54 protein-coding genes and 3 tRNA genes (2 of these 57 only partly in view) are annotated in these 57,671 nt (G+C 55.0%); 18 read left to right on the forward strand and 39 right to left on the reverse strand.

Annotated features, from left to right (window positions below):
• A protein-coding gene (locus CPA57_RS01905) for a hypothetical protein (protein WP_182081019.1) crosses the window boundary here: on the forward strand, nt 1-87 show its 3' portion. It extends 150 nt beyond the left edge of the window; 87 of the gene's 237 nt are visible here — the last part of the coding sequence; its start codon lies beyond the left edge, outside the window; the stop codon is at nt 85-87.
• The gene (locus CPA57_RS01910; RefSeq protein ID WP_182081021.1) at nt 84-344 is read left to right on the forward strand and encodes a hypothetical protein; all 261 of its coding nucleotides are present in this window, start codon (nt 84-86) and stop codon (nt 342-344) included. Before CPA57_RS01905 ends, CPA57_RS01910 begins: the two co-directional genes overlap by 4 nt.
• Nucleotides 345-473: 129 nt before the next feature.
• Here the strand turns inward: CPA57_RS01910 and CPA57_RS01915 are convergent.
• The 3 genes from CPA57_RS01915 to CPA57_RS01925 all read right to left on the reverse strand — a co-directional run bounded on the left by CPA57_RS01915 (nt 474) and on the right by CPA57_RS01925 (nt 3,483).
• Nucleotides 474-548: transfer RNA gene (locus tag CPA57_RS01915), tRNA-Val, on the reverse strand.
• Nucleotides 549-638: 90 nt separating this feature from the next.
• Nucleotides 639-2,528, reverse strand: coding sequence for a hypothetical protein (locus tag CPA57_RS01920; protein ID WP_182081023.1), 1,890 nt, complete (start codon nt 2,526-2,528; stop codon nt 639-641).
• 4 nt (nt 2,529-2,532) lie between these two features.
• Complete coding sequence (locus CPA57_RS01925) at nt 2,533-3,483, reverse strand: mitochondrial fission ELM1 family protein (protein ID WP_182081025.1); 951 nt, start codon at nt 3,481-3,483, stop codon at nt 2,533-2,535.
• Between the two features lie 68 nt (nt 3,484-3,551).
• Here CPA57_RS01925 and CPA57_RS01930 point away from each other — a divergent pair, with 68 nt between their 5' ends.
• On the forward strand, nt 3,552-4,709 hold the full coding sequence (locus CPA57_RS01930; protein WP_182081027.1) for a DEAD/DEAH box helicase: 1,158 nt from the start codon (nt 3,552-3,554) through the stop codon (nt 4,707-4,709).
• Nucleotides 4,710-4,768: 59 nt separating this feature from the next.
• On the opposite strand, the gene glyA is transcribed toward CPA57_RS01930, so the two are convergent.
• Nucleotides 4,769-6,064, reverse strand: a complete 1,296-nt coding sequence (gene glyA / locus CPA57_RS01935) for a serine hydroxymethyltransferase (protein ID WP_182081029.1) — start codon at nt 6,062-6,064, stop codon at nt 4,769-4,771.
• A 110-nt stretch (nt 6,065-6,174) separates the two neighbouring features.
• Here glyA and CPA57_RS01940 point away from each other — a divergent pair, with 110 nt between their 5' ends.
• The 5 genes from CPA57_RS01940 (at nt 6,175) to CPA57_RS01960 (ending at nt 12,172) form a co-directional block, all read left to right on the forward strand.
• On the forward strand, nt 6,175-7,623 hold the full coding sequence (locus CPA57_RS01940) for an APC family permease (RefSeq protein ID WP_182081031.1): 1,449 nt from the start codon (nt 6,175-6,177) through the stop codon (nt 7,621-7,623).
• A 131-nt stretch (nt 7,624-7,754) separates the two neighbouring features.
• Nucleotides 7,755-9,197, forward strand: a complete 1,443-nt coding sequence (locus CPA57_RS01945) for an APC family permease (RefSeq protein ID WP_182081034.1) — start codon at nt 7,755-7,757, stop codon at nt 9,195-9,197.
• Between the two features lie 50 nt (nt 9,198-9,247).
• The gene (locus CPA57_RS01950) at nt 9,248-10,690 is read left to right on the forward strand and encodes an amino acid permease (RefSeq protein ID WP_182081036.1); all 1,443 of its coding nucleotides are present in this window, start codon (nt 9,248-9,250) and stop codon (nt 10,688-10,690) included.
• A 95-nt stretch (nt 10,691-10,785) separates the two neighbouring features.
• Nucleotides 10,786-11,781, forward strand: a complete 996-nt coding sequence (gene hemB / locus CPA57_RS01955) for a porphobilinogen synthase (RefSeq protein ID WP_182081038.1) — start codon at nt 10,786-10,788, stop codon at nt 11,779-11,781.
• A 46-nt stretch (nt 11,782-11,827) separates the two neighbouring features.
• On the forward strand, nt 11,828-12,172 hold the full coding sequence (locus CPA57_RS01960) for a YraN family protein (RefSeq protein WP_182081040.1): 345 nt from the start codon (nt 11,828-11,830) through the stop codon (nt 12,170-12,172).
• A gap of 87 nt (nt 12,173-12,259) precedes the next feature.
• Here the strand turns inward: CPA57_RS01960 and CPA57_RS01965 are convergent, their stop codons facing one another.
• The 9 genes from CPA57_RS01965 to purB all read right to left on the reverse strand — a co-directional run bounded on the left by CPA57_RS01965 (nt 12,260) and on the right by purB (nt 19,494).
• Nucleotides 12,260-12,577: a hypothetical protein gene (locus CPA57_RS01965; RefSeq protein WP_182081042.1), complete on the reverse strand. Its 318-nt coding sequence runs from the start codon at nt 12,575-12,577 to the stop codon at nt 12,260-12,262.
• A gap of 153 nt (nt 12,578-12,730) precedes the next feature.
• Nucleotides 12,731-13,066, reverse strand: a complete 336-nt coding sequence (gene grxD / locus CPA57_RS01970) for a Grx4 family monothiol glutaredoxin (RefSeq protein WP_182081044.1) — start codon at nt 13,064-13,066, stop codon at nt 12,731-12,733.
• A gap of 18 nt (nt 13,067-13,084) precedes the next feature.
• Complete coding sequence (locus CPA57_RS01975; RefSeq protein WP_182081769.1) at nt 13,085-13,312, reverse strand: BolA/IbaG family iron-sulfur metabolism protein; 228 nt, start codon at nt 13,310-13,312, stop codon at nt 13,085-13,087.
• Between the two features lie 30 nt (nt 13,313-13,342).
• Nucleotides 13,343-15,586 (reverse strand): phosphoribosylformylglycinamidine synthase subunit PurL, encoded by a 2,244-nt coding sequence (gene purL, locus CPA57_RS01980; RefSeq protein WP_182081046.1) that lies wholly within the window; start codon nt 15,584-15,586, stop codon nt 13,343-13,345.
• Nucleotides 15,586-16,284, reverse strand: a complete 699-nt coding sequence (purQ, locus tag CPA57_RS01985; protein ID WP_182081048.1) for a phosphoribosylformylglycinamidine synthase subunit PurQ — start codon at nt 16,282-16,284, stop codon at nt 15,586-15,588. Before purQ ends, purL begins: the two co-directional genes overlap by 1 nt.
• Nucleotides 16,285-17,055 carry a Rap1a/Tai family immunity protein gene (locus tag CPA57_RS01990; protein WP_182081050.1) on the reverse strand — a complete coding sequence of 257 codons (771 nt, stop codon included), beginning with the start codon at nt 17,053-17,055 and terminating at the stop codon, nt 16,285-16,287.
• Nucleotides 17,052-17,294: a phosphoribosylformylglycinamidine synthase subunit PurS gene (gene purS, locus CPA57_RS01995; protein WP_182081052.1), complete on the reverse strand. Its 243-nt coding sequence runs from the start codon at nt 17,292-17,294 to the stop codon at nt 17,052-17,054. The genes CPA57_RS01990 and purS overlap by 4 nt, the downstream gene beginning before the upstream one ends.
• Entirely contained in the window at nt 17,294-18,055 is a 762-nt protein-coding gene (purC, locus tag CPA57_RS02000) for a phosphoribosylaminoimidazolesuccinocarboxamide synthase (RefSeq protein WP_182081054.1), read from the reverse strand. Before purC ends, purS begins: the two co-directional genes overlap by 1 nt.
• 107 nt (nt 18,056-18,162) lie before the next feature.
• Entirely contained in the window at nt 18,163-19,494 is a 1,332-nt protein-coding gene (purB, locus tag CPA57_RS02005; RefSeq protein WP_182081056.1) for an adenylosuccinate lyase, read from the reverse strand.
• Nucleotides 19,495-19,718: 224 nt separating this feature from the next.
• Here purB and CPA57_RS02010 point away from each other — a divergent pair, with 224 nt between their 5' ends.
• Nucleotides 19,719-20,357 carry a TerC family protein gene (locus CPA57_RS02010; protein WP_182081058.1) on the forward strand — a complete coding sequence of 213 codons (639 nt, stop codon included), beginning with the start codon at nt 19,719-19,721 and terminating at the stop codon, nt 20,355-20,357.
• 172 nt (nt 20,358-20,529) lie between these two features.
• Nucleotides 20,530-22,299, forward strand: coding sequence for a lytic transglycosylase domain-containing protein (locus CPA57_RS02015; RefSeq protein WP_182081060.1), 1,770 nt, complete (start codon nt 20,530-20,532; stop codon nt 22,297-22,299).
• Nucleotides 22,300-22,370: 71 nt separating this feature from the next.
• On the opposite strand, the gene CPA57_RS02020 is transcribed toward CPA57_RS02015, so the two are convergent.
• The 12 genes from CPA57_RS02020 to CPA57_RS02075 all read right to left on the reverse strand — a co-directional run bounded on the left by CPA57_RS02020 (nt 22,371) and on the right by CPA57_RS02075 (nt 35,551).
• Nucleotides 22,371-22,658, reverse strand: coding sequence for a hypothetical protein (locus CPA57_RS02020; RefSeq protein ID WP_143280628.1), 288 nt, complete (start codon nt 22,656-22,658; stop codon nt 22,371-22,373).
• A gap of 156 nt (nt 22,659-22,814) precedes the next feature.
• Nucleotides 22,815-23,267: a type II toxin-antitoxin system RatA family toxin gene (locus CPA57_RS02025; protein WP_077395395.1), complete on the reverse strand. Its 453-nt coding sequence runs from the start codon at nt 23,265-23,267 to the stop codon at nt 22,815-22,817.
• Nucleotides 23,267-24,247 carry a lipoyl synthase gene (gene lipA / locus CPA57_RS02030; protein ID WP_077395394.1) on the reverse strand — a complete coding sequence of 327 codons (981 nt, stop codon included), beginning with the start codon at nt 24,245-24,247 and terminating at the stop codon, nt 23,267-23,269. Before lipA ends, CPA57_RS02025 begins: the two co-directional genes overlap by 1 nt.
• Before the next feature lie 3 nt (nt 24,248-24,250).
• Entirely contained in the window at nt 24,251-25,657 is a 1,407-nt protein-coding gene (gene lpdA / locus CPA57_RS02035; protein WP_182081062.1) for a dihydrolipoyl dehydrogenase, read from the reverse strand.
• A 2-nt stretch (nt 25,658-25,659) separates the two neighbouring features.
• Nucleotides 25,660-26,907 carry a pyruvate dehydrogenase complex dihydrolipoamide acetyltransferase gene (locus CPA57_RS02040; RefSeq protein WP_182081064.1) on the reverse strand — a complete coding sequence of 416 codons (1,248 nt, stop codon included), beginning with the start codon at nt 26,905-26,907 and terminating at the stop codon, nt 25,660-25,662.
• Between the two features lie 5 nt (nt 26,908-26,912).
• On the reverse strand, nt 26,913-28,283 hold the full coding sequence (locus tag CPA57_RS02045; protein ID WP_182081066.1) for a pyruvate dehydrogenase complex E1 component subunit beta: 1,371 nt from the start codon (nt 28,281-28,283) through the stop codon (nt 26,913-26,915).
• A gap of 3 nt (nt 28,284-28,286) precedes the next feature.
• The gene (gene pdhA, locus CPA57_RS02050) at nt 28,287-29,291 is read right to left on the reverse strand and encodes a pyruvate dehydrogenase (acetyl-transferring) E1 component subunit alpha (protein ID WP_077395390.1); all 1,005 of its coding nucleotides are present in this window, start codon (nt 29,289-29,291) and stop codon (nt 28,287-28,289) included.
• A gap of 116 nt (nt 29,292-29,407) precedes the next feature.
• Nucleotides 29,408-30,355 carry an indole-3-glycerol phosphate synthase TrpC gene (gene trpC / locus CPA57_RS02055; protein WP_143280627.1) on the reverse strand — a complete coding sequence of 316 codons (948 nt, stop codon included), beginning with the start codon at nt 30,353-30,355 and terminating at the stop codon, nt 29,408-29,410.
• A gap of 48 nt (nt 30,356-30,403) precedes the next feature.
• On the reverse strand, nt 30,404-31,477 hold the full coding sequence (gene trpD, locus CPA57_RS02060; RefSeq protein WP_182081068.1) for an anthranilate phosphoribosyltransferase: 1,074 nt from the start codon (nt 31,475-31,477) through the stop codon (nt 30,404-30,406).
• Nucleotides 31,477-32,076, reverse strand: a complete 600-nt coding sequence (locus CPA57_RS02065; protein WP_077395387.1) for an anthranilate synthase component II — start codon at nt 32,074-32,076, stop codon at nt 31,477-31,479. The genes trpD and CPA57_RS02065 overlap by 1 nt, the downstream gene beginning before the upstream one ends.
• Nucleotides 32,073-33,587, reverse strand: coding sequence for an anthranilate synthase component I (trpE, locus tag CPA57_RS02070; RefSeq protein ID WP_182081070.1), 1,515 nt, complete (start codon nt 33,585-33,587; stop codon nt 32,073-32,075). The genes CPA57_RS02065 and trpE overlap by 4 nt, the downstream gene beginning before the upstream one ends.
• Nucleotides 33,584-35,551 (reverse strand): peptidylprolyl isomerase, encoded by a 1,968-nt coding sequence (locus CPA57_RS02075; protein ID WP_182081072.1) that lies wholly within the window; start codon nt 35,549-35,551, stop codon nt 33,584-33,586. Before CPA57_RS02075 ends, trpE begins: the two co-directional genes overlap by 4 nt.
• Nucleotides 35,552-35,709: 158 nt before the next feature.
• Here CPA57_RS02075 and tpiA point away from each other — a divergent pair, with 158 nt between their 5' ends.
• From tpiA to kdsA, 4 genes are all read left to right on the forward strand, one after another.
• On the forward strand, nt 35,710-36,504 hold the full coding sequence (gene tpiA / locus CPA57_RS02080; protein WP_182081074.1) for a triose-phosphate isomerase: 795 nt from the start codon (nt 35,710-35,712) through the stop codon (nt 36,502-36,504).
• A gap of 18 nt (nt 36,505-36,522) precedes the next feature.
• A complete protein-coding gene (gene secG, locus CPA57_RS02085) occupies nt 36,523-36,852 on the forward strand; it encodes a preprotein translocase subunit SecG (protein ID WP_182081076.1) in 330 nt (109 codons plus the stop codon).
• A gap of 73 nt (nt 36,853-36,925) precedes the next feature.
• Nucleotides 36,926-38,569, forward strand: coding sequence for a CTP synthase (locus CPA57_RS02090; RefSeq protein ID WP_182081078.1), 1,644 nt, complete (start codon nt 36,926-36,928; stop codon nt 38,567-38,569).
• On the forward strand, nt 38,566-39,390 hold the full coding sequence (gene kdsA, locus CPA57_RS02095; protein ID WP_182081080.1) for a 3-deoxy-8-phosphooctulonate synthase: 825 nt from the start codon (nt 38,566-38,568) through the stop codon (nt 39,388-39,390). The genes CPA57_RS02090 and kdsA overlap by 4 nt, the downstream gene beginning before the upstream one ends.
• A 10-nt stretch (nt 39,391-39,400) precedes the next feature.
• On the opposite strand, the gene CPA57_RS02100 is transcribed toward kdsA, so the two are convergent.
• Nucleotides 39,401-39,883 carry a DUF3429 domain-containing protein gene (locus CPA57_RS02100; RefSeq protein ID WP_182081082.1) on the reverse strand — a complete coding sequence of 161 codons (483 nt, stop codon included), beginning with the start codon at nt 39,881-39,883 and terminating at the stop codon, nt 39,401-39,403.
• 113 nt (nt 39,884-39,996) lie between these two features.
• Here CPA57_RS02100 and eno point away from each other — a divergent pair, with 113 nt between their 5' ends.
• Entirely contained in the window at nt 39,997-41,280 is a 1,284-nt protein-coding gene (gene eno / locus CPA57_RS02105) for a phosphopyruvate hydratase (protein WP_182081084.1), read from the forward strand.
• Between the two features lie 203 nt (nt 41,281-41,483).
• The gene (locus tag CPA57_RS02110) at nt 41,484-41,807 is read left to right on the forward strand and encodes an FtsB family cell division protein (protein ID WP_182081086.1); all 324 of its coding nucleotides are present in this window, start codon (nt 41,484-41,486) and stop codon (nt 41,805-41,807) included.
• A 102-nt stretch (nt 41,808-41,909) separates the two neighbouring features.
• Here the strand turns inward: CPA57_RS02110 and rpmG are convergent, their stop codons facing one another.
• The 5 genes from rpmG to CPA57_RS02135 form a co-directional block, all read right to left on the reverse strand.
• Entirely contained in the window at nt 41,910-42,077 is a 168-nt protein-coding gene (gene rpmG / locus CPA57_RS02115) for a 50S ribosomal protein L33 (RefSeq protein ID WP_043561310.1), read from the reverse strand.
• Between the two features lie 171 nt (nt 42,078-42,248).
• The gene (locus CPA57_RS02120) at nt 42,249-43,493 is read right to left on the reverse strand and encodes a hypothetical protein (RefSeq protein ID WP_182081088.1); all 1,245 of its coding nucleotides are present in this window, start codon (nt 43,491-43,493) and stop codon (nt 42,249-42,251) included.
• 137 nt (nt 43,494-43,630) lie between these two features.
• Nucleotides 43,631-44,194 carry a CDP-diacylglycerol--glycerol-3-phosphate 3-phosphatidyltransferase gene (pgsA, locus tag CPA57_RS02125; protein WP_182081090.1) on the reverse strand — a complete coding sequence of 188 codons (564 nt, stop codon included), beginning with the start codon at nt 44,192-44,194 and terminating at the stop codon, nt 43,631-43,633.
• Nucleotides 44,195-44,238: 44 nt separating this feature from the next.
• Nucleotides 44,239-46,116, reverse strand: coding sequence for an excinuclease ABC subunit UvrC (uvrC, locus tag CPA57_RS02130; RefSeq protein ID WP_182081092.1), 1,878 nt, complete (start codon nt 46,114-46,116; stop codon nt 44,239-44,241).
• 306 nt (nt 46,117-46,422) lie between these two features.
• Entirely contained in the window at nt 46,423-47,451 is a 1,029-nt protein-coding gene (locus CPA57_RS02135) for a dipeptidase (protein ID WP_182081094.1), read from the reverse strand.
• A gap of 100 nt (nt 47,452-47,551) precedes the next feature.
• Here CPA57_RS02135 and CPA57_RS02140 point away from each other — a divergent pair, with 100 nt between their 5' ends.
• Nucleotides 47,552-48,346 carry an exodeoxyribonuclease III gene (locus CPA57_RS02140; RefSeq protein ID WP_182081096.1) on the forward strand — a complete coding sequence of 265 codons (795 nt, stop codon included), beginning with the start codon at nt 47,552-47,554 and terminating at the stop codon, nt 48,344-48,346.
• A gap of 77 nt (nt 48,347-48,423) precedes the next feature.
• On the opposite strand, the gene CPA57_RS02145 is transcribed toward CPA57_RS02140, so the two are convergent.
• The 8 genes from CPA57_RS02145 to CPA57_RS02180 form a co-directional block, all read right to left on the reverse strand.
• A complete protein-coding gene (locus CPA57_RS02145) occupies nt 48,424-49,128 on the reverse strand; it encodes a response regulator transcription factor (RefSeq protein WP_182081098.1) in 705 nt (234 codons plus the stop codon).
• A 120-nt stretch (nt 49,129-49,248) separates the two neighbouring features.
• Nucleotides 49,249-51,102 (reverse strand): cation:proton antiporter, encoded by a 1,854-nt coding sequence (locus tag CPA57_RS02150; protein ID WP_182081100.1) that lies wholly within the window; start codon nt 51,100-51,102, stop codon nt 49,249-49,251.
• A gap of 154 nt (nt 51,103-51,256) precedes the next feature.
• Complete coding sequence (locus CPA57_RS02155; RefSeq protein ID WP_182081102.1) at nt 51,257-52,570, reverse strand: RsmB/NOP family class I SAM-dependent RNA methyltransferase; 1,314 nt, start codon at nt 52,568-52,570, stop codon at nt 51,257-51,259.
• Nucleotides 52,571-52,630: 60 nt separating this feature from the next.
• Nucleotides 52,631-54,115 carry an IMP dehydrogenase gene (guaB, locus tag CPA57_RS02160; RefSeq protein ID WP_182081104.1) on the reverse strand — a complete coding sequence of 495 codons (1,485 nt, stop codon included), beginning with the start codon at nt 54,113-54,115 and terminating at the stop codon, nt 52,631-52,633.
• A gap of 147 nt (nt 54,116-54,262) precedes the next feature.
• Nucleotides 54,263-55,651: an oxygen-independent coproporphyrinogen III oxidase gene (gene hemN / locus CPA57_RS02165; RefSeq protein WP_182081106.1), complete on the reverse strand. Its 1,389-nt coding sequence runs from the start codon at nt 55,649-55,651 to the stop codon at nt 54,263-54,265.
• Between the two features lie 118 nt (nt 55,652-55,769).
• Nucleotides 55,770-55,843 (reverse strand) — tRNA-Gln (locus CPA57_RS02170).
• A gap of 40 nt (nt 55,844-55,883) precedes the next feature.
• Nucleotides 55,884-55,957: transfer RNA gene (locus CPA57_RS02175), tRNA-Gln, on the reverse strand.
• A gap of 70 nt (nt 55,958-56,027) precedes the next feature.
• Entirely contained in the window at nt 56,028-57,050 is a 1,023-nt protein-coding gene (locus tag CPA57_RS02180) for a DUF475 domain-containing protein (protein ID WP_182081108.1), read from the reverse strand.
• Nucleotides 57,051-57,176: 126 nt separating this feature from the next.
• Here CPA57_RS02180 and CPA57_RS02185 point away from each other — a divergent pair, with 126 nt between their 5' ends.
• A protein-coding gene (locus CPA57_RS02185; RefSeq protein WP_182081110.1) for an RlmE family RNA methyltransferase crosses the window boundary here: on the forward strand, nt 57,177-57,671 show its 5' portion. 297 nt of this gene lie beyond the right edge of the window; only the first 495 of its 792 coding nucleotides appear in the window; it begins with the start codon at nt 57,177-57,179; its stop codon lies off the right edge, out of view.

Genomic DNA, 57,671 nt, shown 5'->3' on the forward strand with positions numbered 1-57,671 from the left:
GCCCGCATGAATCGGGCAGCCTCTACAGCTCCCCAGACAGATGATGAAGTGCTGGCGAAGCTGCGAGATGGAAAGGAGGGCCAGTGATACAGAAGGAAAGCCCGCTCTGGTTATACGTCCCCTGCGCTCTGGTTCTGGCCTGTGGCATCGCCCTACTAGGTGGGTGCAGTGAGGTCCGCATCCGCCAGCAATGCCTCAACCTGCGGACGCCTACAGTAGAGCAGCAACAGGGTGCCTATGCAGAGATGGTGGCTCACCCAGAACTGAAGAACGTCCGTATTCAGGCGGCTGATCTGGACTATGCCCTGCGGGAAAATGCGGCCTGCTGGGGGAAGAAGCCCTGAAAACGCTGTGTCAGTTTTGTGTCAATTTCTATGACGACTCGCACGTTTCTACGATCATTCATGAACGATGGCGGATGGCGAGGCAGCCGCTAAAGACAGTCAAAAACGGCAGTTTTCTAGGGAAATCCATGGTGGATGCGACAGGGATTGAACCTGTGACCCCTGCCGTGTGAAGGCAGTGCTCTACCGCTGAGCTACGCATCCATCTCTTTGGATGGCCGTCTTATACCCCTACCCTTTACCTCTGGCAAGAGGAGATACAGGATAACATACAGATTATTTTAACATTATCCTTCAAAAACCAAACATATGGTCCAGAGAAAAGCCCCCTGCTCCATTCTCCAGCCCATGATAACCAAAGAGACGACAGGTCAAATCCCGTATCAGAACGTAACCACCCTCTCCGGCCTGATGTAACAATTCCGAATCAAACAGATCATCAGGCTTCACCAGATAAGAGCCGGAAGGCTGAATGATAATGGTCTTCTGTGCCAACTCATGACCATCGACACCATAAAGGTACAAACATGTCTGTGACGGTTGACGCCCCTCACGTAAAGACGTGGGATAAATCAAATAACAGAAACTCCGCAGCATCTCACCATCAAGCCGCTGACCCAGCTTCAGAAACAGCCTGGTCGTCAAACCGGGTGGTGGCCCAGCGTAAGATTGCGGCTCATTTCGCCATGTCATCATGGTGTTGAAAATATGCCCGCCAAAACTTGTCTCTGCGGCATGATCTGTCTGGATATGCCGGTACCGCATCAAGGCATGGGGCCAACCATCTCCATCTCCACCATCTCGAAAATCATACACTAGTTCCGCATGCCCCGGTTGATCCAGCAATTCATGTAATGCAATGGCCTCCCGATGATTACGCGGCAGATTCCCTAGAAAATGACTACCGCACCCCCGTCCTGATTCATCAAACAGATCAAGCCTCATCGGCATACTCGTAAGTGCCTCAGACATAGGATTAGGTTGTACAAAACTAGTGTAGGATGCCGGATCAGGTACCGGGAAAGGCAGTACAAAACCACGCCCTAGCAACGGCGACATGCTACGAATAGCCGGGTCAGGCAGTAGATTGGCACGTTCTACATTCATATGTGCAATGCGGGTCCGCCCCCTCTGCACAACCTCATAACGTGGCCGCACCAGATGCTGCCCTGAACGAAGCTCCAGCTGCGCCGGCCACTGTAGGGTCGGAAATAACGCTCCAACATCAATCGCAACGGTCTCATACGGTCCGACAACCCGTTCCACCGCCCGATGATGGTCTTCCCCCATTGGGTTCAGCGTGATTGCCCCATCAGGAATGGCCGTACCGTGGCTATTCTGCACCCAGAGAAGCACCGTCTCCCCCTTATCTGGTGCAGGCAATGTCGCAAACCGCATGGAAGGCCACGCATTAGCATCATGCGTAACAGAGAGGCTGGGGTCTCCATTCCGGCCAAAACTGTCCAGAGCATATTTTACGACATCATGCCCCTTCGCCCCGATCACATGGATGAAAAGCTGTCCCGTAAAGTGCGGCAGACCGAAATCTTCCTTCACCTTACGGCTATCAATGATCACACCCCCATTGGGGTCTTCCACCTCCTGATACCATTCCGCCATGATGTGACCAGAGCCATCAAACAATCGAAGCCAATAGCGAATCTCTGTTGCGCCATAACTCGACCAATAATTCGCCGTAACCAATCTTGTGCTGAAATGCTCCGTCTCCCGGAAGAACGCAAAATTAATCGCAAAATTGCATTTATCCAGATAAGGCCGCCGATATGGCAAAAAATCATCTGGCAGCTTTGCTTCGCCCAGCGTGTGAAGAAGCTTCTCCCCCAGAACACCCTCAAGACGGGTTCTCATTCTGGCATCATCAAATGAAAGAGCCAGTACGGCATCCGCCTTGATCTCGGCTAGATGCACGATGGCTCTTTTCTGACCACCCAATCCATCGGGCTGCCCGACCTGCTCGCTATCATGAGTCAGAATAACTGACGGCTGGATGGCTGGATATAATCCTTGGACCGTTGGCAGATAATCATCCGGGTCATAAACAGCAAGCGTCTTACCCGTAAGCCTCTGCTCAAGTGCCTTCATCGCATCAACAACCAGAGGATGGGACAGGGCCTTGTAAAGGACATTCCCCCCCTGCGGGCCAAATGTTTTTATATTCAGCATAAGGTTATCCTTCCTGACTGAATTGGATACGATGATGTATTTCATCAGCCGCCAATGTAGTATCGTCAAGTCTTTCGCAGGGCATAAATGATATGTTCCTTAAAGAAGACTGAACACGTCCCGCTTTTTCAAGTATGGTTAAGAAGCGTTCTATCCGGGATGACCGCCCCTTTAGAGGGAAAATACATACAGGTCTTTCCGTCGCCACCGCCTCTGACATCATGGAAACACTATCCTGCGTGACTGCCAACGCATCAGAACAAGCCAATACCCCCATATAGGGGTTTTCTCCTCCGTCCCCTTCCATCACGACAGCACCCAGAGGAGCCAGACGCTCTTGAAGAACAGCTAGAGCCCGACGGGACGTACGTCGGGAAGGTGTCAACACACACCGGGCATTCGTCAGTCTCATGAAAGCAGCCAGTTCATCCGATAAAGCAACCGCTTCGGCTTCTTCCAACCTATAACGGCCATTCGAACCGCCGAGAAGCACACCCAGAACCTGCTGCGCCCCTGCACGGATGCGCTCCTTCCATTGCCCGACAGCTTGGTCCAAACGAGCCGGTGTGACGTCATGCATGGCCGTACGGACCGACAACACATTCGGCCCCACAAGGCGGTCATGCTGACTAGCCACAACGAGGGCAAAAGGAGAAAGTTGTGCCCGTGGATGCTGTATCTGCACTACAGGCAATCCATAATGTTTACCCAAAGCCGCCCCAGCGACAGCACCTTTCCCCCCCACACTAATGATGAGACGGGTTGAAGGGGTAAGGCTGAATGGGGCAAATAGACCCAGAGCATGCGGCCAAAAGCGGACGGGCAAACGTGAGACCAGTTTTTCCTTGTTGATAACAACAGGGTGAAACGTCCACGAAAACCCCGCTCGCTCTGCCAAACCTCGCCCCTGCGACCTCATCCCGGCGAAATCTTCGGCTATGATGGCTGCGTGCATTCCTAATCTCCTCCGGGTATGGTCCCGTCCATCACACCAACATCCTTCTTCTGGCAAGACTGATCTTCATGACACAAACAGATTTCACGGACCTTGGCCTTTCCGGCCTACTTATTCAGGCGGCTCATAAAGCAGGCATGACAAAGCCAACGCCTATCCAGCAGCAAGGTATCCCTCCCCTTCTGGCAGGCCGTGACGTTCTTCTACCCGGCCAGACCGGCACAGGAAAAACTGCCGCCTTTGTCCTCCCTGCCCTCCAGAAGCTGGCCAGCATCAAGCAGGAAGAAACAGCCGATTCCATTCCGCGAGTTCTAATACTAGAACCTACCCGAGACCTCGCCATGCAGACAGCTAGCGTCTGCCGCCAACTTGGCCGCCAGCTTCCCCTCCGCACACGAGTGATCTGCGGTGGCGTGCCTCGTGAGCAGCAAGCTCTTTCTCTGGCACAGGGAGCCGACATCATCGTTGCCACGCATGGGCGGCTTCTGGATTTTGTAGAAAAAGGCGAGCTGTCGCTAGAACATATCGTCTATCTAGTACTGGATGAAGCAGACCGTCTTCTTGATGAAGAATTTTCGGCCAGCATGACAGCTCTTGTGCCCTATATTGCTGACCGTCCCCAGACTATCTTCTGTTCGGCCACCTTGCCGGAACCTGTCATGGCGTTAGCAAAACGGGTTACGAAAGACCCCGTCCGTGTCGAACCCGGTGAGGAAGAGGTCACGCCACGGCGCATCCGCCAGCAAGCCCTATTCATCACAGAAGCACAGAAAGAACCGCTCCTTCTAACAGTGCTAGAACGGTCAAAGATACAGACTGGCTCCAAAACGGGCCGGGTCATCATTTTTACGAAAACGAAGCAAAAAGCCGATTCTGTTGCAAAGCTGCTAAGAAAAGCCGGTTATAAAGCCATTGCTCTTCACGGTGGCCAGACACAGGGCGACCGGAAGAAAACGCTTGAGCGTTATCAGACGCAGGCTAATTCCATTCTCGTAACAACGGACATTGCCGCCCGTGGCTTGGATATTGATGATATCCAGTTGGTCGTGAATATGGACCTACCACAGACGCCAGAACTCTACATCCACCGCATCGGCCGGACAGCCCGTGCAGGGAAACAGGGCCGGGCCGTTACCTTCGCTACGCTAGATGAACGGACCCGCCTACGCGATATTGAAAAGCACATCCAGTACCGCATCCGCATCATTACAGCGGAAACACTGTAGGGATAGCTCTTCCGAGGTGGCATGACTGTTACGTCATGCCACCTCGGCTTCAGCCTTAATCAGGCAGAGGCACGATCATAGATCGGGAAGCGAGCGCACAGCTCCTTCACATCCTTACGGATACGCTCAAAGGTAGCGTCATCATTCTCATCAGCACTCAGCACGGCATCAATCATGCGGGCCACCTGACGGAACTCTGCCTCACCGAAGCCACGGGCCGTAGCAGCCGGGCTACCCAGACGCACGCCAGAAGTCACGAACGGCTTTTCAGGATCGAACGGCACGGCATTCTTATTGGCGGTAATGCCAGCACGCTCCATCAGGGCTTCAGCCTTCTTGCCGGTCACCTTCTTGGGGCGCAGGTCCACCAGCACGAGGTGAGTATCCGTACCACCCGTCACGATGTCGAACCCGCATTTCAGAAGTTCATCAGCCAGCGCACGAGCATTAGCCTGCACACGCTGCTGATACTCCTTGAACTCACCCTGCAGGGCCTCACCAAAGGCTACAGCCTTACCGGCGATGACGTGCATCAATGGCCCACCCTGAAGACCAGGGAACACCGCAGAGTTGATCTTCTTGGCAATATCCGCATCGTTGGTCATGATGATACCACCACGAGGACCACGCAGCGTCTTATGTGTCGTGGAGGTCGTGATATCTGCATAAGGAACCGGACTCGGATAAATACCAGCAGCCACCAGCCCAGCAAAATGGGCCATATCCACCATCAGAGAGGCACCGACCTCATCAGCAATCTTGCGGAAACGGGGGAAATCAATCACGCGGGGATAGGCAGAACTACCAGCCACAATGATGCGGGGCTTATGCTCACGAGCCAGACGCTCCATCTCCTCATAGTCGAGCAGACCGTCTTCACCACGCACGCCGTACTGCACGGCATTGAACCACTTACCGGAATAGTTCGGGGCTGCACCGTGGGTCAGATGACCACCAGCGGCAAGGCTCATACCGAGGATGGTGTCACCCGGCTTTGCCAGTGCCATGAAGGCCGCCTGGTTGGCGTTGGCACCTGAATGCGGCTGGACATTGACGTACTCAGCGCCGAAAAGCTTCTTCAAACGGTCGATGGCAAGGTTCTCGACCTTGTCCACATCAACGCAACCACCATAATAGCGGCGGCCCGGCAGACCCTCGGCGTATTTGTTAGTCAGGACAGAACCCTGAGCCTCCATTACGGCGAAGGACGCCATGTTCTCAGAAGCGATCAGCTCGATGCCATCCTGCTGACGTTCGAGCTCGGCATTCAGGATTGCACTGACCTCATGATCACGCTCTTTGAGAGCGGCATGGAAAAAAGAGTGCAGACCGGCCTGATTGGTGCTTTTGGACATTATCATCCATACTCCCCGCAAAAAAACTCTTTTCTTTCTATAGGCGCGAGAGCCAAGCGCGTCTATCGTTGCACGTTAATTACGTTTAAAAAATGCGAGAGTGTCCTTCAATGACCTTGCCCTTCTGGCAAACCAAACAAGTTCCCCCTCCAGAGAGCCAAAATAACGGGCTGAAACGTGTGTTCGGCCCGTGGCGTCTCATCGCCATGGGCGTTGGTGTTACCGTTGGGACAGGTCTTTTCTCCCTTACCGGTGTTGCCGCTGGCCAAAATGCAGGGCCAGCAGTGGTTATCTCCTTCCTCATCGCTGCCATTGCAGCCAGTTTTGCCGGGCTTTGCTATGCCGAGCTAGCCGGAATGCTGCCTGCCGGTGGCTCGGCCTATGCCTACGCTTATGCTGGACTGGGCGAGATTGTCGCGTGGATCATCGGCTGGGACCTGATCCTTGAATATACAGTCGGGGCCGCTGCCGTAGCCTCCAGCGCTTCGGGTTATATTGCCTCCCTACTCAAGGGATGGAACATCATTATTGATCCACGATTACTCAACCCACCAGGGACCACCGTCACTATGCCGGATGGCCATACAGCGCAGGCATGGTGCAATGCTCCGGGGATGCTGCTCCTCTTCATCATCACCCTGATGCTGATGCGGGGGACCAACTTTTCCGTCCGTCTTAACTCACTGGTTGTGCTGATCAAGATTCTCGTCATTGTCGGCCTGATCATCGTCTGCACGCCTTTTGTTGATACCAGCCACTTCCATCCCTTCATCCCTGCCAATACGGGAGAATTCGGGCAGTTTGGCATCAGCGGGATCATGCGTGCTGCTGGAATGGCCTTCTTTGCCTATGTCGGTATTGATATTGTCTCCACAGCAGCGCAGGATACAAAAAATCCCCAACGCAACATGCCGATCGGCATTCTGGGCAGCCTACTGACCTGTGCCGTCATCTATGTCGTCTTTTCCACCATCCTTGTTGGTGTGGTGGACTATCACACCCTCGCCCATGACCCCAGCCCCGTCGCCACAGCCATGGACAAGATCAATATGCCCTGGATGGCGGTCTTGGTGAAAATCGGCATTACATTTGGCTTTATCTCCGTCTTGTTTGGCCTGCTCATCGGGCAAAGCCGCATTGCCATGAACATGGCCGAAGATGGGTTGCTTCCCACCTTCATTGCCCGCCTTCACGAGGGTACCCGCACCCCGTGGACGGCGCACATCGTCACCGCCGTAGCGGCTGCTTTGCTGGCCGGTTGCGTCCCCATCGCCACTTTGGGAGAAATGACCTCCATTGGAACACTGCTGGCCTTCGTCATCGTCTCCGCTGGCGTTACGGCTCTGCGCCTCCGGGCTCCGGATGCACCACGCAGTTTCCGTGTACCGGGTGGGCCGTTTGTGATTCCCCTGCTAGGCATCATCTCCTGCGGCATCGTTATGGGGTCCATGAGCGGTCTAACATGGGTCCGTCTGCTGGTCTGGTTGGTTCTAGGGTTCTGTGTCTATTTCGCTTATGGCATCAGAAAAAGCCGCTTACGCAATAACTCTATCAATTAGGGTAGAAATTTATAATATTATTCCATAGAAGAGGGCTCACTATAGATGTGGTGCCCTCTTTGGGCACCGCCTCTGTCTGAAATAACAACCAGAACAGATCAGAACCGACCTGACATGGAATCTTCTTCACCATGATGTCATCCCTCTGGCGCAAGAAAGCCATCACCTCCTCAGCCTCTACCCAAACGGGGCTGAAACGCATTTTCGGCACATGGCAGCTTATTGCTATCGGTGTAGGCGTGACCATTGGGGCCGGTCTCTTCTCCCTTACAGGTGTGGCCTCCGGCCTCTATGCCGGTCCGGCCATTCCTCTTGCTTTCCTCATTGCTGCCATAGCCGCCAGCTTTGCTGGTCTCTGCTATGCTGAACTGGCTGGGATGATCCCTTCTGGAGGGTCGGCCTATTCCTACGCCTATGCTGCTTTAGGTGAGTTTGTAGCATGGGTCATCGGCTGGGATCTGATCCTTGAGTATACTGTCAGCACAGCTGCCGTGGCCTCCAGTTGGTCCGGTTATATGACCTCTTTCCTCAAGGATTGGGGCATCGTCATAGACCCGAGGCTGTTACACCCACCCATGACACTGGTGGAGCTACCTGATGGGCATATGGCCCATGCATGGTTTAATGCACCCTGCCTGTTTATTCTTTGGCTTGTCACCACCATGCTGACACGGGGCACAAAAGAATCTTCCCGGATGAACGGCCTCATTGTGGGTATCAAGGTCTGTGTGCTGGTCGGTCTGGTCGTGGCCTGTCTTCCACATATCCAGATGGCCCATTTCCACCCTTTCATCCCCCCCAATGAAGGTCATTACGGGGAGTTCGGTTTTAGTGGCGTCATGCGGGCGGCGGGGATGGCCTTTCTGGCCTATATCGGCTTCGATATCGTCTCTACAGCTGCGCACGATACAAAAAATCCTCAGCGGTCGATGCCTATTGCCATTCTGGGCAGTCAGATCATCTGTGCGATCGTCTATGTTGTCGTGTCTGCCGTATTGGTTGGCGTGGTGGATTATCACCATTTTGCGCATGATCCGAGCCCGGTCGCCACCGTCATGGATGTCGTCAATCTGCCGTGGCTCAGCTTGCTCATCAAAGGGGGTATCTGTCTGGGGTATGTCTCGGTCGTTTACGGCCTACTGATGGGCCAGAGCCGTATTCTGATGAGCATGTCTCAAGATGGCCTGTTGCCTGCTTTTTTCCGCCGGATGCACCCCAAGAGCCATACGCCGGTCCCTAGCCATATGCTCAGCTTCCTCGCAAGCGGCCTACTAGCCTGCTGCCTGCCCATTGATATTCTGGCCAATATGGCCTCCATTGGCACACTAACGGCATTCGTAATCGTCTGTGCAGGCGTCATTGCCCTGCGCTTCACGGCACCTGATGCTCCCCGTACCTTCCGTCTGCCGGGCGGCCCTCTGCTTATTCCGTCCTTAGGCATTATTTCTTGCGGCAGCGTCATGCTCTCCATGAGCCTAATCACATGGGGGCGCCTAATTCTCTGGTTAGCCATTGGTGCCATCATTTATTTCACTTATAGCATACGGCACAGTCATCTCAGGGCGGACGACTGAACGGCGGCCCCCTTTTCCAGACGACACTGAAACATCGTGGAGCAAAGTGCATGAGACGGCCTTTCTGGCGTACCAAACCGATACAGACAGCAGCCCCTAATATGGGGTTGCACCGTGTACTGGGCCCTTGGCAACTAGTTGCCCTTGGGGTTGGTGTCACCGTTGGGGCGGGCTTATTCTCCATGACAGGCGTTGCTGCTGGTCAGTATGCTGGTCCGGCCGTGACGCTCTCCTTCATAATCGCTGCCATTGCCTGCGCCTTTGCCGGTCTCTGCTATGCTGAGCTGGCAGGCATGATTCCCGAAGCAGGCTCTGCCTATACCTATGCTTATACCTCCATGGGGGAAGGCATTGCGTGGATCATCGGCTGGGATCTTATTCTGGAATATACTGTTAATGCTTCCACGGTAGCCTCCAGCTGGTCCGGTTATTTTGGAACCCTGCTGCACCAGATCGGTATCCCGGTTGATCCCCGCCTACTAGCCCCCACCGGGGCCTCTATCATGATGCCTGACGGACAATTTGTCCGCGCCTGGTTCAACGCCCCTGCCGTCTTCATCATCTTCGCTGTGACTGGGCTGCTAATGTATGGCACCAGAGGGTCTAGCAAGATCAACATGGCAATCGTTGCGCTTAAGCTGCTGATCATTGGCAGTGTGACAGTCATCTGCCTACCTCACATTAAGTCTGCCAACCTTCATCCCTTCATCCCCACCAATACGGGACAATTCGGAGCCTTTGGGCCAAGTGGTGTCATGCGGGCCGCTGGTCTTATCTTCTTTGCCTATATCGGTTTTGATATCGTCTCCACCGCAGCACAGGACAGCCATAATCCTCAACGGAATATCCCGCTGAGTATTCTGGGAAGTCTGGTCCTTGCCGCCCTCATTTACGCAATCTTCTCATTCGTGATTGTTGGTGTAGTCAATTATCGGACGATGCTGCATGACCCGAACCCTGTAGCAACTGTCCTGCACAGCCTTCATATCCCGTGGTTCTCTGCCCTAATCACATTCGGTATTGCTCTGGGCTATATTTCCGTCATCTACGGGCTGCTCATGGGCCAGAGCCGTATCTGCCTTTCCATGGCCAAGGACGGCCTGCTGCCATCACTCTTTGAGAAACTGAATGAGCGCAGCAAGACCCCTTGGAGTTCACACATTCTCACCGCCGTGATTGCCAGCCTTCTGGCTGCGTGCCTACCTATCGATATTCTCGGCAAGATGACATCCATCGGAACATTGCTAGCCTTCATCATCGTCTGCTTCGGTGTGATGTTCCTACGTTTACGTCAACCCAATGCTGTACGCCGCTTCCGGACTCCCGGCGGTCCGTTCCTCGTGCCAATCCTTGGTATTCTTTCCTGCGGCACTGTCATGCTCGCCATGGACCTTATGACATGGGTCAGGCTAGCCCTGTGGCTGCTCATTGGTCTAGGGGTCTATGCCTGCTATGGCCTGCACCATAGCCGCCTGAAGCATAAACAGCACTAAGAAGCAGAGCCTGTCTCGGATAAAGCCATCCTCTTTATGAGGGTGGCTTTTTTTTAGTCTGGTCAGACGAAGGTTCAGAAGGCATCATGCCGGGCATGATGATGCATTCTTTCCCCCATACCCGCCTACGCCGTAATCGCCATGATGAGGCCACACGCCGCCTCGTCAGCGAAACACACCTACATGTCGATAACCTCATCTGGCCGATTTTTGTCTGCGAAGGCGAAAAACAGCGTCAGAAAGTGAAAGCCATGCCGGGGGTCGAACGTGTTAGCCTAGACTTATTGGCAGAGCATGTTCGTCCAGCTGTGGAGCTCGGAATCCCCGCTGTCGCCCTCTTCCCTGTCACCCCGATGGAGATACGGGACGAAGTGGGCACAGAGGCCCTAAATCCCGATAACCTCATGTGCCGTGCAGCCCGGACCTTGAAAGCAGCCTACCCCGAGCTTGCTCTAGTTGGGGATGTGGCTCTGGACCCCTACACCTCTCATGGCCATGATGGGCTGATCCGCGATGGCCAGATTCTCAATGATGAATCCGTAGAGGTTCTTCGCCAACAGGCACTCAACCAAGCACGAGCTGGCATTGATATTATCGCCCCTTCCGACATGATGGATGGGCGTATCAAAGCTATTCGTTCAACATTGGATGAGAACGGCCATCAAACAACTCGCATCATGGCCTATGCTGCCAAATACGCATCCGCCTTTTATGGGCCGTTCCGCAATGCTCTAGGGTCCGATGCCCTTCTCGGCGGGGATAAAAAGAGTTACCAAATGGACCCAGCCAACAGCGATGAGGCCCTCCGTGAAGTCGCCATGGACCTCGCTGAAGGAGCTGACATGATCATGGTCAAACCCGGTATGCCCTATCTGGACATCATCCGCCGGGTGCGTGACAATTTTGCGGCTCCAACATTCGCTTATCAGGTATCCGGTGAATATTCGATGATCATGGCGGCTATTGAAAATGGCTGGCTGGACCGTGAAAAGACCATTCTGGAAAGCCTGATGGCCTTCCGGCGTGCAGGGTGCAACGGTATTCTCACCTACTTCGCTGTCGAAGCAGCTCACCTCCTGCGTGCCCGCTAAGCAGTATCCTGCTGTCCCGCCTCTCCACCGCAGGAAGCGGGGCAGCTTGGCCTATCAATCAGGCAAAGATGCTGAAGAGTTAGCCGCAAATTTTCTAGCCAAACAAGGCTATAGTCCCCTAGCACGCAGATTGAAAACACCCTGCGGAGAAATTGATCTTCTTGTCGCTAATGATGAATGGCTGTTGGCTATTGAGGTTAAACAGCGCACAACCTTAACAGAAGCCCGATACGCCCTCTCCCCTAGGCAAAGCCAGCGTTTACTACGGGCTTTTTCCTTCATCATCGACACACGGCCAGACTGGCAAAGACCCAACACGCGGCTTGATGTTCTCGTTGTCAATCAAACGGGAACTATCGAACAGATAGAAGACGCCCTTCGCCTGTATTGAGCTCAGGAAAATACAGGCACAAAAAAACCCCACGAGCCAGATACAGACCCATGGGGTTTTCTATTTCCTTCTCACAGGAAGGCGAGCTCACCCGCGGCGATGGTGTGTATTCCGCCGGTGCTTGCTAACCACATGCCCACGGAAAGCCACAGTCCGAACGGCAACACCCCGGTGGTAATGCGAAGCAGCAAAGCGCATCGCTGCACCAGAATGTGCATGAGAAGCCGATCGATGAGCCAGCGTTACATGATGAAATGCTGACGGCGGAGCAATAAGAGCACTGAAGGTCAGCTTACTTGCTTCATGTTCCGTCAGAATACGATCCGCATGGGCTGCGGGAGCGGATACCAACCCTGCAAACCCCAGAAGCCCAAAAAGAACCCCTCCCTTAAGGGATTTCACCATGTCCTCAACCCTCCACCTTTTCCCATCGCCTCGTCACAACGGGAATAGCCCTCACCTTACAAATAGTCGCTAAGTCTAACCATAGAAGGACGAAGAAAGCAACGCCCGAACCCTAGGCCAACTTTTATTTAATGAGGACTAATTCCCTCCGAATTAGCCTTCGTTCTTCAACAGGCCTTTTTCGGACAGCAGGCTCTCAAGCTCGCCACTCTGATACATATCAGTGACGATATCACACCCGCCAATGAACTCACCCTTCACATAAAGCTGCGGGATTGTCGGCCACTGGGAGAAATCCTTGATACCCTGACGCATTTCCGGGCTCTCGAGCACGTTCTCTGTCTCAAAATCCACACCTACATGGGTAAGAATCTGCACGACACGAGCAGAGAACCCACATTGCGGGAACTGCTTGTCACCCTTCATGAAGAGCATCACAGGGTTTTTGTCCACCAAGGACTGGATGGTCTGAAAAACAGCCTCACTCATTTGATCATGTCCTCTCGATCAACCAGGAATGCGTGTCTTCACGGCCAGAGCATGTAGCTCTGTCCCGACACGATCCCCGAAAGCCTCATAAACCAGCTTATGCTGTTTTACCCGTGGCACACCACGAAATGTCTCGCTGACAACCTCACAGGCAAAATGATCGCCATCACCTGCGAGGTCTTCAACCACAATCTCTGCATCAGGAAAAGCCGCCCGAAGGGTCTTTTCGATCTCTTCTGCTGTCATCATGGTCGAAACCTCCCTATCTGCGTTTCCTCAGGATATTTCATCCAGATGCACAACTGGAGCATCGTCTTCCTCTTGCCCAATAAAGCGAGGGAAGAAAGAGCCATGCTGCTGACGAAGATGCTGAACTGATACATTCATGACACCATCAAGTGCCAGCACATCCCCACCGATACGCCCCAGACGAGACACCGGCACGCCAGCTGCTTTCGCAGCCTTCATCACCGCATCAGCCTGGTTTGTGGCCAGCACATACCGAGCCTGGTCTTCAGCAAACCAGTAAACATGTTCCGGCAGCCCAGCTGGGCCCTTTTCTAGAACACATCCTGTATTACCAGCCATGGCCATCTCGGCTACGGCAACAATCAGGCCGCCATCTGCCACATCGTGACAGGCCTCAACAGCACCATGCTGAATCTGCTCACGCACGAAATCACCATTCCGGCGTTCTGCAGCAAAATCAACTGAAGGCGGAGCGCCTTCCTCACGACCGAGGATCTCCTTCAGCCACATGGACTGACCGAGCTCTCCCTTCGTCTCACCAACAAGGAGCAACTCACCATCCTGCGGCATCGCCAGACCAACGGCTTTCCGGACATCATCCAGAACACCCACACCACCAATCACAGGGGCCGGCTGGATGGCCGTTACTGAGCCATCATCGCCACGGGTCTCGTTATACAAAGAAACGTTACCACTGACGACCGGGAAGTCCAGCGCACGACCTGCATCGCCAATGCCTTTCACGGCTTCAACGAACTGGGCCATGATGCGTGGATTTTCCGGGCTGGCGAAGTTGAGGTTATCTGTCATAGCCAGAGGCTTGGCGCCTGTGGCTGTCAGATTACGCCATACTTCCAATACCGCCTGTGCACCACCGATGTAAGGGTCAGCCTGACCATAACGTGGCGTACAATCCGTTGTCATGGCAAGACCACGATTTGTCCCCTCTACCCGGACAATGGCTGAATCAGCACCACCGGGGCGTTGTACGGTCTGCCCACCAACACCGCTGTCGTACTGATTCCATATCCATGCACGGGAGGCCCCATTGGCACCCGCCAGAAGGCGGCTCAGCCCCTTTTCGATACCACACGGATCAGCCGGAGGAACCAGAGCAGGTTGACGCTCATACGGCACGGTCGGACGGTCATAAATGGGGGCTTCATCAGCCAGCGGACCAAGCGGAATGTCTGCCTCAACCGTCCCGTTATGCCGTACTGTGATCCGCCCGCTATCTGTCAGCTTACCGACAATAGCGAAATCCAGTTCCCACTTCTCGAAGATCTTGCGAGCCTCTTCTGTCCGGTCCGGACGAAGCACCATGAGCATACGCTCCTGGCTCTCCGAGAGCATCATCTCATAGGCGTGCATGTTGGCTTCACGCTGCGGGACGTGATCAAGGTCCAGATCAATCCCGACGCCACCCTTGCTAGCCATTTCTACAGCGGATGAAGTCAGCCCGGCGGCCCCCATATCCTGAATAGAAATCACCGCATCGGTTGCCATCAGCTCAAGGCAGGCTTCCAGCAACAGCTTTTCGGTGAAGGGGTCTCCCACCTGCACAGTTGGCCGCTTGGAGCTAGATTCGGAATCGAACTCAGCCGAAGACATTGTGGCCCCGTGAATACCATCACGACCTGTCTTAGAACCGACATAAACAACAGGGTTACCCACACCAGCCGCAGCCGAGAGGAAAATACGGTCTTGCCGGGCAATCCCGACCGTCATCGCATTAACCAGCGGATTGCAGTTGTAAGAAGAGTGGAAGTTCACCTCTCCACCAACGGTTGGCACACCCATACAGTTGCCATATCCGCCAATCCCACGGACGACTCCATCCACAACACGCTTTGTGTCTTTATGGGTAGGGTCACCAAAACGCAGAGCGTTCAGATTGGCGATAGGCCGGGCCCCCATCGTAAATACATCGCGCAGGATGCCGCCCACACCCGTGGCTGCCCCCTGATACGGTTCGATGAATGACGGGTGGTTGTGGCTCTCCATCTTAAAGACGGCTGCCAGCCCTTCCCCAATATCAATCACGCCAGCATTTTCACCCGGACCATGAATGACCCACGGTGCCTTGGTCGGCAGTGTCTTCAAATGAAGGCGAGATGACTTATAGGAACAATGCTCCGACCACATAACGGAGAAAATACCAAGCTCTGTCAGGCTTGGTGTCCGCCCCATGATGTTCAGCACGGTCTCGTATTCATCATCTTTCAGACCGAAAGAGCGTGCAAGCTCAATATCAACAGGTGCTGTTGTCATCAGCCCAGTGCCTCCATGATCCCAGTAAAGAGCGGTAGACCGTCCGTACCGCCGAGGATCTCTTCCGTCAGATTTTCAGGATGCGGCATCAGACCACAGACACGGCGATTCTCACTCAAGACACCGGCAATAGAACGGGCACTGCCGTTCATGTTCACATGCTCGTCACTGTCTTTTACATGCCCCTCTGCCGTGCAGTAACGGAACGCAACACGCCCCTCACCTTCCAGACGATCCAGCATGTCAGGAGCGGCCGTATAGTTGCCATCCCCATGAGCCATAGGTGCACGGAAAACATCACCGTGCTTCCAACCGGACGTGAAAATACTATCACGGCCTTCGACCTTCAGATGACAATCCTGCGACAGAAAACGCATACCCGCATTACGCAGAAGGGCTCCTGGCAACATCTGAGCTTCCGTCAAAATCTGAAACCCGTTGCACACACCAAGGACATAACCACCCTTTTCCGCAAAGCGACGCACGGCCTGCATAATGGGTGAGTGAGCCGCCATGGCCCCACTCCGCAGATAGTCACCAAAGCTGAAGCCACCCGGAAGAACGATCAGATCAAGCCCATCGACATTGTCCTGTTGATGCCAAAGCATCTGCGGGGCCTTGCCGGATACCACCCGGAAGGCCTGAGCCATGTCACGCTCCCGATTAGTACCCGGAAAAACGACGATACCTGTTTTCATTTACTGTTTACCGTCCCCTGACTGACCCACTGGTGCCGATACGATAGGCCGTATCGTGGAAGAACACGGATAATTGTCATGCAGAGCCCGGTAAATACCACGCCCAGCGGGCTCGCTCATGGCATCATCATGACCTGCATACCAACCAACGACCAGAGCCCGGAGCTGTGCTCCCCGGATCTCCTTCGGCACACAGAAAGCCACCGGTGCATGAACACCCTCAACCGTGGAGTAATTGCGGGCCCAGACTTCACTGTCCATCGTTCCAGCCAGATAACCGTCACAGGCTAGCAGGCCACTATCATGCGTACACATGGAGACGAGACCACGCCCCGGCAGAGAAGAAATATTCTGGGCTTCAGCACGCTGCTCAACATACATGCCAGCCATCCCTGTAGGGCAGGTATAGTTGTCATGAAGAGCCTGATAGACAGCACGACCAGCAGGCTGGTTAGCTGAACTATCATGTCCGGCCAGCCAACCGACCACGACAGACCGCACCTGGATTCCCTTGATCCCCGTTGGGAGGCAGAAAGCCGTTGCAGGGCGGGAGCCAACCAGAGCTCCGAAGCTCTGGGACCAAGCAGCACCATCCACCACACCGGCAAGATAGGCACCACAAGCCGCACGTTTAGACTCTTTGTGGCAAAGGCTGCTCAGATCATCGCCTGAAAGGGCAGAAATACGCTGCGCATGGGCCGCTGTCCCTAAAAACACGCAGGCCACACTAAAAAGCAGGGCAAACCCTGTTTGTCGAATAGGTTTCTTCATCCGGCTACCTCTACGTGGAAATCCTCGATCACCTCGTTCGCCAGAAGGGCACGGGCCATTTCAGCCCCCTTCGCCTTGGCTTCTTCGGCATTATCAGCTTTCACGTGCAGATCCACAACACGGCTGATCCGCACATCAGAAGCTCCCTTAAAACCGAGAGAATGCAGTGCGTGCTCCACTGCCTTGCCCTGTGGGTCCAGCACACCATCCTTCAGAGAGACAAAAACCCTAATCTTCATTACACACCCTCCGCAGCTACGCTCTCACCTTGTCCATGTTCCGGAAGAATACCAAGGCGGCGAGCTACTTCCTGATAAGCTTCGCCTACCCCCCCCATATCCCGACGGAACCGGTCCTTGTCCATTTTCTCCTGTGTTCGGCTATCCCACAGGCGGCAATTGTCTGGCGAAATTTCATCAGCCAATACGATGCGCATTTCATCACCCTGCCAGAGACGGCCGAACTCCAGCTTAAAATCGACCAGCGTGATGCCAACACCCGTAAACAGACCACACAGAAAATCATTCACCCGTAGTGCGAGGCTCTGAATCTCCTCCAACTCCTGCGGATGCGCCCAACCGAATGTGGCGATGTGTTCTTCAGAAATCAGCGGGTCGTTCAGCTCATCATTCTTGTAGTAATATTCGACAAGAGTGCGGGGCAGACGCTCGCCTTCTGGCAGACCAAACCGTTTGGAGAGAGAGCCTGCCACGACATTACGGACCACGACCTCTAGCGGAATAATCTCCACTTCCCGCACCAGCTGCTCACGCATGTTCAGGCTACGAATGAAGTGCGTGGGGATACCCATCTCCCCCAAACGCTGCATCAGATATTCACTGATCCGGTTGTTGAGGACACCCTTACCGGTAATAATGCCGCTCTTGGCCCCATTACCGGCCGTTGCATCATCCTTGAAGTACTGGACAACCGTTCCCGGTTCCGGCCCTTCAAAAATGATCTTGGCTTTTCCCTCATAAATCTGACGACGGCGAGCCATGTCATTTAATCCTTACTCGATGCACCTACAGGCTGTCCGGGTATCCTAGCACAGCTCAATACCCTTAGACGAGCCTGTGATCAGACCGGAGGCCCCGGCCATACTATTCAGCCGAAAACGCGGGTAAATATCTGGTCTACGGCACGAAGATGCCGTGCTGGGTCCAGTGCATCATCAAGCACGGCCTTTTCAACCCGCTGAGCCACTTCCGGGTCTGCTTCCAGATTTTCACGGAAGGTCCGGCCTTCTGGTGTGCCGAGTTTCATCCATGTTGCCATGGCAGCACGCTGAACAATACGGTAGGCATCCTCACGAGAAATACCTGCACGGGCCAATACCAGAAGAACCTCGCCAGAATGGACCACGCCACCCAGGCTTTCCACATTGGCGATCATCTGATCCGGATAAACTACCAGTTTCTCCATCATCCCTGAGAGACGAGCCAGAGCGAAGTCCAGCGTAATTGTACCATCCGGGCAGATGTTCCGCTCCACAGAAGAGTGGCTGATGTCACGCTCATGCCAAAGGGCCACATTCTCCAATGCTGGTGTGACATAAGAGCGGATCAGACGGGCCAAACCGGTCAGATTTTCGGAAAGCACCGGATTCCGCTTATGCGGCATGGCCGAGCTACCCTTCTGCCCAGCATGGAAGAACTCTTCAGCCTCACGCACTTCAGACCGCTGAAGATGACGAACTTCTGTTGCCAGCCGTTCAATCCCGCTAGCAATGACACCCAGAGCACAGAAGAATGCGGCGTGACGGTCCCGAGGAATCACCTGCGTAGAAACGGATTCTGCCTTCAGCCCCAGACGCTCGGCCACATATTCCTCAACCTCTGGTGCAATGTGGGCATATGTCCCCACGGCGCCGGAAATTGCACAAACGGCAATTTCTTCACGTGCCACCTCAAGACGGCGGCGGTTACGGGCGAACTCGGCATAATGCCCAGCCAGCTTCTGGCCGAAGCTCATCGGCTCGGCGTGAATCCCGTGGCTACGACCGATGGTAACAGTCTGCTTATGCTCATAGGCACGCTTTTTCAGCGCAGCGAGGAGGATGTCCATATCCTCCAGTAGCAGATCGGTCGCCTGTGTCAGCTGTACGGCAAGGCACGTATCCAGAACATCAGAAGACGTCATGCCCATATGGACAAAACGGCTTTCCGGCCCGACTTTTTCTGCCAGCCATGTCAGGAAGGCGATGACATCGTGACGGGTCTCGGCTTCGATCTCGTCAATTCGTGCCACATCGGCATCAGAAAATGCCGCCATGGCCTCATCACCCTTTGTACGGATAATTTTGGCGGCTTCCTCCGGTATCTCCCCTCTGCGGGCAAGGGCCTCACAAGCCAGAGCCTCAATCTCGAACCAGATGCGGTAACGATTGACCGGGGACCAGATGGCCGTCATCCGAGGACGGGAATAGCGGGGAACCATGACGTAACTCCTGCAGGAAAAGCAATCCTGCCTTGATTACCCCAAATACCCCCTCTTTGCCCAGAGCCAACGGGGAAAAGAGGCAGCTTTTGCAGGAGTGAGACACACGATAGCTTTCCCAATCCTCTACAGAAATGATCATTTTTCTACATCAGGAACCATTTCTGTCTATAATAGCGGATCGAACGATACAGGCCGGACACTGCAACACGATAAGTGCGATCATGTCTTTTTCCTATTTCATCCTGATGGTCTGTCTGACCATTCTCCTGAATCTGGCCCTCAGCGGCTACAATGTGGTCATTCTCAAAAAGATCATCAATAGCATCAGGCCAGCCGGCACTGATGAGACACTCCATTCTCAAGAAACGCAAACGGAGATACAGCGCTACAGGCGACAAGCCCTGCTGTTTGGCACGGCTCTGGCTGCGTTCCTTAGGATAGGACTGACACTGATCCTGAGCGATCTGCTCGTCTTTTCCTATACCAAGGTTGTGGCTGGCATCCTTCTGCTCTGGACGAGCTGGACCCTATACCGTGCTCTCACCTCCTCCGGCCCGGAGGAGGCAAGCAGCCACTTAACCAGCCTAGCCGAGGCCATACCCAAGATTATCATTGCCGATCTAGCCCTCGGGTTAGACAATATTCTTGCCGTTGCGTGCGTCTCGATCCACCATCACGCCATCCTCATTATCGGGCTGGCCATCTCCATCCTGTTCATTACTATTGGTGTCATACACACGCCGACTCTCCTGCTTCGTATGCGTTGGCTTGGGTGGGTGGGGCTTGTGATCATGATCGGCCTCAGCCTGCATCTTCTCTATCAGGGCTACCATGATATCCGCTTCCCAATTGCCAATTAACCCTCCAGAGAGATCCCACCGGATTGCCGCCACCGTCCTGATGGCGGCTCTCCTATTCTGCTCAACCACAAGCGCATGGGGAGACACTGCCAGATCGCTGGAAGATGAGCTTGGGGTAAGCACTACCAGTCATCCATCATCATCTTTGTCTCGACTCACTGAATGGAAAGCTTTGACAGCCCCAAACGGGGCTGCCTATCCGGCACAGCGTTATGCGGAGTTTCTCCGCCAACAGCCCGCTTGGCCTTTACAAAAACGCATCGAAAGTCGGTATGAACACGCCCTGCTGGCCGATAATTCAGTACAAACCCGGCAGAATCTATGTTCTGCTTTTCCCATAGCACGCAGCGATCTCCTTACCGCCTGCGCTTCCTATCTTTCAGACGTCCCCTCACAGGCTAGACGGCTCTGGCGAGAAACAGACATGCCTTCCGGGGAGACAGCCCTCTTTCTCTCCCGCTTTTCATCCTATCTCACTCCTGCTGATGATCTGAAACGCTATGAACGGCTGGAGCGTACAGGGCCGGTCTCGCTGGCCCGACAGCAGCTACAACGGACAGCCCCCGCCTTACGGCCTGTTCTAACGGCACGGCTGGCCAATCGCTTCGCTACAGCAGAGGCGGATGCTGCCTTCCAGAATAGTGCATCCAGCAACGATGCCATGTTGCTTTATTACAGAGTAAAATATCTCCGCATCCATAACCGTCTGGATGAGGCTACTCGGCTCTGGCAGCAGACACCTCCCAAAACATCCACTGGCAACCTCTCCGTTCCTACAACAGCAGAATGGCAGGATGAACGGACAAGTTTTGTCCGTGCCCTACTTCGTACAGACAGAGGCGATGCTGCACAGACAGGATTTGCCCTACTGAACAGTCTTCCTACGGCAGAACAAACGCCAGATAGCCACCTAATGGCCGGGTACATTGCCCTCACTCTGCTACACGCCCCGAATCAGGCCATTCCACATTTCCGAGCTTTGGCAGAAGAAACAGACTTAAGCCACCGTGCCACCGGCCTCTATTGGCTTGCCCGCAGCATGGAAAGCCAGCACCCCGATCAAGCTACGTCTTTTTACAAAAAAGCAGCAGCACTCCCGACAACCTTTTATGGGCAAATGGCTCTTGCACGGCGAACACACACGGCGTTGCTATCGACCACAACCCGGGACGGGCGTTTTCTTGCACCATTCAAACAACAATTAGCGGCCCTTCCCCCCATACCAACCGGCAACAAACGCCTGCCGCGCCCTGATCTAGTGGACGCAGCAACACAGCTCCAACAAGCCGGTGATCGCAAGAATGCCACCCTGTTCCTGAGCTATCTTCTGGGAAGAACGCAAAACGATAAAACGGTGCAACCTACCATTGCCCGACTGGCCGTTACACTTAGCCTACCCAAACCTTCTATTCTGGCGGCCCGGCAACTCGCACGACAGGGTATCGCCTTTTATCCGGGCGGCTATCCCTCACCCAGTGTCATATTCCCCACATCTTTACCCCGGAGTCTCATACCTGCTCTGATCCGTCAGGAAAGCAGCATGGACGAACAAGCCATCAGCCCCCGCCACGCATTTGGGCTTACCCAGCTTCTCCTCCCTACAGCCATACAGACAGTAAAGCGTCACTCCCTCCCGTACCATCTGACATCACCTGCCGACCTGCTAGACCCAAACATCAATACGATACTTGGCAGCCTCTTTATGGAGGACCTCCATAATCGTTTTGGGCAGGTTCTCCCTTATACACTCGCCGCCTATAATGCCGGGCCAGGCCGTTCCAAACAGTGGCAGGAGCAAATGAACAGCCCCACTTCTCCTACCCTAGCTGACGAAGACAATCTATTACGCTGGATTCTGCTCATCCCCTACAAAGAGACAAGGCTCTACATCGAGCATATTGTGACGGATATGTCCCTTTATACCGTTCTTTTGGAGCACTAATCTCCAAAACGGCACATAAAAAAAGCGGCCCCATAAGGGACCGCTTTTTCACTGCCAGAAATAGGTCTGGATCAGTTAGCCGGAGCTGCTTCCGGTGCCGGAGCAGCAGGCTGAGCCGGAGCTGCCGGGGCCGGGGTAGCCGGCTGGGACTTCTGCAGGGAAGATGCGTTCAGATCATCAGCAGCCTGCGGAGCCTTGCCGTCTTCCTTCTTCTGGCCGTGCTTCATGTTGCACTTCTTACCATGATGATGGTGGCCGTGATGATGAGCTGCACCTGTGTGAGCATCAGCAGCGAAAGCCGGAGCAGCAGCAGCCGTCAGGCCGATCAGAGCAATAGCAGAAAGGGAAAGCTTCTTCATAAAATCCTCCTCAATCATCCTTCCATGTGATGACGTGGACAGTGTAGGACGAATAATTCTTCAAGACAATCACACATCCATAAAAGAAATATTACATAAAAAACAGCTTCGTACGCATCCATCCAATCGTCAGGCGATCAGAGCGTTTTATGAGGGCTACCTCCCTATTTCTCCCTTGGGAGGACCATAAATTTTCCCGGCACGTGTGATGAAGGCCTTCACCATCAGCCGAACACCCTCATTAAAAACCATGCCGATCGCATTCCTCAACAGACGGGACCGAAACTCAAAATCCACGAAGAAATCGACACGGCATCCCTGCCCTTCCGGCGTGAAGGTCCAAACATTCTTAAGATGTTTAAAAGGTCCACGCTCATAGCCCACAATAATACGATGAGGACGCTCCAACCGAACACGGCTAGTATAGCTCTCCCGGAAGGGACCAAACCCGATGGTCAGGTCCGCCAGTAGCTCATCTTCTGTCCGAGAGCGAACAACAGACCGTACACACCACGGCAGAAACTCGGGATATTTACCCACATCCGCAACGAGATCGAACAGCTGTTCGGCAGAATAAGGAATGACTCGCTGTTCAGCATGTGTCGGCATCAGTTCTGACCTTTTTCCAGACGGTGCGCCCGTGCCTCACGCAGTTCGGCAAAGTCCCTATCTGCATGGTAGGATGATCGAGTCAGAGGGGAAGAACTGACCTGAAGAAAACCCTTTGCACGAGCCATCGCCCCATATTCGGCAAATTCATCCGGCGTGACAAAGGACTTCACAGCCGCATGTTTAACCGTTGGCTGTAAATACTGACCCAATGTCAGAAAATCGACATCCGCAATCCGGAAATCATCCATCACCTGTGCAACCTCCATCTTTTCTTCTCCCAGCCCCAGCATCATGCCAGACTTTGTGAAAATGGAAGGATCAAGTTTTTTGGCGTCATCAAGAAGACGGACAGACTGATAATAACGGGCTCCCGGGCGGATACCCGGATATAACCGTGGCACAGTCTCGATATTATGGTTGAAGACATCCGGCCGGGCTTCCACCACTACCTCCAGAGCTCCCGGCTTCCGTAAGAAGTCAGGAGTCAGGATTTCAATAGTCGTCCCGGGAGAAGCGGCACGAACAGCCGCAATCACATCAGCAAAATGCTGTGCTCCACCATCGGGCAGGTCATCACGATCTACTGACGTGATGACCACATGTTTTAGCCCCAGTTTGGCAACAGCTTCGGCTACATGGGCAGGTTCATCTGGGTCCAGTTTGTTGGGTAGACCCGTCGTAACATTACAGAAGGCACAGGCCCTCGTGCATATCTCGCCCATGATCATCATGGTCGCATGGCGCTGGGACCAGCACTCCCCGATATTCGGGCAGGCTGCTTCCTCGCAGACGGTCGCCAGACCATGCTTGCGCATCAGCTCTCTTGTTTCATCATAGGCAGGATTATTGCCCGGTGCCTTCACCCGTATCCATGAAGGTTTCTTCTGAATCGGGTTATCCGGCCGATGGGCTTTTTCTGGATGCCGTATGGCCGCCATACGTTCCCGCTGATGATTGATAACAATACGCTGAACCATGAATCAGATGTGCAGAGCACCCTCATAAGCTGCGAGGACAGCCTCATGCATCGTCTCGGAGATGGTCGGATGCGGGAAGACTGTTTCCATCAGCTCGGCATCGGTCAGTTCACCCGTACGAGCGATGACATAACCCTGAATCATCTCCGTGACTTCGGAGCCGATCATATGAGCACCAAGCAATTCACCTGTTTCAGCATCGAAGACCGTCTTCGTCATGCCTTCAGGCTCACCCATGGCAACAGCCTTACCATTGGCCAGGAAGGGGAAACGCCCGACACGGACCTTATAGCCCTCTGCCTTGGCCTTCTCTTCACTCAGCCCCACAGATGCCACCTGCGGCCGGGCATAGATGCAGCCCGGAATATTACGGGCATGGAGAGGCTCCGGAGAACGACCACTGATCTTCTCGACACAGATCACGCCCTCATGGCTTGCCTTATGGGCCAGCCACGGCGGAGCCGCCACATCACCAATGGCGTAAATGCCCGGCTCACCGGTCCGACAGAACTCGTCCGTCTTGATGTGGGAGCGGTCAACCTGAACCTTTGTCCCCTCAAGGCCAAGGTCTTCCACATTACCAACAATACCAACGGCACAGATCACACGATCCACCGTCAGCTCAACCTTGCCCTTAGCCGTCTCGATGGTGGTGGAGACCTCGTTAGCACCTTTCTTCAGCGGGCCGACTTTCGCACCTGTGTGGATGGTCATGCCACGCTTCTCAAAGGCTTTATGAGCCTGTGCGCTGATCTCGGCATCTTCTGTCATGAGGATACGATCAGCCACTTCGGCGACCGTGACCTCACAACCCAGATCACGGTAGAATGAAGCAAACTCGATACCGATGGCCCCGGAGCCGATCACCAGCAAACGCTTAGGCAACGTATCCGGCGTCATGGCTTCACGGGCACCCCAGATGAGCTTGCCATCTGTCTCCAGGCCAGGGAGCTGACGCCCCCGTGCACCTGTTGCCAGAATGACATGCGGCGCACGAATCTGACCCGTTTCCTTACCATCCTTCGTGATGGAGACCTTATGAGCCTCACCAACACGACCGGCCAGCTTACCACGGCCATCAAACGTCTTGACCTTGGCCTTTTTCAGCAGATGAGCAACACCCTTGCCCATTCTCTCCGCCACGCCACGAGAACGCTTCACGATGGCGCCAAGATCAAAGGAAGGCTGACTGGCAGACAAGCCATAATCCTGAAGGTGACCCAGCGTATGATACACCTCTGCAGAACGCAGTAGGGCCTTTGTGGGGATACATCCCCAGTTAAGGCACACGCCGCCCATGTGAGTGCTCTCTACCAGAGCCACATTCATACCAAGCTGGCTGGCCCGCAGGGCAGCCACATAGCCCCCCGGACCGCCACCGATCACAATAAGATCAAAAAGGTCAGACATGATCACAGCACCAGAGAGTAAGGGTTCTGAATGAGGTCACGCAGCACATTGAGCCACTGCGCACCGAGAGCACCATCCACGGCACGATGATCCACCGAGAGCGTGGCCGTCATGACGGTTGCCACAGCCAGCTCTCCATCCCGCACCACCGGGCGTTTCTCGCCCGAAGCAACTGCCAGAATGGCAGCCTGCGGCGGATTGATGATGGCGGCAAAGTCCTTCACGCCGAACATGCCCATGTTGGAGATGGAGAATGTCCCGCCCTGATAATCCTCTGGGGAGAGCTTACCGTCACGAGCACGGGTCGCAAGGCTGCGCGCCTCCTGACTAATCTCCTTGAGGCTCTTGCGGTCGGCCTGACGGATAACCGGCGTCACCAGCCCATCCGGTACGGAGACAGCCATGGAAATGTCCACATCCTCAAAATGCAGCATTTCGCTCTCGGTGAACTGGACATTGAGACCCGGCAGTTTCTTCAGAGCCACAGCCACAGCTTTGATCATCATGTCATTGACAGAGATCTTGCAGCCTTCAGCCTCCAGAGCCTTATTCAGCTTGCTGCGCAGAGCCAACAGAGCATCAAGCTCGATATCAACCGACACATAGAAATGCGGAACCTGCGTTTTGGACTCCGTCAGGCGGCGGGCAATGACCTTCCGCATACCGGAATGCTTCACATGCTCGACATGACCCGCTGCCGGTACTGCAGCAGGAGCGGCAGAAGCAGCGGGCTTCTGGCCCTTTGCCTTGTCCACATCACGCCGTAGGATGCGGCCATTAGGACCTGTCCCAGTCAGGCTGGTAATATCGACCCCATGCTCCTTGGCAATACGGCGAGCCAGCGGAGAAATGAAGATACGCTCACCTTTGCCTGCGTCAGCCGCAGCAGGCTTTTTGTCAGGATCGAAAGAAGAAATTTCGATCGGGGCCGGTTTCTCATCCTTGGCCTCGGCCTTTTTCTGCGGCTCTGGCTTTGCTTCAGCGGCCGGAGCGGATGGAACATCCTCGCCCTCTTCCACCAAAATGGCGATCGGGGTCTTCACGGCCACATGGTCCGTCCCTTCCGGGATGAGGATTTTCCCAAGGATTCCCTCGTCCGCAGCCTCCACTTCCATGGTGGCCTTGTCGGTCTCGATCTCAGCGATCACATCGCCAGACTGGACCATGTCGCCCTCTTTTTTAAGCCAGCGGGCGACCGTGCCTTCTGTCATGGTCGGAGACAGAGCCGGCATTAAGATATTGATTGCCATTGGTTTCAGTCTCCAAACTGCTTACGCACAGCTTCAACAATCCACTCCGGCTTGGGCAGAGCCAGCTTCTCCAGATTTGCTGCATAAGGGAGAGGAATATCCAGCCCACAGACACGAGCTGGCGGAGCATCCAGCCAGTCAAACGCCTGCTCGACTGCCACAGTGCAGATTTCGGACCCGATACCTGCAACCGGCCAGCCTTCTTCCACAGAAACGATGCGGCTTGTCTTCTTCACGCTCTTGATGATCGTTTCCGTATCCAACGGCCGCAGAGTCCGCAGGTTGATCACCTCAGCCTCAATACCCTGCTCGGCCAGCAGCTCGGCAGCCTCCAGAGCCACACCAACCATGATGGAGAAAGCGACCAGCGTCACATCCTTACCTTCACGTTCGATCTTGGCCTTGCCAATCGGCAGGATGAAGTCCTCATCCACCGGGCATGGGAACTTCTTGCCGTACAGAATTTCGTTTTCCAGCACCACAACCGGGTTCGGGTCACGGATGGCTGCACGCAGCAAGCCCTTGGCATCTGCCGCGGACCACGGAGCTACAACCTTCAACCCCGGAATATGAGCATACCAGCTACCGAAGCACTGGGAATGCTGCGCACCGACACGAGCCGCCGCCCCATTGGGACCACGGAAAACGATCGGACAGGACATCTGACCACCGGACATATAGCGTGTCTTAGCAGCCGAATTAATGATGTGATCCACAGCCTGAAGGGAGAAGTTCATGGTCATGAACTCGACGATCGGCTTCACTCCAGAGAGAGCCGCACCAACGGCCATACCTGTAAAGCCATGCTCCGTGATCGGCATGTCCATGACACGCTTATCACCGAACTCATCCAGCAGACCCTGACTGACCTTGTAGGCACCCTGATACTGGGCGACTTCCTCGCCAAGCAGGAACACGTCCTCATCACGGCGCATCTCGGCTGCCATCGCATCACGCAAAGCTTCACGCACCGTGATCTCTGCCGTTTCACCCCATTCAGGTTCCACGATGTCGGTGGTGGTGCTGGTAGGAGCCTGCGGTGCAGATGCTGGAGCCGGAATATTCTTTTCCACCTTAGCGGTCGGCTCAGTCTTAGGACCGAGGTCCAGCGCATCCGCAGCGGAAGCGTCTTCACCTTCCTCCAGCAGAACAGCGATGGGTGTATTCACCGCAACATGGTCTGTACCTTCGGTGATCAGAATGCGCCCTAGAACGCCTTCCTCAACGGCTTCCATCTCCATGGTTGCCTTATCGGTCTCAATCTCGGCAATGACCTCGCCGGGCTTGACCACATCACCTTCTTTCTTGACCCAACGGGCCAGTGTGCCCTCCTCCATAGTCGGAGAAAGAGCGGGCATGAGAATAGGAGAGGCCATGAGTTATTCCCCCACCAGAACGTCGGTCCAGAGCTCGGATGCATCGGGCTCGGGGCTGGTTTCTGCAAATTCGGCAGCATCCTTCACAGTGGCCTTCACATCCTGCTCCACTGTTTTGAAAAAGGATTCATCAATGCCGTGCTTGATCATTTCGGCTTTCAGCGTTTCAATCGGGTCACGTGTCCGGCGCATCTCGTCCACTTCTGAACGCTGACGGTATTTTGCCGGGTCGGACATGGAGTGGCCACGGTAACGGTAGGTTTCCATCTCCAACAGGAACGGCCCCTTACCAGAGCGGCAATGCTCCATTGCTTCCTTAGCGGCCTGATAGACGGCGGCTACATCCATACCATCAACCTTGCGGGATGGAATCCCCCACGGAGCGGCGTTTTTGGAAAGGTCCTTGGAGGCAGAGGAGCGCTCAATGGAGGTTCCCATGCCGTACCGGTTATTCTCAATCACATAAAGGCAGGGCAGTTTATGCAGAGCAGCAAGATTAAAGCTCTCATAAACCTGCCCCTGATTGGAGGCACCTTCACCAAAATAGACGATGGAAACGGCGCCATCATTCTTATAGGCACTCGTCAGGGCCAGACCCGTGCCGATGGCTACCTGTGCGCCAACAATACCATGGCCGCCATAGAATTCCTGTTCTTTAGAGAACATATGCATGGAACCGCCCTTACCGTGGGAATAACCACCGGAACGGCCCGTCAGCTCAGCCATAACGCCACGAGCAGTCATGCCAGCAACGAGCATCTGCCCATGATCACGATATGACGTGATGGAGCGATCACCCTTCTTCATAGCAAGACCGATACCGGCCACAACGGCTTCCTGACCAATATACAAGTGGCAGAAGCCACCGATCAGCCCCATGCCGTACAGCTGGCCGGCTTTTTCTTCAAAGCGGCGCACCAGCAGCATTTCCCTGTAGGCGCGTTCCATTTCTTCCCGTGATAGCGCCGGGCCATTCTGCCGGTTCGGCGCATCCGTCATAGAACCCATGACACTCTCCCGCGGTTCACAACTTTGCATAGGGCGGCCTTGTAACAACAGTCTTTGGTGAAAGCTAGCTGTCTAAAGGCCCGCCGCCCATTTTTTATACTAAATTAGTACTCTTTTTAGAAACCGAGTAGACGCCGGGCCGCCAGACCAGGATCTTCTTCCCGCAGCAGAGATTCCCCAACCAGAACAGCACTGCATCCAGCTTCGCCAACCTTGGTCAGGTCCTCTGTCGTGGCAATACCACTTTCCGACACCACGAGACGATCCGGCGGAACCTGCGGTGCAAGGTCTAGCGTTGTCTGAATGTCAGTTTTCAGTGTCTTCAGATTGCGGTTGTTAATGCCGATCAGGAAGCTGTCATAAGCAAGGGCTCGAGTTAGCTCCTCCTCGTTATGCACTTCAATCAGCACGTCCATATCCAGCCCACGGGCAAGAGCGATCAGTTCGGCTGCCTCATCATCCTTCAGGGCTGCCATAATGAGCAGGATACAGTCTGCTCCAATCAGGCGGCTCTCATGCACCTGCCACGGATCAAGGATAAAGTCCTTCCGCAGAATCGGAAGACTACACGCAGCCCGCACGGCCTGAAGGTCTTCCACACTTCCATGGAAGCAGGACCCTTCTGTCAAAACGGAGATACAGCTTGCTCCAGCATTCTGATAAGAACGGGCAATCTGAGCCGGATCATAATCAGGACGCAGAATACCTGCAGAGGGGGAGGCCTTCTTCACCTCTGCGATAAGGCCCACACGCCTATCAGCCGTAATATGCTGCAACGCCTGACCAAATCCACGGGTCGGCATGGAGACTTCTTTTGCCTTGGCGGCAATCTCCTTCAGCGGCATGACCTGCATGCGCTGTTCGACATCAAGGCGGGTCCTCGTGCAGATGCGCTCCAGCACATCACTACCGCTTTCCCCCCCTCCTGCTGCGGCAGGCGGAGTGGCCTCCGGTTGGGCTGTCTGCTGTGCATCATTATTTGCAGAGACATCAGAAGCCGGAACCTGTCCACCATCCTCTGCAGGGGCAAAAGCAGCCATCGACCGCTGTGGCGAAAAAATCATGATCGTCCTGAATCTTTACCTTGGAACATTAAGGAACGGTTCTAGCGTTCAGTTCTGAGCACTTACACCCGTTTGAGCCCGGATTAAAGCCTTCTGGGCCAACCCCTCATCGAGGGACCGGGCCGCTTCGGCAATATTACGCCGCAAAGCCGGGACGGAAAGGCAGCCATTCTCCAGCAGTTTCCCCCGCCCAGCAACATGCAGACCAACAGCAGTATTCAGCAGGACCGTATCACGGTAACAGCCTGTTTCTCCTGCAAAAAGAGCCTCCATACGTCGCGCATTACTGGCGGGGTCTGCCCCCCTAAGAGCGGCGATCTCGTAATGGGGCAGACCTGCCATGTCCGGCGTCAAGTCAAATGAAACAACCTGTCCATTTTCCCACACCTCATTGTGTGTAGGCCCGGAAAGGGTCAATTCATCAATGCCCCCCTCATCGGTGTGGCCATGCACAACCCATGCAGAAACCGCTCCAAGCTCCCCGAGCACCTGTGCTACGGGGCGGCACCATGCTTCGGCAAACACACCAACAAGCTGACGTCGGACCCGTGCCGGGTTACAGAGTGGCCCCAGCAGGTTGAACAATGTCCGAAAACCAAGCTGTTTCCGGACCGGAGCGGCAATCCGCATGGCTGGATGATGAAAGGGCGCCGCTAAGAAAGCGAGATGATCCTGCCTCAGGCGTTCTTCCTGTCGGGCGTGGTCAGCTTCGGCAGGAATACCCAGTGCTTCCAGAACATCGGTCGCCCCGGCCCGAGAAGACCAGGCCCGCCCTCCGTGCTTGGCAACAGGAACTCCCAAGCCAGCCAACACAAAGGCCGTAGCTGTGGACACATTCAGCGTCCCCAAACCATCGCCGCCCGTCCCGCAGACATCCACTGTATCTTCCGGCACGTTACGGAGAGCCTGCATATTCTGACGAACAGCCCGTACAGCCCCTGAAAGCTCTTCTGCCGTCTCCCCTCGCATCTGAAGGGCGGTTAGAAAGGCAGAGAGTTCTATCTCCGAGACATCCCCCTGCATGATGAGCATGAAGGCGGCCTCAGCCTCGGAAACACTCAACTCCTGCCCGGCAGCAACCTTCCTAAGGAACGGAACAAACGACGTCTTCTGCACGCCCATCAGCTAGCAGCACCCTCTTTCTGCGGAAACACATTGGCCAGTCGCAGGAAGTTGGCCAGCAACTCACGCCCGGAGTTGGATGCAATGCTCTCCGGATGGAACTGCACACCATGAATCGGGTATTCTCGATGCCGAACACCCATAATGACGCCATCTTCCGTTTTCGCATTAACGATAAGTGAATCCGGGATACTGGCTGGGTCCAGCGTCAAGCTATGATAACGCACCATGTCCACCGGGTCTGGCAGGCCAGCAAAAACACCACTCCCATCATGATGAATAGCATTAATCTTGCCATGCATGGGCACAGAGGCACGAACAACACGAGCACCAAAGACCTGCCCGATGGACTGATGCCCCAGACAAACCCCAAGAACGGGCACTTTCCCCGCTGCTTTTTCAATCAGCTCACAGCAAATGCCCGCCTCATCAGGGGAACACGGGCCTGGAGACAGAACGATGGCAGAGGGGTTCATTTCCAATGCACGGTCAGCGGTCAGCGCATCATTTCGCTTAACAGCGCATTCCACACCCAACGCACCGAAGTGGTGCACTAGGTTGAAAGTGAAACTGTCATAATTATCAATCAGCAGAATCATCTGATGGTCTCCTCACATTCAGAGGTCATAGCTGTTCTTTCAGATGATGCGCCGGATGGAGATTTACACCCCCTCCCCGTAGAAACCCTTTGCTGACCGTTATGGATGGCCTGCTTGATAGCCGCTTCTGCCGCCGTAAAAAGCGCACGGGCCTTGGCTCTCGTCTCCTGATATTCGGCTTCAGGATCAGATTCAGCCACGACACCACAACCAGCCTGCACATACATTTGGCCGTCCTTCAACAGGGCCATGCGCAGTCCGATGCAGGTATCCATCTCGCCATTGGCACCAAAATAACCAACACACCCAGCATAGGGACCACGCCGGGTTGGCTCCAACTCGTCAATGATCTCCATGGTGCGTATCTTTGGTGCCCCCGTCAGCGTGCCAGCCGGGAAGGCTGCAGACAGGGCATCAAGAGCGCTGCACTCAGGCTTTACGTTCCCCGTTACAGTAGATGAGATGTGCATGACGTGGCTATAGCGCTCCACCACGAAACGATCCGGCACGTCTACCGTTCCCAGCTGAGACACACGCCCAACATCATTCCGTCCAAGGTCGATCAGCATGAGATGTTCGGCAAGCTCCTTGCCATCAGCCAGGAGTTCCTTCTCCAACGCCAGATCATGCTCACGATCCCGCCCACGGGGCCGGGTGCCTGCCAGTGGGCGGACTGTTACGATACCATCCCGCACGCGCACCAGAATTTCCGGTGATGAACCTACAAGCGTGAATTCACCAAGTTCCATCAGGAACAGGAACGGTGCTGGATTAATACGCCGCAGACTACGATAGAGAGAAAGCGAGGATAGCGGGAACGCTGTCGTGAAACGCTGGCTCGGCACAATCTGGAAGGCATCACCGGCGGCGATATAATCCTGCGCCGTTTTCACCTTCTGAAGGAAATCCTCATGCGTGATGTTGGAAACAGGCACTTCCAGCTGCGTGCCTACCGGCAATGCTTCTGCCGGGTCTTCCACGGGCTGCCGCAGAGCCGCCACAGCCTTATCCAGAAGGGCCTCACCCTCTTCTACAGACGTACCATCACGCAATGGCGTGGCAAGAATCAGCTCATCCCGCACGATGTCGAACACAGCAAAAAGCCGGGGACGAATCATCACCCCTTCAGGGAGGTCCAGATCGTTCGGTGGCGGGTTGGGAAGGTCTTCCATCTGCCGGACCATGTCATAGCCCAGCACGCCAAAGACCCCACCAATCATCGGAGGCATGCCCTCTGGCAGCTCCATCCGACTCTCATCCAGAAGTGTTTTTAGCGAGGCCAGCGGGGCTACGTCCTCCTTTTGGCCATCACGAAAGGCCTGACCATCCTTACACCGCCATACCGTATCCGGCAGCAGGGCAATAATGGAATACCGCCCTCGGGCTTCCCCTCCTTCCACACTCTCGAAAAAGAGACGGTACGGATCATCAGCCAGACGAGACAAACGAAGAAAAACGGAAAGCGGGGTCAGCAGGTCACCTGCTTCTACCCTGTGTAAAATACTGCTCACTGCTGGCCTAGCCTTCCTGAAATCATGCTGAGTACCCTCTCATTGACATCATTGAACAGGGTAGCGTTGAAGTGGCGTAGCGGTGCCACACGGGTATAGGACATACCCAGCGTCTCCTGCAGGTCGTTACGATAGGCCCCTGCCATACGCACTGCCTGCTGCTGCCGGATAGCCTGAATCAGTGTCGGTGACTCCTCGTAATTACCTGTCACATTGACCAGCCAGTAACCATCTCCTTCTTGAAGCATGGCCGTCTGCCCCTGCTTCTGCTCAAGAGCCGCCCTAAGAATGAGAGCCGGCACATCATGACGCAACTGAAGGCGAGAGAAATGCTCATCCTTCTGAAGCATGGCCTCCTCTTTCTGACCAGCCAGAGCCTGACGCAGCCCCTCCTTCTTCGCCTGCTGATACAAAGCCGTTGCCCGTTGTTCCGTAGCGTGCTTTCGGGCATCGGCCAGCCATGCATCTTTTACAGCCTGCTGCACGCTCTCATACGCTTCCTGCTTGCCCGGTGTGATGTCATCCACCAACACAGCGAAAGCACTACCATCCGGCTCGGTCACAACATGCGGAGGCTCATCCTTCTTCTGGCTGAAAACCTGCCCTATCAGAGCCTGACGTAGTGTCCCATCCCCCGGCAGAGGGGCTGGCTCGCCACCCGGCAGATTGCCATGAGCATCCAAGCTACCCTCCAGAGGGAATGCTCCGATATCCGCAGGAATCTTATCCAGCGTCACAGACCCGGCTACGGCTTCCTCGAACGCTCTCTGCCGGTCCTTCAGCAGTGCGGTCGCCCGCTCATTCGTCAGATCTTCCCGAATGCTGTCTTTTAGGCTTTCAAAGCTGGCGTGCTTTGCTGGCTTGACGGACAGAACATGCACGACGCTCCAGCCTGCTGCTGTGCGGACGGGGGCAGACACGTGGCCTTCCTGCGTATCAAAAGCCGCCTTACCCAGAGCGGGATCCGGCAGGTCCGTCACACGGGCATCACTCAACGTAGCCGGGATGGCTTTGGGATACTGCTTCTGCAACTCTGCCCAGGACTGCCCCTTCTGCCATGCTGTTGCAATCCGTTCGGCCGTTGCTTCATCTGTCACAGCCAAAACCTCAACAGAGCGCAACTCCGGACTATTATAACGGGCTGCCTCGGTGGGGTCCTGCATCTTCATCTTGTAGGATGCCTGCAGGTCTTCATCAGAAATCTGGAGCGTTTTTGCTACGCTCCCTGCCGTCATCACCACAATACGAGCGTGACGATATTCAGGCTGCCGGAACTGCCAAAGGTGATTCCGATAATAGCGTTTCAACTGCTCATCAGTCGGCTGAGCGGAGACTTCCCCCAGAGAGAAAGGTAGGCGCACCATATCCACCACCTGACCATGCCCAACATAATTTTCCAGCCAGTCCAGCTCCTGTGCTGGAGGCTGCACAGACTTACCAAAAGCGAACATGGTCGCACTGCCATACAGCATACGCCGTGTCTCTTCCGTCAGAGTCTGATGGCTGAGATTATTGCTCTTGAGCAGCTCTTCCATCTTCTTAGGCTCGAACCTGCCGCTAGGGTCTTGGAAATCAGGCATAGCGAAAACGACTTTACGAATCGTCTCATCACCCGGGTTAAGACCATTGCGTTCCCCGGCCAGCTCCCCCTCATGCACAAGAATGAGGTTGCGCAGGGCAGCATGCCCAATTTCCTGACGCCCCTCCGGGGTCTTCAAAAATTCAGTCGCACCACCATTCTGCTGAATGGCATAAGCCACCTGCCTCTGAATGGCTTTCTGAAACTCAAGAGGCGTAATCTTGCGGGATCCGATCTGCACCACGGTGTCACCGCCCAGACCGGGCATCCCACCGCCCATGCCAAAAAAGGTGCCTCCCAGCACGACAAAGGAAAGAAAAACCACAAAGGCGATCACCCGGCCGAGCCAGGAGTCAACCAGAAAATGACGCAGGGCAGTAATCATCGAAGGCGCATATCACTTTACTGATGGCAGAATAGCATTAGCCGAGAAAACCCGCTAAGCTGCCCCAGCATAGAGATGCCGACACAGATTGACCAGCACGGCGTGTCCCTTCTCTGCCCATGTGCAGTGGATGCATCGTGCCGACCGGGGAGAGCAGAATGAGCACCGTACCCAAATTTGTCATTGGGAACTGGAAAATGCAGGCTCGCCACGAGCACGGCCTCCAGCTCGCACGGGACATCGCCCACGCCATGCGGGACACACCACCGCCATCGCACCTTCATACCATTATCTGTCCCCCCTTCACGCAGCTTGATGGTGTCCATCAGGCATTGCGGGAGGTCTGCCTACCGCATGAGCAACTGGCCATGGGGGCGCAAGACTGTTACCCGGCATCCTCTGGCCCCTTCACCGGGGATATTTCTGCCCCTATGATTCTTGACCTCGGGGCACGTTATGTCATTCTCGGCCATTCGGAACGACGCCAAAACCATGGCGAAACCGATGCCATCATCCGCCAAAAGGTCAAAGCAGCTACAGCAGCCGGGATTACGCCGATTGTCTGTATCGGCGAGCATCTGGCAGAGCGAAATGAAGGACGGGCTGCCAGCGTGCTTTCCACCCAGATTGAAGGCTCACTGACACGGGGCTTTCGTGGAATTCTGGCTTATGAGCCTGTCTGGGCCATCGGTAGCGGCATCACCCCTTCACAGGAGGAGCTTCAGAGAAAGCTACAGCTGATCCGTGCCCTGCTACCAATGAGGCTGATGACGGATGACATTCGTGTTCCGGTCCTGTATGGCGGGTCTGTAACTTCCGTTCAGGCTCCCTCCATCATGTCCATCGAGGCAGTGGACGGGGTGCTTGTCGGCAGTGCCAGCCTTGAAGCACAAAGCTTCCTGGACATCATTGGCGCTGCGGCTGAAGCAACTGCGCCTCAGCCTTCCCCATAACCTGTTGGACCTGACTGCATGACCACATTTCTGCTTATCCTCACTGTTCTGGTTGCCCTGGCCCTTATCGGCGTTATCCTGATCCAGCGTAGCGAAGGCGGTGGTCTCGGCGTTGGCAGCAGTCAGGGGCTGGGTTCCTTCATGTCCGGCCGTGGCACAGCAACCCTGCTGACCCGCAGTACAGCTGTGCTGGCTGCCATCTTCATGATTCTCTGCCTGTGCCTGGCTGTTCTGAACCGTGGAGCCTCTAGCGGGGGTTCAGGCCGTGATATTCTGGCCCACCCGCCTGTCAATCAGCCTGCTAATACAGCCGCTCCTACCGCCCCGCAGACACCACAGCATCCCTGATCCATTTTTCATGGGAAGCGGAGCGCATAATCTGCTTCCCCTTCCCCCCCTCTTCACTATATAAGGGCCTCCCATGACGCGCTTTGTTTTTGTGACGGGTGGGGTTGTATCCTCCCTCGGTAAAGGTATTGCTTCGGCAGCTCTGGCTGCCCTCCTCCAGGCCCGTGGGCATAAGGTCCGCATCAGGAAACTGGACCCTTATCTGAATGTTGATCCGGGCACGATGAGCCCCTATCAACACGGTGAGGTGTTCATCACTGATGACGGTGCCGAGACCGATCTTGATCTCGGCCACTATGAGCGATTCACGGGCGTGCACGCCCGTCGTTCCGACAACACCACGACAGGCCGCATCTATTCCAATGTCATCGCCCGGGAACGCCGCGGCGACTATCTTGGGGCTACTGTTCAGGTCATTCCGCACATCACGGATGCCATCAAGGAAGCTGTAGTTACAGATACGGACGGCTATGATTTCGTGCTGGTCGAAATTGGCGGCACGGTTGGTGATATTGAGAGCCTCCCCTTTCTGGAAGCCATACGCCAGCTCCGTAACGATCTGGGCCATGAGAACACAATGTGTGTGCATCTCACCCTCCTGCCCTATATTCCTTCCGCTGGTGAACTGAAGACGAAGCCGACCCAACATTCTGTCAAAGAACTCCAGAATGTCGGCCTCCAGCCGCAAATCCTTCTCTGCCGGTCAGACCGCCCCATCCCACAGACGGAACGACAAAAGATCGCCAGTTTCTGTAATGTCCGGCCGGAAGCTGTAATTGCTGCGCTAGATGTCGATACCATCTATGCCTGCCCCATCGCTTATCACGAGCAGGGTATGGACCGTGAGGTTCTCCGTTATTTCGGCCTTCCTCACGAGACAACCCCAGACCTCTCCCGCTGGGAGAAGATCGTCCGTGGCGTGCGGGAACCGAAGGGCGAAGTCCGCATCGGCATTGTTGGGAAATACACAGCACTGCTGGACAGCTACAAATCCCTTGCCGAAGCCCTTCTGCATGGTGGCATCTCGCAGGATGTCCGTGTCCATATGAACTGGATTGATGCGGAAGAGCTGGAAGACCCAGCCAATCTTGATGAGCTGCTCCGGGGTATGGATGGTATTCTGGTACCCGGTGGCTTTGGTGAACGTGGCTCCGAAGGGAAGATCAACGCCGTGCGTTATGCACGTGAGAATAAGATCCCCTTCCTTGGCATCTGTTTCGGTATGCAGATGGCTGTCATTGAGTGTGCCCGCTCACTCGCTGGCCTGAAGAAAGCCTCCTCCACAGAGTTTGGCCCCACGGATGAACCGTTGGTCGGCCTTATGACTGAATGGGCCCGCGGCACGGAACTGCTACGCCGCCGTGAAGGCGGAGACCTTGGTGGTACCATGCGTGTCGGTGCCTATCCGGCCAAACTTGTCGAAGGGTCCCGCGTTGCGGAGGTGTACGGTAAAACAGACATCCGTGAACGTCACCGTCACCGCTGGGAAGTCAACGTCCATTATCGTGAGGTTCTGGAAAAGACATCCCTCCGCTTCTCTGGCATGTCGCCTGATGGTGTGCTGCCGGAAGTCGTGGAATATCCTGATCACCCATGGTTTATCGGTGTGCAGTATCATCCAGAACTGCTCTCTAAGCCCTTCGATCCGCATCCGCTGTTCGTAGGCTTCGTTGGTGCTGCCAAAAAAGAGCATCTCTCACGGGAAGAGACTGTATGAATGTCCCTCTCGGGAACTTCATCATCGGGCAGGATCAGCCTTTCCGGCTGATCGCTGGCCCGTGTCAGATTGAATCCCGAGACCATGCCTTCTTCATGGCAGAGGCCCTGCACCGCCTCTGCCATGAGCTGGATATCCGGCTCATCTACAAAAGCAGCTTTGATAAAGCCAACCGTAGCTCGGTCCATGCCGCCCGTGGTGTTGGAATGGAGGAAGGGCTGAAAATCCTTTCCGATGTTCGTACTCAGTTCGGGATTCCTGTCCTGACGGATGTTCACGCCCCAGAACAATGCGCCCCCGCTGCTGAAGCCGTGGACGTCCTTCAGATTCCGGCCTTCCTCTGTCGGCAGACGGATTTACTCCTTGCTGCGGGGCAAACGGGGCGGGCCATCAATGTCAAAAAAGGGCAGTTTCTAGCCCCTCAGGACATGCAGAATATTGTCGATAAGCTGAAATCCACTGGAAACGAACGCATCCTACTTTGCGAACGTGGTACGTGCTTTGGCTACAATACGCTCATCAATGATATGCGAGCCCTGCCCATCATGGCACGAACCGGATATCCTATTGTCTTTGATGCCACCCACTCCGTACAGCAGCCGGGTGGGCTCGGTACAGCGACTGGCGGACAGCGAGAGTTTGTAGCACCGCTAGCCCGTGCCGCCCTAGCAACCGGCGTCAGTGCCCTCTTTATCGAAACTCATCAAGAGCCGGATACAGCACCCAGCGATGGTCCCACCATGATCCCCCTCACTGAGATGCGGGACCTGCTTGTGCCGCTCAAAAAGATTGATCAACTGGTCAAGTCAGAAATCCTCTGAGCCCCAGGCCCTAAAACTGGCCCTGTGGCGATAGCAGAGCAAGTAGAAAGCCAATCACACATAACCCGGTGCTGATCGCTCTTACCATGAAATAACCGGGCGGCAGATCACCACAACGATTAGCGATTCGTTCCAGAGCAAAGATGCCTGCAAAACCGATCACTTCCAGCCCAAATCCGGTCCGCAGATTCCCCAGCAATCCGACACAGAGGGCTAACCATCCCCACAAAAAGGCAAATGCTCCCAAAAGAAGAGCACGTCCATCCCGCTGCCCCTCGCCCTTTGGTAGAATGATTGTAGGCTTGCTGGCTAGCAACCCCCACTGAACAGCCCCATAGAAAGACAGCAGACACCCCCCATAGGTAAGTAGGATGAGACTGAGATGGGGTAATGATGTCAGCACTCCAGCCAGAAACAGCCAGCCCCCCACCAGAAAGGGGAAAACGCCGCCAAGCACAATAAGCATGGCAGCTGTGACAGGAAATTGTCGCATCGTAATTGACCTCAGGCGCGTATTTTGAGACTGAAATAGAGCGAAAGCGGATCCAGGCTATTATCTGATAATAGGCCGTTCAGGGTCCGCCGCATAGAGTCAGGAGAAGTCCCTTGAGCGCTATTGTTGATATTATTGCCCGCGAAATTCTGGACAGCCGTGGTAACCCGACTGTTGAGGTAGATGTTGAACTGGCCTCCGGTGTTACCGGTCGTGCTGCCGTTCCTTCCGGTGCCTCCACCGGTGCCCACGAAGCTGTAGAACTGCGTGATGGCGACAAAAAACGCTTCCACGGCAAGGGCGTCCTGAAGGCTGTCAACGCCGTGAACACGGAAATTGCCGACAAGCTGCGTGGCATGGAATCTGAAGATCAGATCGCCATTGACCAGGCCATGATCGACCTCGATGGTACACCGAACAAGGCCCGTCTTGGTGCTAACGCCATCCTTGGTGTCTCTCTCGCCGTGGCCCGCGCCACAGCTGAAGAGCTGGACCTGCCGCTGTACCGCTATGTTGGTGGCACATTTGCCCATGTTCTGCCCGTTCCGATGATGAACATCATCAACGGTGGTGAGCATGCCGACAACGCCATCGACTTCCAGGAATTCATGATCCAGCCGGTTGGTGCTTCTTCCGTTGCGGAAGCCATCCGTATGGGTTCTGAAATCTTCGCTTGTCTGAAGAAAGAGCTGCACAAGAACGGCCTGAACACCAACGTTGGTGATGAAGGCGGTTTTGCTCCTAACCTCAGCTCCACCGAGGAAGGCCTGAAGTATATCGAGAAGGCTGTTGCAGACGCTGGCTACAAGTTCGGCACGGATATCACGCTCGCTCTCGACTGTGCTTCTACCGAGTTCTACAAGAACGGCCGCTACGAGATGAAGGGCGAAGGCAAGAGCTTCAGCTCCAGCGAAATGGTCTCCTATCTGGAGAAGCTGACCAAGGACTTCCCGATTGTATCCATCGAGGATGGTCTGGCTGAAGATGACTGGGAAGGCTGGAAAGAGCTGACCGAGCGTCTTGGTGACCGCATCCAGCTGGTCGGTGATGACCTCTTCGTCACCAATCCGGCCCGTCTGAAGGAAGGTATCGAAAAGGGCGTTGCCAACTCCCTGCTCGTGAAGGTGAACCAGATCGGCTCCCTGACAGAGACACTCCGTGCCGTGGAAATGGCTCAGCGCGCTGGCTATACCACTGTCATGAGCCACCGTTCTGGTGAAACAGAAGACAGCACCATCGCTGATCTCGCTGTCGCCGTGAACACAGGGCAGATCAAGACGGGCTCCCTGTCCCGCTCCGACCGTATGGCCAAGTACAACCAGCTGATCCGCATTGAGCAGCAGCTGGGCAAGAGCGCCGAATATGCTGGTCGCAGCATCCTGAAATCCCGCAAGTAATTCCGGGTGTAGACCAGCCAGATAATGGTTAGTCTGCCAACGGGAAAAGCCCCCGTCTGTTTTCCAGATGGGGGCTTTTTTCATGCTCTTTTTCTGGATTTTATCGCTAACAGACCAAACACATAACTTGCCTCTACGACTGAACCGCCTATAAATGATAGTCCAATTCGACTGAATACCCATCATAACCGAGGAGCCACTGCATGATCGCTCTGCTACGGCGTGGAGTTGGTGCCGTATTTGCCCCGCTCCTCTTCCTGCTGCTGACAATCTATTTTGGCTGGAATGCACTACATGGCAATCTTGGTATTGAAGCCTACCAGCAGCAAAAGAAACTTCAGCTAGAAGCACAATCTGCTTTGGCAGATGCTCATAAGGAGCAGGACATATGGCGCCGACGCGTCACAGCCCTAAATGAAAAAGCCTTGGACCCGGATATGCTGGATGAGCGAAGCCGTATGATGCTCAATAGTAGCCGGAAAGGCGATCTGGTCATTCCCTATGGTGAGAAAAACTCTCTCTACTGAGGGAAGGCAACCTCTCCTTCTTCCATGCTAATTCTGCCTAACGAGACATAAAAAAAAGCGGCCCAGAGGGCCGCCTTTCTTGTTCATCAGATGACCTGATGATTACTTGATCTTTGCCTCACGGAAGACAACGTGCTTACGCACGACCGGGTCATACTTGCGTACTTCCATCTTCCCTGTTGCCGTACGAGCATTCTTCTTCGTGACATAGAAATAACCCGTATCTGCAGAAGAAACGAGACGGATCATGATTACGTTTGTTTTGGCCATATTACCCTCGGACTGCTGCCGCATGATGGGACGCTGCTTCATCAGTGTCGGAGCAGCACATCCCCTATACCTGAGCCGGACAATGATACCTTGAGCCTTTCAGGTCAAGTCCTTTCCGACTCAGGATACCTCATTGAGGCAGATTATGTTCGTTTTCTCGCAAGACTACTCTCATTTATCCCAGTCAAACTGGTACACGCCATCACTCTTATGAGCGTGTGAGGAACGTGCAGAGGCTTCAAGGCCCAGCGCATCCACAAACTCACCATTACGTTTCCGGTGTGTATGGTGCCGCTCCTTCTTAACATGCGCTTCCACAGGCCGCTCAGACGTCTTGTGGTGCCGCCCAGACACTGCCACAGCCTCATGGTCCCGAGCCTGTTGCTTATGATGCGGTTTATGAATGTGAGCTGACTCCGCCACAGGCTGAGCAGCGTCAACAGCCACCCTGTTATATCTGTGCCGGGGCGCAGCTTCAGGCGTAGCAGGTTGCTGCGGAGGCGGCGCAGCCACAACCGGTGCTTTAGGCACAGGCGGTGGTATTACGACATGAGCCTCAGGCTGCGGCGGGCGCGGCTGTACTGCCCTAACGGGCGGTGCCTCATGTACGGGGCGTTGCTGCACTTCATGCCGGACCTCAGCCTTCGGCTGGGGAGGTGGTACTTCCCTAACAGGTGGAACCTCATGATGCACAAGGCGTTGCGGCTCTGGTAGCTTCTCGACCTTCGGTTGCGGATGAGGAGCCTCTGTAACAACCTGTTCCCTCTGGGGAGGAGAAGGCGGTATCGTCACCGGTGTTTTTTCAGTTTCTGCCTGCGCCTCCGGCGTCTGTTCATCAGAAGAACGGACATGCCCGAAGGTTCTAACATTTTGATACAAAGATGCCTTGCCCGCACTGACGATCTTAACGCTACCATCAGGGGCAATAAGCGTATCGGTTCCATCGCCATTAGGGATGGTAACGACACCCTTGTTTGCGGGTTCCATATAAGGAGGCGCATTATCCTTCACATGGGAAGGAATAGGTTGACCGATAGGCATCACATCCCGGCCAGAACCATACCGCTTGCCAACGTCCTCCCCGACACTCATGCCCTGCCCGTCATTCAGCTGCTGGCGCAAATCGGCATCAAGCTGCGGGCGGGCCTTCTGCCATTTCGCAACAAAATGAGCATCAGACCGGCTAACATCCTGAAGGCTGGGCACAGGCTCCGGCTGCCCCGGCCAGACATCACCTTCTTCAGGCAGGAGAGGCATCGTACTGGTTGCCTTCGCCCCCTGAATGCGCTGCGCTGTCTCACTGCGAGCATCAGGCGTATTCGGATTACCAAACGGGTTGATCGTATTGTGCAGATGCCTGTCCAGCCCCGTACAACTGACCGAGAAACTGGTACATCCCACCGCAAAGAAGGACATGACAGCGCCTGCCCTCTTTATTTTGCCTTCTCTGCTTTTCATTCCTCACCCTTTACAATCATCACAACCCGCCACCGAGAAAGCGTAACACGCCTTCTGCCATCATCTTCCAGAGCCTTCAGATACCTCACAGCATCCTACCTCCGTATTTGCGCTACGGTCGCTCTGAGATACTCCGTCCCCGTCAGGAGTGTCGGAATAACGGACAGCCAGAGCAACGCAGCCCCAATCACACCGAAACACCATGTTACGTCATGAAAAGAGCTAGAATCCCCCTGCCCCAGAATAAGAAACCCTATTGCCACCATCTGCACGCCTGTTTTCCATTTAGCCAGACGAGTGGAAGGGATCATTTCATTCCGGGAAGCCATATATTCCCGCAAGCCGCTGATCATAATCTCCCGCAGCATGATGAGAATAGCCGCATACAGCGAACAGAAGCGTAAGCCCCCCATTCCTGCAAGGGCTAGAAGAAGCCCCCCTACGAGAAGTTTATCCGCAATCGGATCCATCATCCGGCCGAGATCCGACGTCAGCCCCTGCTTACGGGCAAGAGCGCCATCAAGATAGTCAGTCACACAGGCGCCCACATACAGCAGAAACGCCAGATCCGCCCATAGGCCGCCACCCGCCAGACACGCAATCAGCACTGGGATCACAAGTATACGGAACAGCGTGAGAAGGTTGGGAAGATTGATCACCTGATATCCCTAATGTGGAAAGCCATCCCCAACACAGTGCTCAGTCAGGGATTTTCGAGGACGTCACTCTGCTCTCTTACCCATTCTGGATGGAAATATCCATAAATGACCTGCGCCATTTCACGATTAATTCCTGGTACACGTTCCAGCTCTTCCAGAGCCGCCTGCCCAACCTGCCGAACAGAACCGAAACGGGTCAGCAATGCCTTCTTACGGGCAGGCCCAACACCAGGAATTTCATCAAGCCCAGAACGGGTCAATGCTCTAGAGCGTCCCGCCCTGTGTGTCGTGATAACAAAACGATGCACCTCATCTCGCAACCTCTGGAGATAGTACAGAACAGCATCATTGACAGGTAGCTGAAATGGCTCTTTCCCCTCTACAAAAAACCATTCCCGCCCTGCGTTGCGATCCACCCCTTTGGCAATACCGACAACCGGAATGGAGGACAGCCCTCGCTCGGCTAGAATCTCCCGCACGACTCGCACCTGCCCCTTGCCACCGTCAATCAGCAGAAGGTCTGGCCAGCTTTCGCTTCCTGCATCATCAGGAGTCAACTGGGCAAAGCGGCGGGTCATGACTTCCTTCATCATGCCGAAATCATCCCCCGGAGCCACCGGCCCACGGATGGAAAACTTTCTGTAAGCCCGCTTCACAAAACCTTCTGGCCCGCCAACCACCATGGCCCCATAAGGAGCCTGCCCCATAAGATGGGAGTTGTCGTAAACTTCAATGCGTTTCGGTGGTGCAGGCAAGTCGAACAGATCAGCAACTTTTTCCAACAGGACCGCCTGCCCAGCAGTTTCAGCTAGACGACGTTCCAGAGCTTCACGGGCATTGAGAATGGCATGATCCAACACCGCCTTCTTTTCTCCCCGCTGCGGCTGAAGCAACTGTACCTTCTGCCCCCGTTGCAGGCTCAGGGCCTCAGTAAGCAGGGGTTGCTCGGAAGGTTCACTATTCGTCATTATCTGCAAAGGAGGCTGCTTATCCTCGTAAAACTGAAGCAGAAATGCCGCCAGAACATCCGCTGCTGATGCATCTGCCTCGTGCCGGGGATAGAACGCCCTGTTCCCGTTATTACGCCCCCCACGAATGAAGAAGACCTGTATGCAGCTCTGCCCCGCTTGCTGCCAGAGTGCCACCACGTCCGCTTCCTGAATACTGATAGGGTTTATCGCCCCTGAAGCCCGAAGATTAGCAAACCCTCGGATACGGTCCCGGATGAGTGCTGCCCGCTCAAAAGCCAATTCTTCGGAGGCCTTTTCCATCTCTATGGTCAAACGCTGCTGTAACTCCCGTCCGCCACCACTCAGGAATTCCCTCGTCTGCTCCACAAGTGCCTGATATTCCGATGGGCTGATACGGTCCACACAGGGGGCAGAACAGCGTTTGATCTGGTGCAGCAAACAAGGCCGTGTGCGGGATTCGAAAACACTGTCTGTGCAAGTCCGCAACATGAAAGCCCGCTGGATGACCTGAATCGTCTGGTCCACAGCCCGAGATGATGCAAATGGCCCCCAGTATGTCGCCCCTTTAACCGGTTTCCCCCGTTGGCGCATCAAACGAGGGAAAGCGTGATCCCCGCTCAATAGGAGCCACGGATAGCTCTTATCGTCCCGCAGAAGGATATTGAAGCGGGGCTTCATCCGCTTGATGTAATTAGCCTCTAGCAGCAGCGCCTCGGCTTCGGTCCGAGTGACGACGATCTCCATGTTGACGGTCAAAGACACCATGAACCGCAAACGCTCTGGCAGGCGGGCAAGCTGCGTATAGGAGGTAACACGCTTCTTCAGGTTCAGAGCCTTGCCGACGTAAAGCACCTCGTCTTTTGCGCTCAACATCCGGTACACGCCGGGGCTTTCGGGAATCGTCTTAAGAGCCTTCCGAATCGCAGCAACGCCGTGAGGTGTATCAGCCATTTTTCTTGGTTTTCCGCCAGTTTCTCGTGATTATGACAGTCCCTTTACACTCATCCACCATTCCTGTGGACAAAGCTGTGAATACTCCAAGGGTAAAAGCACACAGCATAGGGTTTCTCTTCTTTTTTCATAGATTGCCTATTTTTTGAGCAAAGAATATAACAATATGAAAAATAACGATTTATGTGAGATTTTATTCCCTCCTTCCTCCCTTCCTTGCCCCCTACCAACCGAGTTGGCTGTCAATCCCGTTTATGAAAAAATTACCACGTAAAAAATACGCTAAATCCTTCCCAAAATGGAAAATCATGTTTGACATTCTAATATTTTTTCTTCTGCCTTTTCCAAAAGTCTCAGCATATTACCCCCACAGACTGCCCGAATTTCATGCTCATCCAGCCCTGTCTGCTCTAATGCCTTGAGTAGATGGTGGGTCTCACTCGCATCCTGCCAGCCTTCTATCCCGCCCCCGCCATCAAAGTCGGACGAAATCCCTACATGTTCGATACCAATCCTACGGGCGACATACAGCACATGCTCCACAAAGTCCCTCAGTGTACCGCCACCGCCTCGCCGCAGAAACGGCCCCATAGCCGTGATCTGGATCAGACCACCACTTGCCTTCAAGGCATCAAGTTGCCCGTCATCCAGATTGCGAGGATGGTCACACAAAGCCCGCACACAAGAGTGGCTAGCAAAGACCGGCACTGTGGATGTCTCCACCGCCTGCATCATGGTCTTGCGGGACGCATGAGACACATCAACCAACACGCCATGACGGTTCATCTCACCGATGACCTCTCGCCCCAAGGCCGACAACCCGCCATGGGCTTCTTCCGGCCCTTGTCGAACCACCGCTGAATCCGCCAGCAGATTATGGCCGTTGTGGGTCAGGGTCATGTAACGCACACCGTACCTACGAGCGAGATGACCAATTCGGGCCGGGTCATCCGCCAGTGGGTACCCATTCTCCATGACCGGAACTAACGCCACTTTCCCGGCCTCTGCCGCCTGACGTACATCTCGTGCTGTTCGACATAGGGCGGCCCTACCGGATACATGCAACGCCACCATCTCCTCCATGGCGTCCAGCATGGCCCCAGCCCGCCGCCAGGCTGCTTCATGCCCGACATCATCAAGAGCAGCCTGTGGAGTGTAAGCGGCCAGACAGGCTGCCCCTAGTCCCCCAACCTCTGCCTTAGGAATGGTAAAACGGCGTTCTGCTTCCCTTAGGGCAATGTCCGCCTGATCCCGCTTCTGCCAACAGGGAAGACCTTCCTCTGTCTTTTCTTCCCACGGGATATCAATATGACTGTCGATCATTAAAACGGACATATGCAGGGTCTTTCCTTATCTATTCCCTTCAGATTGGCGCAAAACCTGTCAATCGCAAGATCTCCCTTGAAATTTCCAGCTCAAGAGGGGATCAGAAGACATGCGCCTTATTACATGGAATATCAATTCGCTCCGCCTCCGGCTGCCCTTGCTTCAACGTCTGATCGAAGAGCAGTCCCCTGATGTCATCTGCCTGCAAGAGACCAAGGTCCCGGACCCGCTCTACCCACAAGATGCTCTGGCAGAACTAGGTTTCCCTCACCAGCTTTATCGTGGGATGAAGAGTTACAACGGGGTCACCATTCTCTCCCGCACACCGCTGGAACCTGTTACCGACACGCCAGACTGGTGCGGCAAAACAGATTGCCGCCATGTGGCTGCAAATGTTCAGACAGACTCCGGCCCGGTGACCCTTCATAACTTTTATGTTCCTGCTGGGGGGGACATTCCTGATCCGCAAGAAAATCAGAAATTCGCCCATAAGCTTGCCTTCCTCGAGGAAGCAACGGACTGGTTCACGACCAACCCGCCCAAGCGGAGCATCCTAGTCGGCGATCTCAACATCGCCCCATTGGAACATGATGTCTGGAACCACCGCCAGCTTCTAAAAATCGTCAGCCATACCCCACCAGAAACAACACGGCTGACCCATTGGCTCAATACCGGATTCGAAGACGCTATGCGGAAGGCGATTCCGGAACCTGAAAAACTCTTCACATGGTGGTCATACCGCAACCGGGATTGGAAAAAATCCAATAGAGGCCGCCGCCTGGATCATATCTGGACAACGCCGGATATTCTGCCCAGCCTAAAGAGCATCAATGTTCTCAGCCCCGTTCGGGACTGGACCTCCCCCTCCGATCATGTCCCTGTCCTGATGGATATCTCCCTCTAACCCGCTAGGCGGGCTCACAACAAAAAAAGGCTGGCAGCCTCCTTGTCAGCCTTTTTTGCCTATTCTGTTCTCGAAAATTAGAGGTCAGGATTGAGGCAGTAACCGCCGCCTTCCGTTAGCAGAATCCCCGCCCGCCCATGATCAGGCTCGATCTTCTGACGAAGACGGTAAATATGCGTCTCCAGCGTGTGTGTGGTTACCGAAGCATGATAGCCCCAGACCTCATGCAGCAATACATCCCGCTCTACCGGCTGCCCGCCAGCACGATAGAGATATTTCAGAATGGCCGTTTCTTTTTCCGTCAGATGAATCCGCTGACCCTTTTTCTGGTCTAGCAACTGCTTTCTGGCCGGATGGAACACATAAGGGCCGATATCGAAAACGACATCCTCACTATTCTCGAACAGACGCAGCTGTGCACGCAAGCGAGCCTTCAACTCACCCATGCGGAATGGCTTGGCAACATAATCATTCGCCCCGGCATCCAGCCCACGAATCACATCATCCTCATCATGAGAGCCAGTCATCATGACGATAGGGATGTGAATCCCCTTCTCCCGTAGTTCTGCACAGAAATCCCGCCCGTCACCATCAGGCAGGTTCACATCCAGTAGAAGAATATCCGTTCGTCCACCCGAAGGGCGGCTTATCACACCCCGTGCTGCGGCAAGAGTGGCGGCCTGTTCAACCCGGTACGCTCCATCTTCCCCCAGCTGTTCTGCTAGCAAAAGACGCAAGGCATCATCATCGTCAACAATCAGTATTGAGTGATGAGCATTCATGTTTCGAAAATCCCGTTCGTAGTGCCCTAAAATTCCCCCCCATACGCCCATGTAGACTGGACAGACAGAGGGACTGTCTTTCTAAAACGGCACTACACTACCCCGAATAGCGGCCGAGCACTACGTCCCTGCACGCAGTTCTGCTTCCTCTTTTTTTGCATCCGTCTCTACCTCACGGGTCTCCGGTGCTTTCATCGACACGACGATATCCCCCATAACCGGCATGGTCCATGCCCGATCTTCTGCCGAGCGAATGAAGATACCCGTCCCCCGGCGGATGATCAGCAGATCCAGCCGGTTCTCCTCTTTCCCAAACAGGTCTACCGTAGCATCCGTCACGCTCTGGCTGACAAAACGCCACCCACGGCTAAACAGCGTATCAAAGAAAGTGTAGTTCCAACCCGGTTCCCCCAGCACCTTGCCACGAGCATCACGGGAGAGGCCACGGTACAAGTCCAACCGGGCCACACCGGGGCTGACCTGATAGACCCGTTCCCGCCCCATATGCGGTGCCATATGGCCGCAAACCATACCATTATAAATGGCATCCCCTGTCGTAGCGACCAGATAATCGGCGGGGCGTTCTTCCAACGCTTCCTGCCCAGCGGTTGAAAGCAATTCCGCCTTAAGCACCGGTACTCCACGGCGGGCAGCAGGCATGAGTTCCTGCGCTGTAGTATCCACCAACAGCACGGGCACCTTTTCATCATTCAGGCAGGCAGCCAGATCGGTTGACCACGCATTACCGCCCAGAATGACCAATGCGGGCTCGTTGGATAATGTCAGATGCAGGCGGCGAGCAAGCGGACCGAGCGAGAAGCCATGACAGATCATCGTCACGGCGATCACGCAGAACACGGCTGGCATGACAAGATCCGCCGAGGCATAGCCCGCCTCCGATAGCTTGATACCAGCAGCACCAGCCACGGCCGCCGCAACAATCCCCCGGGGAGCAATCCACCCAACGAAGATCCGTTCCTGCCAGCTTATACTCGTCCCCAGCGTAGCCAGAAAAATGCAGAGCGGGCGAACCACAAACAGCACAACGAGCGTCAACAGTAGAATGGGAATGGACAGTCTGGCCAGCACGGCCCGGTGCAAATCGGCTGTCAGCAAGATGAACAAAACAGAGACCATCAGGACAACAAGGGATTCCTTGGTCCGTTTCAGCTCATTCAGGCCGGGAATGTGCAGATTGGTCAACATCATGCCGAACACGGTCACGGCAATCAGTCCGGCTCCCTCCATCGCCAACGTGCAGGCTTCGAAAATGACCAGAGCCAATGTGACCATAATGGGAACCTTCAAAAGTTCCGGCATCAGGTCCCGCGTAAAGAGGTAGCGCATCAGATAAGCGGGCAGAATCCCCGCTGCTACGGAGATCGCCCCCGCCACCAGCATATCCGGCAAGGTATGGACAAAAAACAGCTGCTTGTGCAGGTCGACATGCAGAAGCATGACCTGCATCACCACAGCAGCCAGAATAGCCCCTACTGGGTCATTAACAATGGCCTCCCACCGCAGGAAAGCGGCCACACGGGGCTGGAGCTTAGCACTTCGCAACAGAGGCAGAATGACTGTCGGCCCCGTTACCACAATAATAGCCCCGAAAAGGAAAGACGTTCCCCATTCCAGATGGGCGACATAATGAGCGGCCAGTGCCCCTAATATCCAGTTGATAGGCAGGGCCACCATTGTCAGGCGGGCCACGCCCTGCCCTGCCTCCCGCAGCTGCCGAATATCCAGCACCATCCCGCCTTCAAAAACGATCAGGGCCACCAGCATATTCACCAAGGGACGGAACGCATGGCCTAGTACTTCTGAAGGATGGAGCCACCCCAGCACGGGGCCAAAAAGCAACCCCATGGCAAAAAGCAGCACAATAGCTGGCAAGCGTAAACGCCACGCAACCCACTGCGCCAGCATCCCGGCCCCGAATGTCAGCACCACCCAAAAAAGAACGTCATAGGCCATAGGGGGTATATTTCCTCCAGTCAGACAGAACCGCCCGCCCCCTACAAGACGGGCAGGAAGGGCACCATCCGATAGTAGTCATTTTAATGACAGAGGCACAAATCTGCGGTACTGCCAAACTACAAACTGGATAATCCGGCCCCTCTACATAGGGTCAAACCGCCGCTGCCTTCTCCATAGTCGCCACGAAGAAGCCATCTGTTCCAAAACCATGCGGTGTCAGAGAGAAAAGGGCCTCATTACGCAGGGCTTCCGGCAAGAGGGCAGACCGTTTCTCGGCAGGCAGAAGGCTGTATTTCTCCTGCCTTTTCAGAAAAGCTTCAATCTGTTTCTGGTTCTCGACACCCAGCAAAGAGCAGGTCGCATAAACCAGCTTCCCACCCGGGCGAACGAGACGGGCCGCAATATCAAGAATGGCAGCCTGTTTGACACAAAGCTCCTTGATGTCCTCTTCCGTTAAACGCAAGCGGGCATCGGGATTGCGCCGCCATGTGCCTGTGCCGGAACAAGGTGCATCAACCAGAACCGTATCAAACTGCCCCTCTCGCCGCTTTGCCCATTTGTCACCTTCGCTCAACAGATGACGGGTTACGTTATGCACACCCGCCCGGCGTAGGCGTTTTGTGGCACCATCCAACCGCACCCGGGAAACATCGCAAGCAACGATCTGCCCCTTATTTTCCATCGTCATGGCAAGGGCCAACGTCTTCCCAGCAGCACCGGCACAGTAATCGAGCAGCCTCTGCCCCGGTCCAGCATCTACGGCAGCGGCAATCAGCTGACTGCCTTCATCCTGAATCTCCACGATCCCTTCCCGGAATAAGGCCGCCGCTGTAACGGGCTGACGCCCTTCCAGACGGATGCCCCACGGAGAAAGAGCCGTTGGCTCACCATGAAACCCCTCCCGCTTGAGACGGCGCAGGGCTTCCTCCCTTGTGGCCTTGAGCAGATTCACCCGAAGATCCAACGAGGGAGCCCCCATAAGGGCACGCATTTCCTCTTCCAGTCGGTCCCCGAAATCTTCTTCTAGGTAAGGCTGTAGCCAATCGGGATATTCCAACCGGACTGGAAGAGACTGCTTTTCACTGCTAATCTCCTGCCCTTCCAGAGCCTCCAGCATGACCATCTCACGGTCACTCAATGGGGCGGGCGCATAACGCTCCCCATTAAACAGGGCCTGAATAGAAGAAAGAGGCTGCCCGACAAAATGCAGCATGGCTGCACAAAGCAGCCTCGGGGAAATATCTTCATCCCGATAGCGTAGGTCTGCCCGCAGATGCCAATGCAACCGCCGCCATGCCCGCAGAACATCCCACGCAAGCGTAGAAATAGCTCTACGATCTCCACCGCCAATATAGCGGCGTTCACGGAAGAAATTGTTAGCTACGGCATCAGCCGGGCGGTGCGGTGCGTTCTGGATCGCACAAAGCAGATCAATCGCACCAGAAAGACGAGCAGCGGGGGTCATGGCCCCCGCCTACTCTGTTTCCTTCCATCAGGAAAGAAAAAAATTACCTTTTAAAGCCAATTAAAGCCGATAGTTCGGTGCTTCACGCGTGATAGTCACGTCATGCACGTGGCTTTCCCGCAAGCCTGCATTAGTAATTTTGCGGAAGCGAGCCCGGGCCTGAAGGTCTGTAATCGTGGCAGAGCCCGTATAGCCCATGCCTGCCCGCAGACCACCAACCAGCTGATGCACCACGGCAGCCATTGGCCCCTTATATGGCACCTGCCCTTCAATTCCTTCCGGCACCAACTTCAACGTATCCCGCACTTCACCCTGGAAGTAGCGATCCGCTGAACCACGGGCCATAGCCCCCATGGAACCCATGCCACGATAAGCTTTGTAGGTCCGCCCCTGATACAGGAAGCTCTCACCGGGGCTTTCTTCACACCCTGCCAGCATAGAGCCAACCATCACGACATCCGCACCGGCACCAATGGCCTTGACGATATCACCTGATGTCCGGATGCCACCATCGGCAATAGCCGGGATATCCAACTCATGACACGCAGCAGCCGTTTCCAGAACAGCGGAGAACTGCGGCACGCCAACACCGGCTACAACACGGGTCGTGCAAATGGAGCCCGGACCAATGCCGATCTTCACGCAGTCTGCACCGGACTTGATCAAGGCTCTGGCGGCTTCTGGTGTGGCCACGTTACCGGCTATCAACTGCACATCGGCATATTTATCACGCAGGCGAGCCACGGTCTCCAATACGCCACGGGAATGACCATGCGCTGTATCGACCACCAGCACATCCACGCCTGCCTCAACAAGCGCAGCCCCACGGCGAAGACCATCTTCGCCAACACCAATAGCCGCAGCACACAGCAGGCGGCCTTCTGCGTCCTTCACGGCCAGCGGGTGGGTCGTAGCCTTGTCCATATCCTTGACGGTAATAAGGCCGATGCAGCGTTCTGCATCATCCACGACCAGCAGCTTCTCAATCCGATGATCATGCAACAGCTGGCGGGCCTGCTCGGCAGAGGCACCATGCTTGACCGTGACCAGCCCTTTATGCGTCATCAGGTCCCGCACACGGGTGCTTTTATCTTCGGTAAAACGCATGTCACGGTTGGTCAGAATACCAACCAGCTTGCCATCTTTCTCCACGACAGGAAGGCCGGAAATACCATGACGAGCCATGATTTCATGAACATCGCTCAGTGTCTGGTCTGGGCCCACCGTGACAGGGTTCACCACCATACCAGCTTCAAAACGCTTCACACGGCGAACCTGCTCGGCCTGCCCTTCCAGCGTCAGATTTTTATGGATGACGCCCATGCCGCCCTGCTGCGCCATGGAGATAGCCATTTCTTCTTCCGTCACCGTGTCCATAGCGGAAGAAAGCAGCGGGATGTTCAGTTCCAGCTTGCGGGTAAGGCGTGTCTTCGTGCTGACCTGACCAGGAAGAACAGATGATTCGACCGGTTCGATCAATACATCATCAAACGCCAGAGCATCACGCACACGGCTGTAAAGTTTATCGTTAAAAGAATCTGTCATGATGCCCACGCCCCCAATCGTGCGTCCTGTTCGATACAACTAGGTCAGCTTATCACCACTAAAAGGGTCATTAAGCTGTTGGCAGGGTCTCATAACGCACTATCTGGCCATAGGCAAAGGAAAACGGCCTACCATTGGTCATCATCCTCACAGAGATGAGGAAAAACGGGGCGTCGGCTTGCCATCTGCCGCTGCGGCCAGCTCTTTGCGCCGCATATCAAACACAGCCGCCAAATGGCGCAGGAATGGCTTGCCCTTTTCTGTCAGGCTCACCCGGTTCCCTTCCCAATGAATCAACCCATCTTCCTCAAAAGAGGACAGAGCCGCCAGTTCCTCAACAAACGCCTCATGCAGGCTCTGACCCTCCGGGATATAGGGCGTCAGGTCCACGGCGGAGAGACACATGATGGTCTCAATCACTTTCCCCCGCCAGCGGTCTTCTTCCGTACGGAAAACACCACGGGCTATGGGCAAGCCATCATGTTCTTCCAACGCCCGGATATAGGCCGCCGTGGAAGGGATGTTCTGATAGAATCCATCAGGCGTCATGGAGATGGCGGATGCGCCCATTCCTAACAGAACAGGCGATGAATCGATCGTGTATCCCTGAAAATTTCGATGTAGCGTACCCGCCTCATAGGCATGGGTCATAGCGTCGCCGGGGTGAGCGTAATGGTCCAATCCGATGGGCTTATAACCTTCCTCAACCAAAACCCGGTCAATCATATCCGCCTGCTGCAACCGCTCTTCGGAAGAAGGTAGGGAATCCTGCGGGATAAGCTGCTGGCGTTTCTGCTTCCACGGCACATGAGCATAGCCAAAAACAGCCAGACGGTCCGGCTTCATCCCGGCAACGCGACGGGCTGTATCCTGTACGCTCTCAACCGTCTGATAGGGTAGACCGTAGATCAGGTCGATATTTACCCCATTCACCCCCGCTGCACGGGCCTGCTGCACACAGGCCAAAGTCTGCTCGTAAGACTGCACACGCCCGCAAGTTTCCTGCACGGTACGGTCAAGGTCCTGCACACCGAAACTGATGCGATTGAAGCCAAGTTCAGCCAACAGGGGCAGCATACCTTCCGGCACATGCCGGGGGTCCATCTCCATGGCAACCTCGGCATCGTCAGCAAGTTGGAATTCTTCCCGGACAGCCGCCATCACCTTCCGCAGAGCCGATTCTGGCAAGGTTGTTGGTGTCCCCCCACCAAAATGAAGATGATGCACCACACGCCCCCGCCCGATCAACGCAACAAGACGGCGCAGCTCATTGAGAAGCAGCTCGCCATAGGCTGCACGCCCTTCCTCCTGCCGCATCACCGCCGTGTTGCAAGCACAGAAACGGCACAGCTCATCACAGAAAGGAACATGGAAATAGAGAGAAACGGACTGCCCAGCCGGTAAGGCCTTCAGCCAGCCCGCCACATCCTGCGGTCCAATCGCCTCGGAAAAACTGACCGCCGTTGGGTAGCTTGTATAGCGTGGTAGGTTGCCGCCATAGCGGGCGATCAGATCAGAAGAAATTGTTGCAGCCACAGTTCCACCATATTCCGGCTCTGGTCAGGGATGGTCCTGCTTACAGCGATGTGCTCCGTCACGCAAATCGGCAGCTAGCCAACACGTAAGAAAGGATTTATCTTGCACGGAAAAGAAATGGCTGGGAGACCTGGATTCGAACCAGGGCTGACCGGGTCAGAGCCGGTAGTTCTACCGCTAAACTATCTCCCAAGCGGTGGGGCTGTCCCCTTCTGCAAACTCACCATAAAAATGGCTGGGAGACCTGGATTCGAACCAGGGCTGACCGGGTCAGAGCCGGTAGTTCTACCGCTAAACTATCTCCCAAGCGGCGTTTGCTGGAGGGGTTCTAGCCTTATTTTCCTTGCAGTGCAAGGGGTTAAGGAAAGTTTTTCCTTTATTTTACGGGGCGTCTCACCGCACTCGCCAGAAAAGCACCACCAATCAGCAGGATGCCCACAAGCCCTGTCACCCATTCCGGAACTTCCACCAGCACACTAACCAGCATCAACAAGGAAAGAATGAAAATGGTATAAAATGCCCCATGCTCCACATAAACATACTCAGCCAGAGCGTTGGTCTTCAGCATGGAGAGTGTCATGGAGCGGACGAACATCGCCCCCACCCCAAGCCCCAGTGCAATAACGACCGGGTCCGTCGTGATCGCAAAGGCTGAAATAACGCCATCAAATGAGAAGCTGGCATCAATAAATTCCAGATACAGGAATGTAAGCAGCCCGCCACCTGCCGCCATGCGAGAAGCCCCCGGCTCGCCGATCAACCAAACCAGCGTTTCTTTACCCAGAATATAAGCCGCCACACCGCCACAGCCCCAAAAGAGGAATGCCATCGGGTCATGCCCCGGGCCCATCAGGCGGCTCACAAGCATGAGAACAGCTAGCGTCAACCCAACTGGCAGGGCCGATACCCCACCCAGACGAGCCGCTGGACGCTCCAGCCATGAGAGCCAGTGGTGGGTTTTATCGTCATCCAGAAAGTAATTCAGCGCAATCAGAAGAAGGAAGGCCCCACCGAAGGCAGAGATCATATCCTTTGCACCAAGCATGATAGAGGCGTAACGCTGCGGCTCCATCACAGCCAAGCGAGCCGCCTGCCACGGTGACAAACCTGCCACCAGAGCCACCAGAAGAACGGGGAACAGAAAGCGCATCCCCAACACGGAAATTGGCATCCCCCAGCTGATGTAACGCTTCTGCCAACGGGGCGACATGGTCTTGAGGATGCCATAATCAACGATGGCATTATCCATCGATTCAGCCGTTTCCATTAAGGCAAGAATGGCCACACCCTCTACCCCCATAAGGGCCCCATACAGGCTGGGCGTATGTCCGTACCCTAGGACGGCACCAACACATAGGGCCAAGGCGGCCAGAACAAAAGCGGCGTAAAACTGTCTCACAAGCTGTCCTGTTCTTCTAAAGAGTGGCCTTCCGGCTCGTGCTTTCATCACCCCTTACAAGTAAAAAGGGGCGGACAGCAACGGACAGGCTTTGCAGGGAGCCGGTAAGAGCTTATCTTTCCCTTTATGAGCCCAAAACATACGCCCCCTTCCTCCCGCCGTTCCAAAAGCGGCACGACAGCCCCCCGTATTCCCGGCAAGCCCTTGCGTCACTCCCGCACACCCGGCACACGGGATACAGCAGATGACGCCGCTACGTCACAGACTTTACGGACACAGACCGTCAAACTCCGCAAAGCACGGGGACGTACACCCGCCCAACAACGCTGGCTGAATCGCCAGCTGAATGACCCCTATGTATCAGCAGCCCGGCAACAAGGCTGGCGGTCCCGGGCGGCCTTTAAACTGCTGGAAATGGATGACCGCTTTCACTTCATCAAGCCGGGCAGCCGGGTTGTGGACCTCGGCGCCGCACCGGGTGGCTGGGCACAGATTGCCGTCAAACGTGGAGCTGCCAAGGTAATTGGCGTGGACCTTCTACCCGTAGACCCCGTACCAGGTGCAGAGATTATCGAAGGCGACTTCATGGAGGCCGACATGCCGGAACGCCTCCAATCCATG

The organism is Bombella favorum (assembly GCF_014048475.1).
Classification (GTDB): Bacteria; Pseudomonadota; Alphaproteobacteria; order Acetobacterales; family Acetobacteraceae; genus Bombella; species Bombella favorum.

Coding starts and splice junctions, on each gene's coding strand:
- CPA57_RS01920 (WP_182081023.1), bottom strand. CDS start 2,528: ATGCTGAATATAAAAACATTTGGCCCGCAGGGGGGGAATGTCCTTTAC.
- CPA57_RS01925 (WP_182081025.1), bottom strand. CDS start 3,483: ATGCACGCAGCCATCATAGCCGAAGATTTCGCCGGGATGAGGTCGCAG.
- CPA57_RS01930 (WP_182081027.1), top strand. CDS start 3,552: ATGACACAAACAGATTTCACGGACCTTGGCCTTTCCGGCCTACTTATT.
- glyA (WP_182081029.1), bottom strand. CDS start 6,064: ATGTCCAAAAGCACCAATCAGGCCGGTCTGCACTCTTTTTTCCATGCC.
- CPA57_RS01940 (WP_182081031.1), top strand. CDS start 6,175: ATGACCTTGCCCTTCTGGCAAACCAAACAAGTTCCCCCTCCAGAGAGC.
- CPA57_RS01945 (WP_182081034.1), top strand. CDS start 7,755: ATGATGTCATCCCTCTGGCGCAAGAAAGCCATCACCTCCTCAGCCTCT.
- CPA57_RS01950 (WP_182081036.1), top strand. CDS start 9,248: ATGAGACGGCCTTTCTGGCGTACCAAACCGATACAGACAGCAGCCCCT.
- hemB (WP_182081038.1), top strand. CDS start 10,786: ATGATGATGCATTCTTTCCCCCATACCCGCCTACGCCGTAATCGCCAT.
- CPA57_RS01965 (WP_182081042.1), bottom strand. CDS start 12,577: ATGGTGAAATCCCTTAAGGGAGGGGTTCTTTTTGGGCTTCTGGGGTTT.
- grxD (WP_182081044.1), bottom strand. CDS start 13,066: ATGAGTGAGGCTGTTTTTCAGACCATCCAGTCCTTGGTGGACAAAAAC.
- CPA57_RS01975 (WP_182081769.1), bottom strand. CDS start 13,312: ATGACAGCAGAAGAGATCGAAAAGACCCTTCGGGCGGCTTTTCCTGAT.
- purL (WP_182081046.1), bottom strand. CDS start 15,586: ATGACAACAGCACCTGTTGATATTGAGCTTGCACGCTCTTTCGGTCTG.
- purQ (WP_182081048.1), bottom strand. CDS start 16,284: ATGAAAACAGGTATCGTCGTTTTTCCGGGTACTAATCGGGAGCGTGAC.
- CPA57_RS01990 (WP_182081050.1), bottom strand. CDS start 17,055: ATGAAGAAACCTATTCGACAAACAGGGTTTGCCCTGCTTTTTAGTGTG.
- purS (WP_182081052.1), bottom strand. CDS start 17,294: ATGAAGATTAGGGTTTTTGTCTCTCTGAAGGATGGTGTGCTGGACCCA.
- purC (WP_182081054.1), bottom strand. CDS start 18,055: ATGGCTCGCCGTCGTCAGATTTATGAGGGAAAAGCCAAGATCATTTTT.
- purB (WP_182081056.1), bottom strand. CDS start 19,494: ATGGTTCCCCGCTATTCCCGTCCTCGGATGACGGCCATCTGGTCCCCG.
- CPA57_RS02010 (WP_182081058.1), top strand. CDS start 19,719: ATGTCTTTTTCCTATTTCATCCTGATGGTCTGTCTGACCATTCTCCTG.
- CPA57_RS02020 (WP_143280628.1), bottom strand. CDS start 22,658: ATGAAGAAGCTTTCCCTTTCTGCTATTGCTCTGATCGGCCTGACGGCT.
- CPA57_RS02025 (WP_077395395.1), bottom strand. CDS start 23,267: ATGCCGACACATGCTGAACAGCGAGTCATTCCTTATTCTGCCGAACAG.
- lipA (WP_077395394.1), bottom strand. CDS start 24,247: ATGGTTCAGCGTATTGTTATCAATCATCAGCGGGAACGTATGGCGGCC.
- lpdA (WP_182081062.1), bottom strand. CDS start 25,657: ATGTCTGACCTTTTTGATCTTATTGTGATCGGTGGCGGTCCGGGGGGC.
- CPA57_RS02040 (WP_182081064.1), bottom strand. CDS start 26,907: ATGGCAATCAATATCTTAATGCCGGCTCTGTCTCCGACCATGACAGAA.
- CPA57_RS02045 (WP_182081066.1), bottom strand. CDS start 28,283: ATGGCCTCTCCTATTCTCATGCCCGCTCTTTCTCCGACTATGGAGGAG.
- pdhA (WP_077395390.1), bottom strand. CDS start 29,291: ATGGGTTCTATGACGGATGCGCCGAACCGGCAGAATGGCCCGGCGCTA.
- trpC (WP_143280627.1), bottom strand. CDS start 30,355: ATGATTTTTTCGCCACAGCGGTCGATGGCTGCTTTTGCCCCTGCAGAG.
- trpD (WP_182081068.1), bottom strand. CDS start 31,477: ATGGGCGTGCAGAAGACGTCGTTTGTTCCGTTCCTTAGGAAGGTTGCT.
- CPA57_RS02065 (WP_077395387.1), bottom strand. CDS start 32,076: ATGATTCTGCTGATTGATAATTATGACAGTTTCACTTTCAACCTAGTG.
- CPA57_RS02075 (WP_182081072.1), bottom strand. CDS start 35,551: ATGATTACTGCCCTGCGTCATTTTCTGGTTGACTCCTGGCTCGGCCGG.
- tpiA (WP_182081074.1), top strand. CDS start 35,710: ATGAGCACCGTACCCAAATTTGTCATTGGGAACTGGAAAATGCAGGCT.
- secG (WP_182081076.1), top strand. CDS start 36,523: ATGACCACATTTCTGCTTATCCTCACTGTTCTGGTTGCCCTGGCCCTT.
- CPA57_RS02090 (WP_182081078.1), top strand. CDS start 36,926: ATGACGCGCTTTGTTTTTGTGACGGGTGGGGTTGTATCCTCCCTCGGT.
- kdsA (WP_182081080.1), top strand. CDS start 38,566: ATGAATGTCCCTCTCGGGAACTTCATCATCGGGCAGGATCAGCCTTTC.
- CPA57_RS02100 (WP_182081082.1), bottom strand. CDS start 39,883: ATGCGACAATTTCCTGTCACAGCTGCCATGCTTATTGTGCTTGGCGGC.
- CPA57_RS02110 (WP_182081086.1), top strand. CDS start 41,484: ATGATCGCTCTGCTACGGCGTGGAGTTGGTGCCGTATTTGCCCCGCTC.
- rpmG (WP_043561310.1), bottom strand. CDS start 42,077: ATGGCCAAAACAAACGTAATCATGATCCGTCTCGTTTCTTCTGCAGAT.
- CPA57_RS02120 (WP_182081088.1), bottom strand. CDS start 43,493: ATGTCCTTCTTTGCGGTGGGATGTACCAGTTTCTCGGTCAGTTGTACG.
- uvrC (WP_182081092.1), bottom strand. CDS start 46,116: ATGGCTGATACACCTCACGGCGTTGCTGCGATTCGGAAGGCTCTTAAG.
- CPA57_RS02135 (WP_182081094.1), bottom strand. CDS start 47,451: ATGTCCGTTTTAATGATCGACAGTCATATTGATATCCCGTGGGAAGAA.
- CPA57_RS02140 (WP_182081096.1), top strand. CDS start 47,552: ATGCGCCTTATTACATGGAATATCAATTCGCTCCGCCTCCGGCTGCCC.
- CPA57_RS02145 (WP_182081098.1), bottom strand. CDS start 49,128: ATGAATGCTCATCACTCAATACTGATTGTTGACGATGATGATGCCTTG.
- CPA57_RS02150 (WP_182081100.1), bottom strand. CDS start 51,102: ATGGCCTATGACGTTCTTTTTTGGGTGGTGCTGACATTCGGGGCCGGG.
- CPA57_RS02155 (WP_182081102.1), bottom strand. CDS start 52,570: ATGACCCCCGCTGCTCGTCTTTCTGGTGCGATTGATCTGCTTTGTGCG.
- guaB (WP_182081104.1), bottom strand. CDS start 54,115: ATGACAGATTCTTTTAACGATAAACTTTACAGCCGTGTGCGTGATGCT.